The 57,671-nt window shown below is 48.5% G+C and carries 39 protein-coding genes (1 of these 39 running past the window's edge); 31 read left to right on the top strand and 8 right to left on the bottom strand.

The features are described from left to right. Positions 1-381 carry the 5' portion of a hypothetical protein gene (locus tag ACFOET_RS11955; protein ID WP_379022906.1) on the bottom strand. The gene continues 90 nt to the left of window position 1, outside the view, so 381 of the gene's 471 nt are visible here — the first part of the coding sequence; the start codon lies at positions 379-381; its stop codon lies off the left edge, out of view. A 140-nt stretch (positions 382-521) separates the two neighbouring features. After that, positions 522-1,301: an SAM hydrolase/SAM-dependent halogenase family protein gene (locus tag ACFOET_RS11950; RefSeq protein ID WP_379022904.1), complete on the bottom strand. Its 780-nt coding sequence runs from the start codon at positions 1,299-1,301 to the stop codon at positions 522-524. 232 nt (positions 1,302-1,533) lie between these two features. Here ACFOET_RS11950 and ACFOET_RS11945 point away from each other — a divergent pair, with 232 nt between their 5' ends. From ACFOET_RS11945 to ACFOET_RS11895, 11 genes are all read left to right on the top strand, one after another. Next, entirely contained in the window at positions 1,534-2,496 is a 963-nt protein-coding gene (locus tag ACFOET_RS11945) for a PhoH family protein (RefSeq protein WP_379022902.1), read from the top strand. 4 nt (positions 2,497-2,500) lie between these two features. Beyond that, complete coding sequence (locus tag ACFOET_RS11940) at positions 2,501-3,457, top strand: phosphoribosylaminoimidazolesuccinocarboxamide synthase (protein ID WP_379022900.1); 957 nt, start codon at positions 2,501-2,503, stop codon at positions 3,455-3,457. An 82-nt stretch (positions 3,458-3,539) separates the two neighbouring features. Continuing rightward, entirely contained in the window at positions 3,540-3,923 is a 384-nt protein-coding gene (locus ACFOET_RS11935; RefSeq protein ID WP_379022898.1) for an STAS domain-containing protein, read from the top strand. Next, complete coding sequence (locus ACFOET_RS11930) at positions 3,920-4,831, top strand: ribonuclease Z (RefSeq protein WP_379022896.1); 912 nt, start codon at positions 3,920-3,922, stop codon at positions 4,829-4,831. Before ACFOET_RS11935 ends, ACFOET_RS11930 begins: the two co-directional genes overlap by 4 nt. A gap of 18 nt (positions 4,832-4,849) precedes the next feature. Next, the gene (gene hisC / locus ACFOET_RS11925; RefSeq protein WP_379022894.1) at positions 4,850-5,911 is read left to right on the top strand and encodes a histidinol-phosphate transaminase; all 1,062 of its coding nucleotides are present in this window, start codon (positions 4,850-4,852) and stop codon (positions 5,909-5,911) included. 141 nt (positions 5,912-6,052) lie between these two features. Beyond that, a complete protein-coding gene (hisB, locus tag ACFOET_RS11920; protein ID WP_379022892.1) occupies positions 6,053-7,192 on the top strand; it encodes a bifunctional histidinol-phosphatase/imidazoleglycerol-phosphate dehydratase HisB in 1,140 nt (379 codons plus the stop codon). A gap of 79 nt (positions 7,193-7,271) precedes the next feature. Further along, a complete protein-coding gene (gene hisH / locus ACFOET_RS11915; protein ID WP_379022890.1) occupies positions 7,272-7,865 on the top strand; it encodes an imidazole glycerol phosphate synthase subunit HisH in 594 nt (197 codons plus the stop codon). Between the two features lie 18 nt (positions 7,866-7,883). Further along, on the top strand, positions 7,884-8,633 hold the full coding sequence (locus ACFOET_RS11910) for a 1-(5-phosphoribosyl)-5-[(5-phosphoribosylamino)methylideneamino]imidazole-4-carboxamide isomerase (RefSeq protein WP_379022888.1): 750 nt from the start codon (positions 7,884-7,886) through the stop codon (positions 8,631-8,633). A 6-nt stretch (positions 8,634-8,639) separates the two neighbouring features. Beyond that, complete coding sequence (hisF, locus tag ACFOET_RS11905; RefSeq protein ID WP_379022886.1) at positions 8,640-9,392, top strand: imidazole glycerol phosphate synthase subunit HisF; 753 nt, start codon at positions 8,640-8,642, stop codon at positions 9,390-9,392. Between the two features lie 69 nt (positions 9,393-9,461). Then, entirely contained in the window at positions 9,462-10,055 is a 594-nt protein-coding gene (gene hisIE / locus ACFOET_RS11900) for a bifunctional phosphoribosyl-AMP cyclohydrolase/phosphoribosyl-ATP diphosphatase HisIE (RefSeq protein ID WP_379022884.1), read from the top strand. A 42-nt stretch (positions 10,056-10,097) separates the two neighbouring features. Then, entirely contained in the window at positions 10,098-11,030 is a 933-nt protein-coding gene (locus ACFOET_RS11895; RefSeq protein ID WP_379022882.1) for a WD40 repeat domain-containing protein, read from the top strand. On the opposite strand, the gene ACFOET_RS11890 is transcribed toward ACFOET_RS11895, so the two are convergent. Then, positions 11,022-11,489 (bottom strand): GAF domain-containing protein, encoded by a 468-nt coding sequence (locus ACFOET_RS11890; RefSeq protein WP_379022880.1) that lies wholly within the window; start codon positions 11,487-11,489, stop codon positions 11,022-11,024. The genes ACFOET_RS11895 and ACFOET_RS11890 overlap by 9 nt on opposite strands. Positions 11,490-11,693: 204 nt before the next feature. Between ACFOET_RS11890 and ACFOET_RS11885 the strand changes: the two genes are divergently transcribed. The 15 genes from ACFOET_RS11885 to ACFOET_RS11815 all read left to right on the top strand — a co-directional run bounded on the left by ACFOET_RS11885 (position 11,694) and on the right by ACFOET_RS11815 (position 35,037). Next, entirely contained in the window at positions 11,694-12,755 is a 1,062-nt protein-coding gene (locus tag ACFOET_RS11885; protein WP_379022878.1) for a LacI family DNA-binding transcriptional regulator, read from the top strand. 363 nt (positions 12,756-13,118) lie between these two features. Continuing rightward, on the top strand, positions 13,119-16,202 hold the full coding sequence (locus tag ACFOET_RS11880) for a SusC/RagA family TonB-linked outer membrane protein (protein WP_379022876.1): 3,084 nt from the start codon (positions 13,119-13,121) through the stop codon (positions 16,200-16,202). Positions 16,203-16,206: 4 nt separating this feature from the next. Beyond that, the gene (locus ACFOET_RS11875; RefSeq protein WP_379022874.1) at positions 16,207-17,703 is read left to right on the top strand and encodes a RagB/SusD family nutrient uptake outer membrane protein; all 1,497 of its coding nucleotides are present in this window, start codon (positions 16,207-16,209) and stop codon (positions 17,701-17,703) included. A gap of 53 nt (positions 17,704-17,756) precedes the next feature. After that, complete coding sequence (locus tag ACFOET_RS11870) at positions 17,757-18,479, top strand: fasciclin domain-containing protein (protein WP_379022872.1); 723 nt, start codon at positions 17,757-17,759, stop codon at positions 18,477-18,479. Beyond that, a complete protein-coding gene (locus ACFOET_RS11865; protein ID WP_379022870.1) occupies positions 18,424-21,135 on the top strand; it encodes a sulfatase-like hydrolase/transferase in 2,712 nt (903 codons plus the stop codon). The genes ACFOET_RS11870 and ACFOET_RS11865 overlap by 56 nt, the downstream gene beginning before the upstream one ends. Next, positions 21,132-23,516 (top strand): hypothetical protein, encoded by a 2,385-nt coding sequence (locus ACFOET_RS11860; protein WP_379022868.1) that lies wholly within the window; start codon positions 21,132-21,134, stop codon positions 23,514-23,516. Before ACFOET_RS11865 ends, ACFOET_RS11860 begins: the two co-directional genes overlap by 4 nt. A 315-nt stretch (positions 23,517-23,831) precedes the next feature. Beyond that, entirely contained in the window at positions 23,832-24,842 is a 1,011-nt protein-coding gene (locus ACFOET_RS11855) for a Gfo/Idh/MocA family protein (RefSeq protein ID WP_379022866.1), read from the top strand. A 10-nt stretch (positions 24,843-24,852) separates the two neighbouring features. After that, positions 24,853-26,049 (top strand): Gfo/Idh/MocA family protein, encoded by a 1,197-nt coding sequence (locus tag ACFOET_RS11850; RefSeq protein WP_379022864.1) that lies wholly within the window; start codon positions 24,853-24,855, stop codon positions 26,047-26,049. 936 nt (positions 26,050-26,985) lie between these two features. Further along, positions 26,986-28,338, top strand: coding sequence for a Gfo/Idh/MocA family protein (locus ACFOET_RS11845; protein WP_379022861.1), 1,353 nt, complete (start codon positions 26,986-26,988; stop codon positions 28,336-28,338). Positions 28,339-28,357: 19 nt separating this feature from the next. Continuing rightward, entirely contained in the window at positions 28,358-29,674 is a 1,317-nt protein-coding gene (locus tag ACFOET_RS11840) for a sugar MFS transporter (protein ID WP_379022859.1), read from the top strand. Between the two features lie 26 nt (positions 29,675-29,700). Continuing rightward, complete coding sequence (gene nagA, locus ACFOET_RS11835) at positions 29,701-30,909, top strand: N-acetylglucosamine-6-phosphate deacetylase (protein ID WP_379022857.1); 1,209 nt, start codon at positions 29,701-29,703, stop codon at positions 30,907-30,909. Beyond that, the gene (locus tag ACFOET_RS11830; protein WP_379022855.1) at positions 30,906-31,670 is read left to right on the top strand and encodes a glucosamine-6-phosphate deaminase; all 765 of its coding nucleotides are present in this window, start codon (positions 30,906-30,908) and stop codon (positions 31,668-31,670) included. The genes nagA and ACFOET_RS11830 overlap by 4 nt, the downstream gene beginning before the upstream one ends. Before the next feature lie 87 nt (positions 31,671-31,757). Continuing rightward, positions 31,758-33,257 (top strand): MFS transporter, encoded by a 1,500-nt coding sequence (locus tag ACFOET_RS11825; protein WP_379022853.1) that lies wholly within the window; start codon positions 31,758-31,760, stop codon positions 33,255-33,257. Positions 33,258-33,281: 24 nt separating this feature from the next. After that, on the top strand, positions 33,282-33,506 hold the full coding sequence (locus ACFOET_RS11820) for a DUF6814 family protein (protein WP_379022851.1): 225 nt from the start codon (positions 33,282-33,284) through the stop codon (positions 33,504-33,506). 22 nt (positions 33,507-33,528) lie between these two features. Then, positions 33,529-35,037, top strand: a complete 1,509-nt coding sequence (locus ACFOET_RS11815; protein ID WP_379022849.1) for a GNAT family N-acetyltransferase — start codon at positions 33,529-33,531, stop codon at positions 35,035-35,037. Positions 35,038-35,055: 18 nt separating this feature from the next. Here the strand turns inward: ACFOET_RS11815 and sov are convergent, their stop codons facing one another. The 4 genes from sov to dacB all read right to left on the bottom strand — a co-directional run bounded on the left by sov (position 35,056) and on the right by dacB (position 46,547). Then, complete coding sequence (gene sov, locus ACFOET_RS11810) at positions 35,056-42,105, bottom strand: T9SS outer membrane translocon Sov/SprA (RefSeq protein WP_379022847.1); 7,050 nt, start codon at positions 42,103-42,105, stop codon at positions 35,056-35,058. Positions 42,106-42,158: 53 nt separating this feature from the next. Beyond that, entirely contained in the window at positions 42,159-42,740 is a 582-nt protein-coding gene (ruvA, locus tag ACFOET_RS11805; RefSeq protein ID WP_379022845.1) for a Holliday junction branch migration protein RuvA, read from the bottom strand. A gap of 9 nt (positions 42,741-42,749) precedes the next feature. Beyond that, positions 42,750-45,044, bottom strand: coding sequence for an NADP-dependent malic enzyme (locus ACFOET_RS11800; protein WP_379022843.1), 2,295 nt, complete (start codon positions 45,042-45,044; stop codon positions 42,750-42,752). A 90-nt stretch (positions 45,045-45,134) separates the two neighbouring features. Beyond that, positions 45,135-46,547, bottom strand: coding sequence for a D-alanyl-D-alanine carboxypeptidase/D-alanyl-D-alanine endopeptidase (dacB, locus tag ACFOET_RS11795; protein ID WP_379022841.1), 1,413 nt, complete (start codon positions 46,545-46,547; stop codon positions 45,135-45,137). A 102-nt stretch (positions 46,548-46,649) separates the two neighbouring features. Between dacB and ACFOET_RS11790 the strand changes: the two genes are divergently transcribed. Next, positions 46,650-48,176, top strand: coding sequence for a GH3 family domain-containing protein (locus ACFOET_RS11790; RefSeq protein WP_379022839.1), 1,527 nt, complete (start codon positions 46,650-46,652; stop codon positions 48,174-48,176). On the opposite strand, the gene ACFOET_RS11785 is transcribed toward ACFOET_RS11790, so the two are convergent. Beyond that, complete coding sequence (locus ACFOET_RS11785; RefSeq protein ID WP_379022837.1) at positions 48,173-48,898, bottom strand: hypothetical protein; 726 nt, start codon at positions 48,896-48,898, stop codon at positions 48,173-48,175. The two genes, ACFOET_RS11790 and ACFOET_RS11785, sit on opposite strands and share 4 nt — an antisense overlap. Positions 48,899-49,037: 139 nt before the next feature. On the opposite strand from ACFOET_RS11785, the gene ACFOET_RS11780 reads away from it, so the two are divergent. From ACFOET_RS11780 to ACFOET_RS11765, 4 genes are all read left to right on the top strand, one after another. Continuing rightward, positions 49,038-50,816, top strand: a complete 1,779-nt coding sequence (locus ACFOET_RS11780) for an aminopeptidase P family protein (RefSeq protein WP_379022835.1) — start codon at positions 49,038-49,040, stop codon at positions 50,814-50,816. A 448-nt stretch (positions 50,817-51,264) separates the two neighbouring features. After that, positions 51,265-51,675 (top strand): hypothetical protein, encoded by a 411-nt coding sequence (locus tag ACFOET_RS11775; RefSeq protein WP_379022833.1) that lies wholly within the window; start codon positions 51,265-51,267, stop codon positions 51,673-51,675. A 192-nt stretch (positions 51,676-51,867) separates the two neighbouring features. Further along, positions 51,868-52,512, top strand: coding sequence for a response regulator (locus tag ACFOET_RS11770; protein WP_379022831.1), 645 nt, complete (start codon positions 51,868-51,870; stop codon positions 52,510-52,512). Between the two features lie 334 nt (positions 52,513-52,846). Further along, on the top strand, positions 52,847-57,671 hold a 4,825-nt coding region (locus ACFOET_RS11765), incomplete at its 3' end, for a CshA/CshB family fibrillar adhesin-related protein (protein WP_379022829.1).

The raw sequence follows: 57,671 nt of genomic DNA, 5'->3' as shown, positions 1-57,671 counted from the left end.
TAATTGATTGGCTTTTTCCAAGGCATTTAAATCACTCCTTAACCGCTCCTGCTCGCGTTGCAGTTTACTGATCGTTTTGATATAGCCGTTGATGCGTACATCAAACTCAGATGCCTGATCTGCGATCTGGGATTTTTCAAATTCTTTATAGTCAAGCAGGGCTTTGGTCTCCTTGAAGATATAATTGTCCGTAAGGACAATCTGTTTTAGGATGTCGATGGACGCCTGCATATCTTTCTTGGTCTTCAGCCCAAAGATACCCGTGCGCTTGTTGAGACTTTCATCAAATTGGCCGAAGCGCATGCTTCGCTGCGTCAACAGCTCATTTACCTTCTGTCGCTGCTTTTCGTACCCTGTAGTATCGGGGCTGGGTTGGGCCATAGGTTGGACGGATGAACATAGGAAGAACCAACCTGTTAAAACAATATATGTAGGGCAGTTATATGAAAACTTGAGAGGTCGCATGGGACCGATCTTTCAAAAAGCGGACCAAGATTAGATAGCCGATTGTTGAAAAAGGGCTATTTCTTGAACTCCACTCGGATGATATCACCCTTGCCTAGCCCAAGTAAGCCGCTCGCATTCCCTTTGTTGATAGCAATTTCTAGGTAATTACTGATGCCAAACAAGCAGAGCTTTTCGCCTTCCGGCACCTCGTTGTAATGCCAGCTCAGTTGGTCGATCGTTTCATTTCGCCTGAAATATACGACGAAATCTCTTCCCTGCTGCACTTTGTTGAACAGCTCTTTACTGATGTTGCTGATGACATTGCCAAACGAGTCGATGAATACAACACTGCCACGCAGACTGTCTTTTTCGACAACCGGTTGGACAAGGGTACGGTCTACCACGGTATTCACAGGGTCTCCAATCTCACGAAGCTCCCCACCACTGGCAATATGGCAGGCTGCTTTCGCAAAAATATCAGTTAGTGGAAAATGCAGGTATTTCAAGTCTTGGATAATATTCAATTCGACAATCGCTGCGGGAGGACCATCTAAAATCAGTGAAAAAATACCATTGTCTGCACCGACGAAATAATGGCCATTGAATTGCACGGCAAGGTAGCGAGCATTTTCATTAAATACTGAGTCGATCCCGATGAGATGAACGGTTTTCTCGGGAAAATAAGCGTAGGCATTTTTGAGTACAAACGCGGCGTATTGAATGTCAAACGGAGGAATCTCGTGCGAAATATCTACCAAGCGCACAGCAGGAAACTGGCTGATGATGCTGCCTTTGAGCGCAGCCTGGTAAAAATCTTTGTGCCCTAAATCAGTCGTTAAGGTAATAATACCCATGCCCGCATAGTTGAATCGAATCCTGCAAACTTAGATAAACTTGGTATTATATCCAATTATTCAGGAACAGTCGGTGTCGGAGTTTTTTTATTTCAGCGATACGAATTCCAATTTATCGTTATCTTTGAAGGCGGCTGGTGATTTAGGCTTAGGCTGCAGGCAGGTGACTCAGCACGCCATACCTGCGGCTCAAAGTGTATAGCCATAGCATTAAGCAAACTAGGGAAACGAATTGAACGAATTGAATATCACGCTGGAATATGTGAATCCCGCCGTGTTGTGGGGCGCACAAAATGAACACTTTGAGGTGTTCAAAAAGCAATTTCCGAAACTGAAGATTGTTGCCAGGGGAAACGAGGTAAAAGTATTAGGTGATGAACAAGAAATTTCATTGTTCAGGCAACAGTTTGATAAGGTGGTTGCCCACGTTGAAAAATACAACAATCTGACTGCAGGCGATGTGGAAAACATGCTAGGCGCTGCGGCAACGGAGGCTTCAAAACGGCAAGAAAAGGAGTCGGCAACTAGCGGAGGCGGCGGAGAGCCCATTGTTTTTGGTCCTAACGGCATCGTTGTCAAAGCGCGTACGGCTAATCAGCGCCGGATGGTCGAGAGCATTGTCAAAAACGACATCATATTTGCAATCGGGCCTGCGGGAACGGGAAAAACTTATACGGCCGTAGCGTTGGCTGTCCGCGCGTTGCGCAATAAGGAGGTCCGGCGCATTATCCTGACACGCCCTGCCGTAGAGGCAGGTGAGAATTTGGGCTTTTTGCCGGGCGACCTTAAAGAGAAGGTAGACCCATACCTGAGGCCGCTTTACGATGCGCTTGACGATATGATTCCTGCTGAAAAGCTTAAATTTTTTTTGGAAAACCGCACCATTGAAGTGGCACCTTTGGCTTTCATGCGTGGCCGTACGCTTGACAACTGTTTCGTCATACTCGATGAAGCACAGAATGCTACTGATATGCAGATGAAGATGTTTCTTACCCGGATGGGGCCTACCGCCAAGTTTATCGTCACAGGCGATGTGACCCAAATTGACCTGCCCAAGAAACAACAATCGGGATTGCATACCGCCTTAAAGCTGCTAGAAGGTATTGAAGGCATTGACATTATTCACCTTAGCGGTGGGGATGTGGTGCGGCACAAACTGGTGAAGCGGATATTGAAGGCGTATGGGGATATTTAAAAAAATGAACACGATAAAGGAAACGAATTTTCATTTTGAAGGCCAAACTACCTTTTACCGGGGTAAGGTGCGGGATGTCTATACCATTAATGACAAGTACCTTGCTATGGTTGCAACTGATCGCATATCAGCATTTGATGTTGTGCTCCCCAGAGCGATTCCCCATAAGGGGCAGGTGTTAAACCAGATTGCCGCAAAATTTCTAAAGGCCACCGAAGACATTGTTCCTAATTGGGTGATTTCTGTGCCAGACCCAAGCGTCACAATTGGCCGCCTATGCCAACCGTTTAAGGTGGAAATGGTCATCCGAGGATATCTCTCAGGGCATGCATGGCGTGAATACTCCGCAGGTAGGCGTCAAATCTGTGGGGAGTCCCTGCCAGATGGGTTGCGGGAGAACGACCGGTTGCCGGCGCCCATTATCACGCCCACGACCAAAGCAGCGGTAGGGCACGATGAGGATATCTCACGTGCCGACATCTTGCGGCACGGACTTGTGTCCGAAGCCGACTACGTGCAATTGGAACGCTATACTAAGGCACTGTTTGGACGAGGCACTGAGCTAGCTGCTGATCGGGGACTGGTTCTTGTGGATACCAAGTATGAGTTTGGAAAGCTTGACGGAAAAATTTACCTCATTGATGAGATCCATACGCCGGATTCGTCACGCTATTTTTATGCTGACAGTTATGCGCAATTGCAGCGTGAGGGCAAGCAGCAACGGCAACTATCAAAAGAATTTGTGCGGAAATGGTTGATCGAAAACGGATATCAGGGAAAAGAAGGTCAAAAAATTCCGGAAATGACGGATGAAATCGTATCTTCGATTTCTGAAAGGTACATTGAACTTTTCGAACACATCACCGGAGAGCGGTTCCGTGATCCAGGAGATATAGATATATTGGACCGCGTAAAGCGCAACATAGATGCCGCGCTCCAAGATTTAGGGCATAAAAAGTGATATCGATAACATTATGGAACATGAGCCGGAAGTGCGACTTTGTGAACGCGCAGCTCATGTGGGCATTTAAGTGTAATTTGAGATGAAATTTACGATAGACAAACATGAAAAATATGTAATTATCCAACCCCATGTGGAGGTGTTGGATGGCGATTCGGCTCCAAAGATCAAGGCGGAGTTTCTGTTGCGAAACAGCGGCGGGCAACGCAATATAGTGTTCGACCTGTCACAGGTTAAGGAAGCTGATTCCTCCGGTTTACGTATCGGCTTATTAGCCCACCGCTTATGCAAGGCGGCGGGAGGCATATTTATCTTAGCCTGCGCAAATCAGCAGATTAAAAATCTGATCGCCATGTGCAAACTGGAAGGGGTGTTGACCGTTGCGCCGAACACGGCTGATGCGGAGGACCTAATATTTTCTAAAGAACTCGAAAAAGAGTTGAGGGGTGCTGTAGAAGAGGGATGAAGTTCGAGGTATTGGTATTAGGAAGCAGTTCTGCTACCCCGATATATGGTCGGCACCCGACTTCACAGCTTGTTAATGTTAATGAGCAATTGTACATGGTGGATTGCGGTGAGGGCACACAAGTGCAGTTGATAAAATTCGGAATCAAAAGTAATCGCATCAAGCATATTTTTATCAGTCATCTTCATGGCGACCATTACCTGGGCCTGATTGGCCTGATTTCATCTATGCATTTGATCGGGCGAAAGGACGAGTTGCACGTCTATGGCCCCCCTCCGTTGAAAGAGATTATTGAAATGCATTTTTTGCATTCCCAAACCGTATTGCGGTACCCGCTCCACCTGCACGCTACTCAGGACAAAGAAGTGGAGCTCATTTTTGAAAATGAAAATCTTCAGGTAACCAGCTTCCCTCTTGATCACCGCATAGCTTGCACAGGGTTCCGATTTGATGAGAAAAAGAGGTTGCCTGCTATTGACAAGGAAAGGGCAACAGCCATTGGGATACCGAATGATTATCTTTCGCTAATAAAACGCGGACACGATTATGCGGCGCCTGACGGGACGGTACATCGTTGGCAGGAGCTAACCATTTCTTCGCCTGACCCGCGTAGCTATGCCTATTGCTCCGATACTATGCGAACCGAAGGTTACCTGCCCTATATCCAACACGTAGACTTGTTGTATCATGAAGCGACCTTTCTCCACGAGATGCTTTCAAGGGCTATGGAAACTTACCATACCACAGCGCTGCAGGCTGGACAAATAGCAGCCGAGGTGCGTGCGAAAAAATTGCTTATTGGGCATTACTCTGCAAGATATAAAGATTTGAAACCGCTGCTTGCGGAATGCAGATCGGTATTCACGGAAACGCAGCTGGCATCGGAAGGAAGCTGGTACACCGTATAAAGTTAGTTCACGTCAATCATGGCTGATTCATTTGATTTAAATTATCTACTGCGAGAAAACATTCGGAAATTGGTGCCCTATTCCTCAGCGCGCAATGAGTTTAAAGGGGAAGCTTCCATTTTGCTCGATGCAAACGAGAATGGCTACGGCTCGCCATTGGAACAAAATTACAATCGCTACCCTGATCCGTTGCAGCACCAACTAAAACTGAAGTTGAGTAGCATCAAGGGGGTGCCTGCCCGAAGTATTTTTTTAGGCAATGGCAGTGACGAGGCCATAGATATTTTGTACCGGGCATTTTGCCGGCCGGGTATAGACAACGTCATCCTTGTGCCTCCCACGTATGGCATGTATCAGGTATCAGCTGATATCAACGATGTGGCCACAAAAAAGGTAAAGCTTACCGCTGATTTCCAGCTCGACTTGGAAGGTATTGCTGAAGCTGTCGATAGCAATACACGACTGATCTTCCTTTGTTCACCAAACAATCCCACGGGAAACTCACTGCATCGGGAAGACGTTGAAACAATTCTAACGAATTTTAAAGGCTTGGTTGTCATTGATGAGGCCTATATCAACTACGCGCGTCAGAAGACGTTTATTCAGGAGCTGACGGAATACGGCAACCTAGTGGTCCTACAGACGCTGTCCAAAGCCTGGGGCTTGGCAGGACTGCGTTTGGGAATGGCTTTCGCTAGTGAAGAAATTATCGAGGTGTTCAACAAAGTAAAGCCGCCTTATAACGTCAATCAGGCCACCCAAGAACTGGTTGTAAAAGCCTTGGACAATGTAGAGACCGTAAATGCATGGATCCGGGAAACGGTGACGGAACGGGACAAGCTTTCGGAAATGATGCGTTCGTTTAAGTTCGTGGAGCATGTTTATCCCTCTGACGCCAATTTTATCCTGGTCAGAACTACCGCCCCACGTCCGCTTTATGAATATTTGGTGGATCAAAGCATTATCGTGCGTGATCGGTCAAAGGTTGAATTATGCATGGGATGCCTGCGCATTACGGTCGGCACACCTGCTGAGAATAAAGCACTTGTCGATGCGTTGACACGCTATGGCCGTCTTTGAATGCCGCCCGGTTTTTGCTGGTGGAGCCGCGATTTCCGCGCATCACACGCTGTTTTTACTGAGCTGAATAAAATTGCGTATAATTGCGGATTAAACATTTCGTATTATACAACATAACTAATTGGGGCGATAAGGAAATCAATGCCTGACACGATTAAACGACTGTTATTTATAGACCGGGACGGCACGTTGCTCGTCGAACCGGAGGATGAGCAGATTGATTCATTTGCTAAATTGAAATTTTATCCCGGTGTATTGCAATATTTGCCGCGTATAGCCGGAGAGCTCGATTTTGAACTAGTACTTGTAACCAATCAGGATGGCTTGGGGACGGCTTCCCATACTGAAGAGAATTTTTGGCCGGTGCATCGTTTCGTGATGGAAACATTTGCTGGCGAAGGGGTGGTATTTGCGGCTGAACACATTGATCGCACTTTCCCCCATGAAAATTCGCCTACGCGAAAACCGGGAACGGGATTGCTTTCCTCCTATTTTGACCCAGCAAAATATGACCTTTCCGGTTCCTTCGTGATCGGAGATCGTGTCAACGATGTGAAGCTAGCGCAAAATCTTGGAGCCAAAGCCATATGGCTACGCAATAACGATGCACTTGGAGCTGCAGAAGCTCATCAGATCGACGAGTCGGTAGTGGCCCTGGAAACCTCTGATTGGAGAACCATCTACGAATTTTTGAAACTGAGTGAACGGAGTGTGGAATACCGCCGTAAAACAAACGAAACGGACGTTTATATTAAGCTGAACCTTGATGGGAGGGGGAAAGCAGTTATCGACACCGGATTGGCATTTTTTGACCATATGCTTGATCAAATCGCCCGGCACGGCAATATAGACCTTCTGGTGCAGGTAAAGGGCGATTTGCATGTCGACGAACACCATACGATCGAAGACACGGGCATCGCATTAGGAGAGGTGTTTGCTAAAGCCTTAGGCGATAAACGGGGTATCGAACGCTATGCGTTTGTGCTGCCTATGGACGATTGCCTGGCACAGGTTGCCGTCGACTTCGGCGGCCGTAGCTGGATTGTATGGGATGCTGAGTTTAGAAGGGAAAAGGTAGGTGATATGCCTACGGAAATGTTTTTTCATTTTTTTAAATCGTTTTCCGACGCTGCTAAATGTAATTTGAATATCAAGGCTGAAGGCGAAAATGAACATCACAAAATAGAAGCGATTTTTAAAGCGTTTGCCAAATCCATCAAAAAAGCGGTAAGGCGCGATGCAGAACATATGGAACTTCCAAGTACGAAGGGGATACTATGAGTAGTTTAGAACACGGAACAATGATCAACGAGCGGGGACTGACTTTGCTTTTTTGTCATTCGTTCTTTAACCGGGTGGAATGACGGGAATCATAAATTACGGAGCCGGAAACATTTTTTCGCTGACGGCAGCACTCGATCGGCTGGGTATCCCGTATGGAATGGTCAATATCACAAGTGAGTTGGCAGCGTACGACCGGATCATCATTCCGGGGGTGGGGCATGCAGGTACGGCGATGCGTAAATTGCAGGAATCCGGATTGGCGGATTGCATCGGACAGTTGGTAAAACCTGTATTGGGCATCTGTGTTGGGATGCAACTGCTCACGGCTTATTCTGAAGAGGGCGACAGCGTGCTGCTGGACATCATTCCGCTCAAAACATTACATTTCGAGAAGCGGATCGTTGGAAAAGTGCCGCATATGGGCTGGAACAAAGTGTTTCACCAAAATCAATGTCAGATATTCGATAATATTGAAAAAGATGCCTACTTTTACTTTGTGCACTCCTATTTTATTGAATATCACCCTGCTTTTACAGCAGCTTCAACGCAGTATGGGTTGCAGTTTTCGGCGGCTGTTCAGAAAAAGAACTTTTATGGAGTGCAGTTTCACCCTGAAAAATCCGGGGAGGCAGGAGAACGGTTACTATTGAATTTTTCAAACTTACATTAATATCAGCCTTAAAAGACTATGTATATCATTCCGGCTATAGATGTTTTGGACAAGAAAATCGTCCGTTTACGTGAAGGAAATTACGATGATGCAACGGTTTACGATGTAAGTCTCGAAGAGATGGTGGAGAAGTACCAATCGAACGGGACTGAATTCGTGCACATTATCGACTTAAATGGTGCAAAAGGGGACTTCTCAAACCAATCGTATCTATTCGATGTGGTCCGTAATACGGATATGAAAGTGCAGTATGGCGGCGGTGTCCGGAGCATCGAGAAAGTAAGGGAACTGGTGGACGCTGGGATACATCGCGTGGTGGTAGGTACCCAAGCGATTACCAACCCTGAGTTTTTAGATGACCTCAGTAAACTGAATATCGGCAAACGCAAGTATGCCGACCATGTAGTGATTGCGATTGATGTACTCGATGAAGTAATCAAGTATTCGGGATGGATGGAAAGCTCTCCGGTGAAACTGTTGGACTACATCGACCGGTGTCTGTCACTCGGTTTTTTCCGCTTTTTATGCACGGACATCAATAAAGACGGCAAACTGGGCGGCGCGGGGGTCGAGTTGTATAGAAAATTGCTGGATCATTCGCCCATCATTAAGCTCATCGCTTCGGGCGGCATCAGTTCGATGGAAGATATCCGTGCGTTAGACGCCATTAAGGTAGAAGCGTGCGTGGTGGGGAAGGCGATCTATGAAAATCGCATCACAATTGAACAGATCAAAGAGTGGAATCTGAAATCCCTCATCCGTTTTTAAGTAAACATGTTGGCTAAACGCATCATTCCTTGCTTAGACGTCAAAGACGGGCGCACCGTGAAGGGGGTCAATTTCGTGGATTTGCGTGACGCTGGCGACCCTGTGGAGTTGGCTTGGCAATACTCGAGACAAGGAGCAGACGAACTGGTGTTTCTGGACATCACAGCTACACATGAACGGCGCAAGACCACGGTTGAGTTGGTGAAGGCTGTTGCAAGGCAGGTAAACATCCCATTTACCATCGGCGGCGGCATCAATGAGCTTGCTGATGCCGATACGTTATTGCATTCGGGCGCCGATAAAATATCAATCAACTCTGCTGCTGTACGGAATCCCGCACTGATTGATCAGCTCGCCATGGCTTTCGGTATACAGTTTGTAGTGGTGGCGGTGGATACCCGGCGTGTCGACGGCCGGAACTATGTTCACCTCAATGGCGGTCGGTTGACAACAGACATTCAGACCGAAGACTGGATCAAAGAGGCCGAAAGCCGGGGAGCTGGCGAAATATTGCTGACTTCAATGGACCATGATGGCACCAAAAACGGGTTTGATTGTGATTTTTTGATGAAAATCAATGGCGAACTGTCGATACCATTGATCGCGTCGGGTGGAGCTGGCAATAAGCAACACTTTGTTGATGTATTTCGACAAAGCAGCGTAGATGCAGCACTGGCGGCTTCTGTGTTTCATTATGGTGAAATTTTGATTCCGGACTTGAAAGGTGAATTGCGGCAGCATGGTATCGAAGTAAGATAAGTTTTCGCTGATGGGCAATCACACATCTGCCAATCTGCAATAGGATAAATAAGCAAGAGCAAATCGCGAATGAGCATACAGATAGATTTCAAAAAAAGCGGAGGGCTCGTCCCGGCTGTGATACAGGACGCACAAACGCTTGAAGTATTGATGCTGGGGTACATGAACGAAGAAGCTTGGCATAAGACGCAGGCCGACAAACGCGTGACCTTTTTTTCAAGAAGCAAAAATCGGCTGTGGACTAAAGGTGAGGAAAGCGGACATTGCCTAGAAGTAGTCAGCACACATATTGATTGCGATCAGGACACAATATTGATCAAAGCCAGGCCTAAGGGGCCAACCTGCCATAAAGGAAATAGAAGCTGCTTCAATACTGATTATAACCAGAATTTCATCTTTAAACTGGCAGACATTATAAACAAGCGGTACGAATTTCCGACTGCCGACTCTTATGTCAACCGGTTGCATGAGCGCGGATTAAATAAAATCGCCCAAAAAGTCGGTGAAGAAGCCGTTGAAACGGTCATTGCCGCGCTGGCTGAAAGAGAGGCAGACTTTGTCAATGAAGCATCAGATCTGGTATTCCATCTGTTGGTGCTGCTACGGGAAAAAGATGTTTCTTTGGAAGCGATAGCCAAGAACCTGGAAGGAAGGCATCAGTAGACCAGTGACGATAAGTAAATCGAGTAGGGCGTTCCATCAAATATGAACAAACTCCTGATACGTAAAGCAGGCACATTATTGGGGCACCAGAACCCGATCTTTGCCGTTGAAAACGGCCGCGTCCCGAATGTAATATTTACAGGTGGGAACGATAAGGGGGTGGTACAGTGGGATTTAGAGACAATGAAATTTGAGCGTATCTTATGCCCGGTGTCCTCTTCCGTGTACACACTACATATGGTGGCTCACTCGCCGTTGCTAGCCATTGGTACACGTGATGGCCGGGCGAAAATTGTTCATAGCAGTACTGCGCAACCTTTGGCTGTACTGGAACACCATCAGCGTCCCGTCTTCGACATTAAATCTTTTGAAACAAAGCCTGAGTTGATACTCTCATCCGAGGACGGTACCGTGTCCATCTGGAACACGGAAACGTTCCGCCTACTCTACCATTTCAAAATAGCTGAGCAGACTGTCCGCACAATCGCCATCAGCATTGACGAACGGTGGGTCGTCTTTGGAACAAAGGAGGGTAAAGTTAAGTTATACAATGCGAAAGACTACTCCTTTGTTGAAGAGTTGCCCGCACACTCGATGCCGGTTACTTCACTTTGTTTTTCGCCCGACGGACGGTATTTGCTCACCGGCGGCCGGGATGCACAGTTGAATGTGCTGCATACGAGCGGTTTTTCGCTGGCTAAAACCTTTACGCCACATTTGTTTACGGTGTATGCCATCAGCTATCACCCGACGTTACCGGTGTTCGCCACGGTGAGCCGCGATAAAAGCATCAAATTATGGTCATCTGACGATTTCAGGCTGCTGCGCATCGTAAGTTTTGAAAGAGGATTCGATAGCCATTTGTTGTCGGTCAACAGCATGGTTTGGAACACCTACCGAAATCAACTGGTTTCGGTAAGTGACGATAAGAAAGTGATGGTGTGGGATGTCGAGTGGCCGCAATCATCAGAGTAATTTCACGATACGCACCAGGTATTCTTTGTCTACCTCGTTAAAGTGATTGAGGTATTCACTGTCTACGTCCAATACCCCAATGATCGCTCCGTTTTTATTTACAGGCACTACGATTTCCGACTTGGATTGCGAACTACAGGCAATATGGCCGGGAAAGGCGTCGACATCTGGTACGACCAGGGTCTCATTCTTTTCCCACGCCGTACCGCAAACACCTTTGCCTTTGGCGATGCGCGTGCACGCAAGTGGTCCTTGGAATGGCCCGAGTACCAACTCATCCCCTTTCACTATATAAAATCCTATCCAGAAAAAATCAAATTGGGCTTTGAGTACGGCGCATAGATTGGCCATATTAGCCACCAAGTCCGTTTCGCCTGCCAATAACGCTTCCAACTGGGGAAACAACCCTTCGTATTGTTCTTTTTTGGTGCCGGTGGCGATATAAAGCTCTTCAGCCATTGTATTCTACTTATGTTTAATTAGAAGATACCGATGCCACATGGCATCGGCATGCCTGACTTTGTAAGCAAAAATACATAAATTGCCCATTTTTGCTGAATGGTTCTTATAAGGAAGTAACAGATACAAAATAATATAGGCACAATCCATCGGAATGCATGAAAAAATCAGTTATTTCGTCGATATTACAAAAATTATTTCTTCATGGGCAGACAAAAGAGTACTGAGCTATCGGGCGTAAAGGAAATCGCAAGAAGAGCAAATGTGTCTATAGCAACGGTAGATCGGGTTATCCATAACCGAAAAGGCGTATCAGAGGCGACACGGCAGAAGATCAGCACAATTATAGCTGAAATGGGGTTTCAACCCAATATTTTAGCCAGTCGCCTAGCCTCTAAGAAGGTCAATCATTTTGCGGTTCTAATTCCCAAATCGACCGAAACGGATTATTGGGAATCGACTATCAAAGGCGTTGAGCGGGCGCATCAAGAAATCAAGCAATATGGAATAGTATTGGATAAGTATTTTTATGATTTGAATCATAAGAAATCGTTTTCGGATGCGGCGAAGCTGCTGTTAAAAAAGCATTGTGATGGCGTCTTGTTGGCTCCTTCCTTTATTAGGGAGGCTACCGACTTTATCGACGACTGCCAGTCAAGAGCCATTCCCTATGTATTCATTAACTCTGACATTCCGGGTAAAGACAGCCTATGCTATATCGGGCCGCATCTTTATAAAAGCGGGCACCAGGCGGCCCAATTAATAAGCTTTGGATTGAAGGCCGGAAAGGTGTTAATTGTAAATATATCTAAAGAGATTGATAGCTATCACCACTTATTGCGAAAAGAAGAAGGTTTTAGAGCATATTTCGACAACAATAGGGGAGCTATCAAAATGATCAAGATAGATATCCGAGACACAGACCAGCGATCGATTGAGGATGCTTTGGATGGTGTTATGAGCGAACATCAAGGCGTGGATGCCATCTTCGTGACCAACTCACGGGTAAGGTCAGTCGCCAACTACCTAGTGAAACGGTCACTTGAAAATAAAATTCTTATAGGCTACGATTTTCTGCAGGAAAACGTGAAGTACCTAAAACAAGGGGTGATTGACTTCCTGATTGGGCAGAAACCGGAAGAGCAGGGGTATGTCAGCCTCATGATGTTGTTTCAGCACATCGTTATGGGTGTGGCAATGCCGAAGGTAAACTATATGCCAATTGATATTATCACACGAGAGAATTATGAATTCTATAAGAATTGAAACACAAAATGATGCGAAAAATAAAAATTAAATTTGGAAGTGAAAATTTAATTAACGTATTTTGTGGGTACGTAACCGCTGACCAGTCTCGGCAATTGGGAAAGACTGGTTCGTCTTGGACGATGCGAACTTAGTGAATACATAGTAGTACTAAGTGAGCTTGGTTCGAAATGTAGCGTGTACGTTACCGATTAGAAATTTAATATTAAATCAGAGATTTTTTAAAAACGTTTAGATCGTATTGTTAGCCCACCGTAGATCAGTACGGCCAATTTACGGTAACGTTAACGGTTGACTGTAACGCTAAAGAGAGTGTGCCTTCATCGGTATGCGATATTGAATATACAATTCTAAAATTTGCGTATGAAACGTTCAATTCTTATTAAAAGTAACCTTTGGCTTATTTTGCTTTACTTGTTTAGTGGTTTGGCATGGGCGCAGACTTCCTCTGTTGCGGGCGTCGTAACGAATGAGCACAAGCATCCACTCGAAGGAGTTACCGTTACGGTGAAAGGGAGCACTATTTCTACTCAAACTGATGCGAATGGCCGGTTTAATATTCCATCTGTTAATGATTCTGCAATACTGGTTTTCAGCATTGTCGGGTTTAAAAGACAGGAAGTTCCGGTTCCGCTGAATACGGATCTTCAAGTTACACTCGTGGAAGTAGCAAGCAATTTGGACGAGGTGATTGTGGTGGGGTACGGTACACAAAAGAAACGGAATGTCACTGGCGCGATCGTTTCGGTAAGTAGTAAAGATATTGCTGAAAGACAAGCGCTTAATGTTTTTGACGCCTTGCAGGGCATGGCCTCCGGCGTACAAATAGATCAGGAGTCTGGCAGGCCCGGAGCTGGTAGCTCTGTGAGGGTGCGCGGTACAGCTACTATGGAAGGCGGGGCCGATCCGCTATATATCGTCGATGGTGCGCAGGGCATGGACATTAATACCATCAACCCGGACGATATTGAATCGATAGAAATATTGAAAGACGGCGCGTCGGCGGCCATCTATGGATCCCGATCTGCGAATGGTGTAATCATCATCACCACAAAAAAGGGCCGCGAAGGTAAACCGCAGATCAAGGGAAGCTACTTGAACAGCTATAGCACATTGTCTCATAAGATTCCTCAGGCTAATGCGGATGAGCGCAGGCTATACGAGCTCAAGCGCGGTGGTGCCGGAGCACGCACTATCGACTCTTTGAACCCGGCTTACAATGCTGATAACGATATGCAGGAATTGATTACCCGTACAGCCCAGCGTCATCAGGCGGATGCAAGCTTGGCCGGTAGTACAGGTAAATTGAATTATTATGGGAGCCTAGGCTATTTGGGCGACGAAGGAATCATTTTAAATAGCTGGTACCGACGTATAACAAGCCGGCTGAATATGGATTATTCACCCAGCGATGTATTCACCTATGGCAATCGGTTATCGTTTTCTTACCGCAATGAAAACCGTATACACGAGGGCAATGTGTTAAATCAAGCTATCCCACGACCGCCAACCAATGCTGTTTATTTCCCTGACGGTTCCTTGGCACCGACTATATCGGGACGCATGAACCCGCTTGCCCAAGCCTTGCTGCGGAGGAATGAATATGATATTTACGATGCCAGCATATACAATTACTTGCTATTCAATGTTTTAGATGGTCTTCGATTTACTACCGATGCCATCGTCCGGTTCAATTACAGCCATAACGAGGTTTTTGTGCCCAAATTGTTGAACACAAATACAGGGGCCACCGTAGATCCGGTGAGTAACGGTAGTGAGCAAGATAACATGATAAATTACTGGATGGTGCAAGGGTTTTTTAACTATGATAAGAGCTTTGCTGGTCATCATCTTACTGGCGTATTAGGCGTGAGTGCAGAACGCGAGTATTCTCGCCGCATCAATATTGCAGGTAACAATTGGGTGTCCGAGGAGATTCCCACAATGAATGCTGCTCAGGCTTTGCTCTTGAATAATATCTATACCAATGGTTTGAGAAGTACACAGGCTTCGCTTTTCGGGCGGATAGGGTATAATTTCGGTGACCGGTATATCATCGAGTCGAATTTTCGGGTGGACGGCTCCTCCCGCTTTGGGCGTGATAATCGATGGGGCTTTTTTCCCTCGGTGTCCGGTGCATGGCGATTTTCGGACGAGTCGTTTATGAGTACTACCCGCAATTACCTAGCTGACGGTAAGGTGCGCGTCAGCTACGGTGTAACGGGCAACGATCGAATAGGGCAATACGACGCAATCCAACGCTACGTTTTCGGTAGCAATTTTTACAATGGCGTCTCAGGCGTCGTACCCAATACTCTTTTTGGAAACAATACGCTTGGTTGGGAAACAACCAGGCAATTCAATGCCGGCTTGGATCTTACCTTCTTCGATGGGCGTTTGACGGTCACGGCTGACTATTATGATAAAATTACGAGTGACTTGCTTTACAACGCACCGATAGCCTATGAGACGGGATTCGACGATGTGCGTGTAAATCTAGGTTCGATCCAAAACAAAGGCGTTGAAGTTACTGTAGGTAGTTCACCAATCAGAAATGAGCGCTTCCGTTGGCATACGGAGGTCAACTTCACCCGCAATCGGGGCCGCGTTCTGGAATTAGCTGAAGGTACGCAGATGATTGTTTCCGGGATATGGTTGGTCGAAGAAGGGCAACCCTTGGGAAACTTCTTTGGCTGGAATAATCTGGGTGTTTATGCCTATGACGAGTCTAATGCTTGGAGTGATGACGGGCGGCAGCTCATGCCGGTGTTTGGCACTGACGGGGTGTTTGATCACTATATGCTCGATGGACAGCATTATATGGGGAATGTTAATCAGTTACAGACAACCGGCGGCATATCCAAAGGAGGCGACGTCATTTGGCAAGATGTGAACGGTGATCGGGTAATTGATGACACCGATCGTATTATCCTAGGCAATGCGCAGCCCAAGTGGATGACAGGCTGGAACAATGCCCTGTCGTACAAGGACTGGACTTTGTCATTCAATTTTTATGTGAGTTACGGAGGAAAGATTTACAATCAGGCCCGCCGGGTGATGGCGAGTTATACGACCAGCTTGGCTACTCCAGACCCTTACATTATAAATAACGCATGGTGGCGGCAGGGTGACATTACCGATGTCCCAATCCCGGTTAACAACGGTATGGAGAACGTGAGGGAGTTGAATAGCTTTTTCCTTGAAAATGCTTCTTTCATCCGTTTACGAAATGCGAGGCTTACTTACCGGGTACCAGCGCAATGGTTGTCTGCTGTTAAACTTGCGGGGGCAAGTATTTATGTATATGGCAACAATTTATTCACCTGGACCAACTATTCTTGGTTCGACCCGGAAATAGCATTTTCCAACCCACTACAGATGGGACGGGATACGGGTCGGTATCCCCGAAAAAGAGAACTCGGTTTAGGCTTAAATATTAACTTCTAATCCAATGAAGGCACAAAATAATACCACTCGTAAATATATACGCGCATGGTCCATCAAACGCCCGATTTTATCACTTTGTGTAGGGTTCGCTTGTTTGGTTTCATCTTGCGAAAGCTTCCTGGATCAACAACCAATATCCGATCTCTCGAGCGACAAATTCTGGTTGACGGCAGACGACGCTAAGCTGGGAATGGCCGGAATCTATAGCAGTATCCAATCAGTTTTTAGCTCCAATTATATCCTGTGGGGCGATGCACGGTCGGATAATTTCACATTTAGCGGTACAGGTGAAGCGCAAATTAATTACTCAATTAATGCGGTGACCTCTACGATGGCAGGCACGAGTTGGGCTGAAATTTATAAAACAATCCAACGATCCAATCTGGCTATCAAATATCTGCCAACAATCAATTTGCCAGCAACCGAACGCGATCATTACTTGGCCCAAGCCTATGCCATCCGGGCATATATGTATTTTTTTATCGTAAGGCTGTGGGGAGATGCGCCGATTTGGGTAGAACCTTATGAAGATATCAATGCCGAGCCTAACCGACCGCGGAGCCCGGCCGAACAAATCGTGCAGGACGTGATATTGCCCGATCTCCAACGTGCGTTGCAAATCGTTGATCCCGGGGTAAACACGGTCGTCGAGGTGAATATTGGTGGGATGCTGGCCATGCTTACAGATGTATACATGTGGTTGCACAACTATCAAGGAGCGTTAGATGCGTCAGAAAGGCTCATTGGGCTTGACCGTTATCGCTTGGCAACAGGCGAGGAGTGGAAGGACATGTTTTTGTCTCCGGCCAATAGCAGGGGAAATATCTGGAGCCTAAGTTGGAATTTCCTCCAGGACGGACCTGACGGTACCTCCCGACAGATTGGTGCAGGCAACCTGGATCCATTGTACGTGATGGATCCTGCCGTCGTCGAGCGGTTCCACAGCGATCCAAAGGATATCCGTACGAAACTCACGTTTGATTCATTGGTCTTCGCCAATGCGGCTACCCCTAATGCCCGGAGTAAACGACTAGGCAAGTTTGCTGTCAGGAATGCCGACGGAACCTTCCAGTATCCACAAACTAGCCAAAGTGAATATAAACTTACCATGTACCGTTATGCGGATATCCTGCTGTTGCGGGCTGAGGCGCTGAACCGGTCGAACGATAAATTGGGTGCTTTTGCCTTGCTTAACGAGGTGAGGGCGGCGGTAGGGCTTGATCCGCTGGACGAATCGGAATATGCCAGCGAAGACGAGGTGGAAAAGATTATATTGAACGAACGGCAGTTAGAGCTTTTCGCCGAAGGCCGGCGTTGGTTTGATCTTGTCAGGACGGGCAGGGCGATGAACGTGATGGATTCAATTATCAGAGAGCGACAAGGAGCGCTGGAGATCACCGTAACTGGTTTTACTGATGCGCGGCGTACTCTGCTCCCGATTCACCGGAATGTGCTCATTAATAATCCTGTGCTGGTTCAAAACGAACCATACTCGTTCTGATTGCTGCATCAAAAAATAGGAAAAATATTATAGAACGAATTAAAGAGAATGATATGTACACTCTGAAGAAAAATATCGTCACGTTATGGGGCCTAGCAGCTTTGGCCCTACTGCTTAGCGTTTGCAGCTGTACGTTGTTAGGGCTCGAACTACAGCAGGACCACCAGCATGAGGTCAACATTTTATCCCCTGAACTCAATATGAATGCCTGGGATTTCATCAATACCCCATTGGAAGACACCTTGCGAAGCTTCAATCGATTCGTTGATGCTGTTGCGTATGCTGGATTGGAAGAAGAGTTTATCAAGCCAGGGCGTACGTTTCTGGTGTTTAACAACTATGCCATTTTACGGTATAACAGCAGCGGTAGCGTCAATTCAGGATGTTACTTTGGTAGGAATAGGGTACCGGAGATCGATGAAGAAGGGAACCCCGTTCTCAATGAAAATGGGGAGCTGGTGACACGCCCAGGGCGGAGCTGGGACGATTATCCCGTAGAGCAAGTGCGGGAGTTGCTGCTTTACCATATGTTGGAGGAAGAATATTCTTACCACAATTTGGGACCCGACAATACCGTGGCGCAGTCGTTGTCGCCGAACAGCGAAGCCAATCTCGTTTATTTGCAGATCCAGAACACGCAAACTTCAAAACTTGCCGTGAATGCTTTTCCTGGGTCTATACAAACCACACTTGCAAGGACAGCCAATTTAAAAGCGACCAATGGATATATCCATGTTTTTGATGCCTACCTCCGTTATGGGGTCGAAGCGCAATAATCACATGCACGGCAAAAAATGGTGGAAGGCTTACATTCAAGGCTGTATAGCGATAGCTGCCGCGTTGACAATAACGCCCATGGTTATGGAAGTGCAGGCACAATATACCGCAAAACCCAATATCGTCATTCTTTGTGTAGACGATCTGGGGTATGGCGATTTAAGCTGCTATGGCGGCGATATTCCCACGCCGAATATTGACCGAATAGCCAAACAGGGTATTCGCTTTACCGATTTCTACGTGGCGGCACCAGCCTGTACTCCTTCCAGGTATAGCATGCTTACCGGACGGTATCCCCAACGATCAATGCATGGGCTTACCCGTGCTTTGATGCCCGTCGATACGCAATACCTTGACACTTCAGAAAAGACGCTGGCTTACTACCTGCAAGCGCAGGGATACCATACCGCGTTGTTCGGTAAATGGCATTTAGGTGTTAACGATTCAACACACACGCTTAAGGCCCATGGATTTAATGAGTTCGTAGGCTTTATGGGCGGCTGTGTGGATTATTTCACTCACGGGTACGGCCCGATGGGGCATGATTGGTCTGTTAATGGTGAGCAAAGGCGAGAGGAGGGTTATGCTACAGATCTGATTACCGACCATGCTATTGGATTTATAGCCGATAGGGACCGTGGCCAATCCCAGCCGTTTATGGTGCTGCTTGCGTATAATGCTCCCCATTACGGCAAAACCGATCCTAACCACATCGTCCCCCATACGATCGCGCTTAGCCATGGGAAATATCAGGGCTACAGTGTGATTAACTCACTGCAGGCGCCGCAATCGTATGCACAAAAGGCTGCGGCTATCGAAGATCCGTACAGACGGGTCTATGCAGCCATGATCATGAACCTCGATGATAATATCGGGCGGGTGCTTGATGAGCTAGAGAAACAGGCGGCATTGCAAAATACCATGATATGGTTTATGTCGGATAATGGGGGGTATTCAGAAAGCTTCTTCGGGCATGCAGACAACGGTGGACTTCGTGGGGAGAAAGGTACGGTGTGGGAAGGAGGGATACGGGTGCCCGCGATGGTCATGTGGATCGAAGGGATTAGTGGTGGTAAGGTGGTGGATGTTCCCGCATGCAATATTGATTTGCTTCCTACATTGGCAAAGGTAACCGGTTTCCAAGAACTCGTAGAACCTGAGTATATAGACGGGATAACCATCAGCAATGTGCTGCACGGAAACCTTGAAACGCCAGAGAGACCACTGTATTGGAGGTATCGGAAACAAACGGCGTTGCGGCAAGGCGATTGGAAGCTGGTTAACGGCAAGGAACTATATAATTTAAGGTCAGATAGGGCGGAAACGTCTGATATGGCGGCGGTTTACCCGGAAAAGGTCATCGAATTGCAAGCGCGCTTTAAGCAAACTGAAAATCAGTTTAGGCAGGACAGTATGGTGCACATCCAACATGCCGCTGAGGATTACCAGATTGTTGCGGATGATGCGGCGTGGTGTTGGTTTTCTGATCCTAGGGCGGTATACTATAAAGGCAGCCGCGAGCAGATTTTTTATGGTTACATCAATAGTAAGGGCGATGTGGTCATCTGTGCAAGAGACTTATCTACCAAGGCAGTGGAAACCTTTGTGTTGCACGAGCGACTACAAGTCGACGACCATAACGTCCCTGCTATCCTGATACTTCCTGATGGGCACTTATTGGCATTTTATACGGAGCACAACGGCCGTTTCTTCATGCGCAAAAGCAAAAAGCCAGGGGATATCAGCGCGTGGCATGAAGAGCGGGTCATTCCATTTGGTGGCTCCCGTAATACGTATGCCCATCCTGTGATGCTGTCTGGTGAAGAAAACCGTATCTATGTATTTTGGCGGGGTAGTGATTGGCAGCAAACCTTTGCCTTCAGTGACGACGGCGGGGAAACGTGGAGCTGGCCGCAAGTATTGCTCGTCAGCGAAGGTACACGGAATCGGCCCTACCTGAAGGTCAGTTCGGATGGGCATGGTCGAATTGATTTTATCTTTACGGATGGTCATCCAAGCGTAGAACCGACCAATTCTGTTTATCATATGTATTATGAGCAGGGAATTTTTTATCAGACAGACGGTAGCCGGATCAGTGACGTGGCGCAGTTGCCGCTTTCACGCGAAGCTGTTGGTAAAGTATACGACGGTCGGGCAAGCGGTATCAGAAGCTGGATAGCCGATATAGCCTTGAATAGTCAAAGGAATCCGGTCGTATGCTACATGCGGTATCCTAAAGACACCGATCACCGGTACCATTATGCTTGGTGGGATGGTAAACAATGGGTAGACGAAGAAATATGCAAAGCAGGAGGATGGATACCGCGGGTAGCACCAAGTGAACGAGTAAAGGAACCACATTATTCCGGCGGTATCGTTTTAGATCATAGCAATGCTAATCACGTTTACCTATCACGCGAAGTGGGTGGGCGCTTTGAAATAGCTCATTTTTGGCGGCAGAATACGCAGTGGCACAGCAGCCCATTGACAATGGGATCGCTCATTGACAGTGTGCGTCCATATGCGGTTAAAATGCCAACGGGCAAGCCACCGGTCCTCCTGTGGATGACAGGCCATTACAGCCATTACACTGAATTTAACACGGAGCTGCGAATCAATGCGGTTAAAGGAGATAAGGAAGAGGAGCAAGAATGACGAAGAGCAACAAGCAAGAGCGCTATAAGTGGAGCAGAAGACATGTATTGACGACGTTGGGGCTTACAGGGCTAGCCATGGCGCCTGGTATGCCACAGGCAGTTGGGAAATCGAATAACACCACAGTTGTCACGTGTGCAACGTTGCAGGAGCTGATTGATTTGGAACTGAAACGAGGGATGGTCGTCCAAACCTTTGGATATTATCAGGCCGGTGATGGAGGTGCGGCGTGGTATCGCATTGATGCGCAGGAAGGAAAGGGCGAAATGCAGGCAGGTATCGTACCGCTAAGCAATGGGCTGGTCGCTTTGCTGCTCCACAACCAAGCAGTCAACTACAAGATGTTTGGGGCCGTAGGCGATGGTGTACACGATGATGGGGTTGAAATCAAACGTACACACGAGTATGCCAACAAGCATAATATCCCTGTCATTAACCTACATGGTGAGTATTGGATCAAGGAAACAAACGGTATTACAATCCTGACCAACGTCACATGGGGACATACCATTTTTCACATAGATGAGCATTTCAACGTCAAGGGAATCGGCAAGTTTGTGGTGCAAAGCAGAAAAGAAAAGCACGAAATACACCTCAACAACGAGCAAAGGAAAGAATTTCTGGAAGCGCTAAGACCAGGGATACGTCTTTTACCTCAATTAGCACCTTACAGAAACGCATTGATTAACATTCGGGACAATAATGACCGCATCGGTTTCCGTGCCGGAGCCAAGTATAAGGGACAGTCTTGGGCTCGGGAAGAGCTGTTTTATGTGGAGGAGCACGGCTGCGTGGTAGGAGATATCGCTTGGGAATTTAAAGACTATACCAGTTTGATGGTTTATCCATGCGACGACAATTACCTGGTTATCGATGGGGGTACGTTTTATCTTTCGGGCGATAGCCCTGGGACGGTTTACAACGGGTATAAGAGTAATGGCATTGTCGTGAATCGCAGCCGCACCATCATACGCAATCAGTGGGTCGGTCTGGAAGAAGGGCGACATGACGTTGCCATAACTCCGCGGACTGGTTTCTACACATTTTTTATGGTATATGACGTAACGTTAGAAAATGTTCGACTAATCCCCTGGGAACAGAACCGCGAGGGAACTGACCGGGATGTGCCGGCTGGAACGTATGGCATCAGTGCTGGACGGATGTTGAATGGTACATTCAGGAACGTGACTGCAGAGGGCGGCCCGGTACATTGGGGCGTTTTCGGCACAAACTTGAATAAAAACTTCCGGATTGAACGGTGCAAGCTTAACCGGATTGACGTACATTTTCATTGCTGGAACCTCTGTATCACCGACTCTAATATCGGATACCGTGGTATATCCGTTACCGGAGGGGGCGAACTCCTAATCAAGCACACGGTCTGCCATAACCAATCGTTCGTCAATTTCCGTCGAGATTTCGGTTCGAAATGGGATGGATGTATCCGGATAAACAATTGCCGTTTCGTGCCACCCCTGAATGTAAGCAGCGCCGTACTCAATTTCCATCCACTCGATGCCGACTACCGTTATCCTATAAGCTTGGGCCGGTCTATCCGGGTGGAAGATCTGGTCATCGATTTGGGCCCCGAGTCCTCATCACAGCGTCCTTGTTGGCTAGTCATCGCGCCCGAGATGTCAAAAATGTCAAATGGCGATCACCTCTTTTTCCCTAGGGAGCTGGTTTTTCGTAATATATCGGTGATAAACAGCGGACATGGGGTAAGGTTGATGAAGTTGCACAAGCCCCAACATTACCGTGTCGATTTACCAGGGGGATATAATGAGGTGCAGCTCTACACAAATGCGCAAATCAGATTTGAAAATATTCAATTGGAAGTATTGAACGCAACAGCTTGTAACACCGATGCTCATCTTACAGTGGTTCCTGATTACGAGCAGCCGTATGTACATGAATACGCGTTATATCCCAGTATTCATATTGTGGACTGTAAAGGATTTCTGGGAATATTGAAAGGAAGTGTTGCTGAAATCTTATTTAATCGGTCATCCATTAATGGTTTAGAATGTGGCGACACTGAGGCTATGCAGGGAAGTTTGTTTTTTCAAAATTGTGTTTTTCAGCCGGTGTCCGATACTGAAACCAATAAATTTTATAGCCTTGAAACATCATTGGGGACCAGTTTTACAAATTGTCTGGTGCACGCCCCTGTGATAAACGGAAGACGCAGGTGCGATCTGACAGATTGTTATGGGTTCCTAGCCATTAACGAGTACGTGCTATACAATCACGTAAACACCAGGCTTGGCAGGGATATCATTAACCACTTGTCCGCGATTGGCGACACCGTCCATCCAGATTTTATTGCAAAGCTCAAAAGTCATCACGAGCTCGAACCTCCCGGCGTTACAAATAGCTAAACATGATACGTTTAGACGCTAAGATGCTTAGGAACAGGCGGGTGGCGTTAGGGCCCGGCAGGCATATCCCAGCGGCCGTTGTCTTTGGCCCCACTAAAATTACCATTACGTCCAAAATAGGCGCAGTTTAAAGTTGCATCTTGCCATTGCAAAGTTTTTAATGAAAGTCTTGCATTTTAAGAATTGTTTATTTTAATTAGTGGGTACGGTACCAATTATTGAAAATATAAGTTGAATTTTTAATAACAGAAAAGTATTTGTGCTATTTTTTATCTAACGTGTACGTACACGTTCCCAAATGAAAACGAATTTTTTATGAATTTATCAAACACAAGAAGAAAATTTTTGATAGACTTTGCTGCATTAGGTGCCGGTTTTTCCTTATCAACCCTACCCATTATGGGCAAGGAACAACCCGTGTCCCCGGGCAAGCGGGTTGGAATAATTGGGCTAGATACTTCCCATAGCTTAGCGTTTAGCAAGGTGCTCAATGCGGCTGATGCCAGTCTTGAGTTGAAAGGCTATAAAGTCGTAGCGGCTTATCCTTACGGAAGCCGGACGATAGCGAGCAGCGCGAAGCGTATTCCTGGGTATATCGATGAAATGAAAAGTCTGGGAGTGCGTATTGTAGATTCTATTGCGGAATTGTTGGAACAGGTTGATGTTGTGTTATTGGAAACCAACGATGGTCGGTTGCATCTGGAACAAGCATTGCCTGTGTTTAAAGCCGGCAAACGTTTGTTCATAGACAAGCCGATTGCCGCCTCATTGGCCGATGCGAAGGCTATTTTTGAGGCATCGGAAAGGTATGGCGTTCCGACGTTCTCATCATCATCTTTACGCTACCTAGAGAACATTCCCGATCTTAAATCAGGCAAGCTTATCGGAAGTATTACCGGTGTCGATGCATTTGCTCCAGCCACATTGGAACCGTCACATCCCGATCTGTTTTGGTACGGCATACATGGCATTGAGATTTTATATGCGGTCTTAGGAACCGGTTGTCAGGAGGTCCGGCGGATATATGCCGCTGAAACAGATATCGTGGTAGGCACCTGGACGGACGGTCGTGTAGGAGTTTTCCGGGGGCTAAGGAGCGGGAAAAACGGGTATGGAGGGATGGCCTATGGAGAAAAAGGACAGGCCGTTATTGGGAAATATTCTGGATATCTTCCTTTGCTCTACCGTATCGTTGAATACTTTGATACAGGCGTAGTGCCTGTAAGTCCCGCCGAAACATTAGAATTGGTGGCCTTTATGGAGGCCGCAGACTTGAGCAAGCGTAAGGGGGGTGGACCCGTCAATGTACAAAAACTATTAAGTTAAGTCGGTTGGCATGGATAGGAGATTTTTTTTAAAAAGCAGCGCATATGGATTGGCAGGGCTTACGATGGTCGCCCTACCGGTCGGGCACATATTGGCTAACCAATTGGCTAACCAGAGACGTCCATTGGCTGTTGGCATCATCGGATTTGGTAGTCGGGGCTCCGGTATTGCCAGTATTATCCGAACCGTCCCGGGTATAGTGCTCCATGCATATAGCGACATTCTGGAGAGCCAGTTGCAATTAGCCGGCAGGCAATTCACTGAAGCTAAAGCGTATGCTGATTACCGGAAGTTGCTGGAAAATCCCGCTATTGAAGCGGTTATCATTGCGTTACCCGAACATCTGCATTATCCGGCCGCTGTGGCAGCGTTACAGGCAGGAAAGCATGTCTATCTCGAAAAAACGATGGTACACACCATGGAGGAGGCCGAACGGCTCGTGCAGACAGCTGCGCGTTATCCCAAGCAGGTATTGCAGATAGGCCACCAATACCGCTATTACCAATTATACCATAGGGTGTTAGAAGTAATCCGTGAAGGTTTCATCGGCGATGTAAAGCAATATGAATGTCAGTATCACCGTAACTCAGATTGGCGACGGCCGGTATCAGACCCTAAACTGGAAAGACAGATAAATTGGCGGATGTACAAAGAATACTCCGGCGGACTGATGACGGAACTTTGCGCACATCAGGTCGACATCCTCAACTGGTTTAATGGAAGTCCGCCAGCGTCCGTAGTCGCTATTGGGGGCATTGATTACTGGAAGGATGGCCGTGAGACTTACGATAATATACGAGCCATATATGCCTATCCAAACGGGGTAAAAGCCAGTGTAAGTTCAATTCTTAGCAACGCATACAACGGCTATTCTATACGGATACTGGGCAGTAAGGGGACAATAGTGGTCCAGCGCACCAAAGCACTGGCTTATCCTGAATCGGTAAAAGCGCAATTAACCACTGTTGACGGCGTAACCGGCGCGACGGCAGAATCCTGGGGACAAGGGAAACCCCTGGAGTTAACGTTTAGCAACCAAGATGGTCAAAACCGGGATCCTACGGCCTATGCACTAATGGATTTTGTCTCTTGCATAGGCGAGGGCAGAAAACCATTTTCCAATGTAGAAACCGGAAAGGATACGGCAAAGGCAGTGCTACTAGCTAATAAAGCTGCGGAGCAAGGGACCATGCAGTATTTGATTTGATTTGCCGATGCCATATGATTACTATTGCCTTAGCTAAAAATAGTTATCCGGCTGTACCTAATTTACGTTATCCGGCCGTCAAAGACCCCGCTTGCCGCCGTGGAGTGTGGTGGCACGCACTAGTTAGACCAGCGGCTTGTAAATGCCGGAGGATACATAACGCATCTGCAAAAGAATGAAAGGTGATAGAAGAACACTATATAGAAAGGATCGTTGGTTCATCTCGATCAACCTGTCTGGTAATTTCCCCGTATGAACGGGAGGTTTGAATTAAAACATTGGACGCTACGTAACGATAATGGAAACTAAAAAGTTGATCAAAAGCTCAATTGCCGACAATATTCGGCCTTACGTTGTCGATCAAATACCGAAAAGCTGCCAGCAATAGGTGAATGTTTGGTAGCCATAATGCCCCGTATTAAGAACCAGTCCGCCAATCAGCGATAAAACTATGGAAATTTGGATTCTTAACATGTCGACTAAGATTAAAGTCACGACCAATAAACTTATGCTAGCCGGTGTGGTTTTCTGTATCATCATGCCACAAGTCTTGTATTCGCAAGGACAGATTGAACGCCGGAAAAATTACCTTGAAGAAAGTTTGCAAACGAGTATCAAACTAGCGCGACGGCTTATGGGGAGGCAACATTCGGGCACATCCTTTTGCAGGACCATGGAGATAGCGCTTATTTCAGGAGCATCAAAATAAGAAGGCTTTACTGAACGCCAATGTCCTAAAATGGCATCGCTTGCATTGCACAGACGCGTTATGTATTGACTGAAGGAGAAATCCGTTATATAATGATGAAAAATTATGTACTATCAAATAAAGTGCTTATCTTCGTGTACGTACACGAAGCGTTTTTTCTTCATTTTCGAATAGTTTCGAATGGAGACTTAGCCGGTATAGCCAATAATAAAACAACATAATTTAACATGAAAAATCCATTGGACTCAAGAAGAGATTTCTTAAAAAAAGCAGCAATTAGCTCAGCAGCATTTTCGTTGGGTGGGGTGCTCCCGGCTCTCAGTGCCAAAAGCTACCGGAATATTGTCGGTGCAAACGAACGCATCCGCGTGGCCATGATGGGGGTCAATGCGCGGGGGTTGGCGCTTGCTACAAACTTTTCTGCTCAATCCAATTGCGAAGTGGTTTACGTTTGCGATGTGGATAGCCGTGCCGCCGCAAGATGCGTGGAGCAAGTAGAGCGCAACCAAAACCGTAGGCCCAATACTGAGCCTGATATCCGCAAACTGCTGGAACGTAGCGATTTCGATGCATTGGTTGTGGCTACACCAGATCACTGGCATGCCCCTGCCGCAATTCTGGCGTCAAAAGCTGGTAAGCATGTGTACCTTGAAAAACCTGCCAGCCACAATCCGCATGAAGGTGAACTGGTGGTAGCAGCTCAGAAAAAATATGGCAACGTAATCCAGATGGGAAACCAACGGCGATCGTGGCCGAATGTGGTACAGGCTATCCAGGAGCTGCACGGAGGAATTATCGGTAAACCTTATTTCGCGAAAACTTGGTACACCAACAACCGCGCATCCATCGGCGTGGGAAAGCAAACGGCAATACCGGAGTGGCTGGACTATGAATTATGGCAGGGACCTGCACCACGTCGGCCTTATCAAGACAATCTAATCCACTATAACTGGCATTGGTTCTGGCATTGGGGGACCGGCGAGGCGTTGAACAACGGCACGCACATGGTAGATATCGCGCGCTGGGGGCTGCAAGTAGCTTTTCCAACAAAGGTTACTTCGTCGGGTGGGCGCTATCGGTACCGGGACGATTGGGAGACTCCGGATACTCAGGTGATCAGCTTAGAGTTTGGCGATAGCGGCACGATCACCTGGGAAGGGCGTAGCTGCGCTCCTAATCCGATTGAAGGTTCATCCGTAGGTGTTATATTTTATGGCGAAAAAGGCGCGCTGCAGATAGACGGCGGTAATTCTTATAAGGTTTACGATCTAAAAAACGAATTGCTCAAAGAGAAAAAGAATGATGTTGCAATAGACGCCCGTAACCCAACAAGCCCATCCCAGGCGTTAGACGCCATCCATATCCAGAACTTTTTTAGTGGCATTAAAAACGGAAGTCGGTTAAACGCAGATATTTTGAGCGGCCACATCAGCACGTTGCTGGTACAATTAGGTAACATTGCGCAACGTACGGGCGGAACGCTAGAGGTGGACCCATCCAATGGCCAGATCTTGAATAACCGCGAAGCTCGTAAACTGTGGAGCCGGGAATATGAAAAGGGTTGGAAACCGACAATATAACTAAATCAGTATTCATAACATGGCAGCTTCAGATACGGCAGTAAGCGTGGCATCGCTATCGCGCCGGGATACTACGGTTTCTATCATCATCATCGCCGGGATGTTTTTCATTTTCGGCTTCTTGTCGTGGATAAACGCCATTCTCATTCCGTACTTTAAAATCGCGTGCGAACTCACCCACTTCCAGTCGTACCTGGTGGCATTTGCGTTTTACATTGCTTATTTTGTAATGTCTATGCCCGCGTCTTACCTGCTTAAAGCCGTAGGATTCAAACGGGGGATGATGATTGGCTTTTTTGCGTTGAGCCTCGGGGCGTTCATCTTCGTGCCTGCGGCAGTGACGCGTACCTATGCGGTTTTTCTCATCGGTTTGTTTACCATCGGTGTTGGCTTAGCTATCTTACAGACCGCGGCCAATCCGTATATTACCATCCTTGGACCGAAGGAACGGGCAGCCCAGCGGATCAGTATTATGGGCATCTGCAACAAATTTGCAGGTATCCTGGCTCCGTTGCTCTTCGCCGCTGCCGTACTACGGCCTACGGATCAAGCACTGTTCGATAGCCTGGCCGCGATGCCGGATGATGTCCGGACTTCGGCGTTGGATGAATTGATCCGGCGTGTTATTATGCCTTACTCCGTTGTAGGAGCCGTACTCTTTATGATCGGGATCGGGGTGCGTTATTCTCCGTTGCCCGAGATCAATACGGAGGAAGAGTCAGCCGAAGTATACGCGGCCAATCACGGAAAAACCAATGTTTTTCAATTTCCACACCTGGTATTGGGAGCGATAGCGATTTTTATCCACGTTGGTGCGCAGGTCATTTCCATTGACACGATTATCAACTATGCGGGTTCAATGGGCATATCGCTTATCGACGCAAAGGTATTCCCTTCCTATACTTTGGCTATGGCCATCGTGGGATATTTCATGGGGATCGCTGTCGTTCCCCGTTGGATCAGCCAAACCAATATGCTGCGGCTTGTCACCGTCATGGGGGCGGTGCTGTCTTTATTGATCGTATTCACACGAGGAGATGTGACATTGCTCGGACATTGTACCGATATGTCCATATGGTTTGTGGTGTTATTGGGCATCCCGAATTCGCTTACCTGGGCGGGGATATGGCCCTTGGCGATCGATGGGCTGGGCAGGTTCACTAAGGTGGGCGCCTCGTTGCTGATTATGGGATTATGCGGTAATGCCATATTGCCTATGGTGTACGGGTATTTTGCCGATGTAGCAGGGCTCCGCGAAGCTTACTGGGTGCTGATGCCCTGTTACCTGTACTTGATTTATTATGCAATGTGGGGGCATAAATTGCGGAGGTGGTGATGGTATTATTGTTAATAGCAGATTAAATGTCAAAGAAATATAAGAAAATTGTAAACGGCCAGATAGCAACGCCGTACCGTATCATAAACGGTGGACAGTTGTTATTTGCCGATGGAAAAATAGAAGAATTGAGCGAAGGCAATATCGATGCACCTGACGCGGAAATCATCGATGCGGAAGGCCACTACGTTTCTCCCGGATTTATCGATATCCATGTGCACGGTGGTGGGAATGCTGATTTCATGGATGATAGCGTCGACGCATTCTGCCGCGTGGCAAACACGCATGCCAAATACGGCACAACGGCCATGCTCCCTACGGTATTAACCAGTACGAAGGAAGCGATCATCCGTTCGCTCCAAGTATACGAACAGGCGCAGAAGGCAGTAACGCAGGGCGCCCGTTTTTTAGGAGTACACATCGAGGGGCCATACCTGTCCATGGAACAGCGCGGGGCACAGGATCCCCGCTATATCCGTGACCCTGATCCTGAGGAGTATTTTGATATTCTCAACAGCTCGACAGCTATCAGGCGATGGAGTGTGGCGCCAGAAAAAAGCGGTGCGCTTACGTTCGGAAGGATATTGTGCGAACGGGGCATATTGCCGTCAATAGCCCATACCGATGCAATCTATGACGACGTTATCCGGGCGTTTGAGCACGGGTATTCTTTAGCCACACATTTTTACTCTGCGATGTCAGGGGTATCCCGCCGCGACGCTTACCGGTACGGTGGGGTGGTGGAAAGCGCTTTTTTGATTGATGAGATGGACGTGGAAATTATTGCTGATGGCAAGCATCTCCCAGCGGAGTTGCTGAGGCTGATTTATAAACACAAAGGACCCGAACACATCGCCTTGATCACCGACGCCATGCGTGCGGCTGCCATGCCTGAGGGAACAAGTATGCTGGGCAGCTTGGAAGATGGTATTGCGGTCATTGTCGAAGACGGTGTGGCGAAACTGCCGGACCGCACAGCGTTTGCTGGCAGCACCGCTACCGCAGACCGTTTGGTCAGGACTATGGTTACCCAGGCGGATGTGCCGTTGGTTGACGCAATTCGTATGATATCAGCCACACCAGCTCGAATTATCGGCGTGAACGACGTACTTGGCTCGCTGGTACAGGGCAAACAGGCCGATGTGGTTATTTTTGATAAAGATATTGTGGTCAGGAAAACAATTATCCAAGGTGATGTTGTTTATGACCGTGAATACCAATCCTTACCCGCATGAAAACTGGAAAAGTAGATTCATTAACTATATACCAATATGATAGCCGGAAGAGCATGGGACATGCCGCCGCTTCGGCAGTTGCTAAAACGCTGCAGGCGCTACTGCAAAAAAAGGACGCAGTGAACGTGGTATTTGCCGCAGCACCTTCACAGAATGAATTGTTAGAAGCCTTGGTAAATACACCGGTTATTGACTGGACGCGTGTCAACGCGTTCCACATGGATGAGTACATTGCTTTGCCCGACGATGCCCCGCAACGGTTCGGAAATTTCCTGAAAGAGCGCATCTTTGGAAGGCTGCCATTCCGGTCGGTTAATTACTTAAACGGCAATGCAGCAGACGCACAGCAGGAATGTAAACGTTATGCGCAAATGCTCCAAGAACGTCCCATCGACATTGTTTGTATGGGTATTGGCGAAAATTGCCATATCGCGTTCAACGATCCACACGTGGCAGATTTTCGTGATCCTGCCTGGGTTAAAGTTGTCGATTTGGATGGGGCGTGCAGGCAGCAGCAAGTCAATGACGGCTGTTTCCCCGCGCTCGAGTGCGTCCCTACCCACGCACTTACACTAACCATTCCGGCGTTGATGGCCGCATCATTTGTTTTTTGTGTCGTGCCCGGTGCAAATAAGGCCGCCGCGGTCCGTCATACGCTGACCGCAGCGGTCAATCCGAAGTATCCATCTACTGTGCTGCGGGAACATCAGAATGCCATCTTGTTCTTGGATAACGATAGCACACTTCAAGTGCAGCTGTAGATTTTAAAAAAATCTGGCGAAATATTCAGCGTTATGGTTACTTTAGCATTTTCATTAATTAGCCAATTTGAATAGCGAAACCAGGTTATGCGAAACGTTGCTGCGGAGATGCCCATGCCCAACAAAAAGACGCTGTGGAAAGTCATCGGTGCGTCCTCTTTGGGTACATTGATTGAATGGTACGACTTTTACATCTTTGGCAGCTTGGCCATCGTCATCTCGACAAAATTTTTTCCACCGGATAATCCTACGGCGGCATTCCTTTCCACATTGGCCACATTTGCCGCCGGCTTTGTGGTACGTCCTTTCGGGGCATTATTTTTCGGACGGCTGGGCGATATCATCGGTCGTAAGTACACCTTCATGGTCACGTTGCTGCTCATGGGCTTGGCCACCTGTGCCATTGGCTTGGTGCCGGGCTACGAAACGATCGGTTTTGCCGCACCGGTCATCGTGCTGGTGCTACGGTTGTTGCAGGGCTTGGCACTGGGGGGCGAATATGGTGGCGCGGCCACGTATGTCGCTGAGCATTCCGAGCCGCACAAGCGAGGGTTCCGCACTTCATGGATTCAAACCACTGCTACCTTCGGGCTATTTATTTCGCTGGCTGTGATTATGCTGACGAAAAGCAGCATGTCTGCTGAGGCGTTTGACGATTGGGGGTGGCGGGTGCCTTTTCTCATCTCGTCGGTGATGGTGGTGGTCTCTTATTTTATCCGCCGCAACATGGATGAATCGCCACTCTTCAAAAAGGCAAAAAGCGAAGGGAATACGTCCAGCAATCCGCTTCAAGAGTCTTTCGGTAATAAATACAACTTCAAATTCGTGCTGTTGGCGCTTTTCGGTGCTACGATGGGACAGGGGGTTATCTGGTATACAGGCCAATTTTATGCCTTGTCTTTCCTTCAAAGCGTATGTAAGGTCGATTTTGATCAAACCAATTATATCATCGGCTGCGCATTACTGGCTGGAACTGGATTTTTTGTGTTTTTTGGCTGGTTATCCGATAAAATCGGCCGGAAACCGATTATGCTGGCTGGCATGCTGCTGGCCGTTTTGACGTATCGACCGATTTATGACCGAATATATCGGTTAACGGATGTGGGAGAGAAACAGGAGCTGGTTGAGCAACGGCAAACCGTGGGGAAGACGGTGGTTAAAGTATACGATGACGGCAGTACAGCTACGCTGACTAGCCATGGCGATGAGGTCTCGCAAAACGTAAAGGTTGGGCCGCGTCCTTTTGTTTCCCTGGTGTTGTTGGTGTTTATCCAAGTCTTGTACGTCACCATGGTATATGGGCCGATAGCGGCTTTTTTGGTGGAGATGTTTCCGGTACGGATCCGCTATACCTCTATGTCATTGCCCTACCACATTGGGAATGGTATCTTTGGCGGTCTGCTGCCTGCAGTGGCTACCTATTTGGTTGCCAAAGCGCAAACTGCAAATCTCGTGCAGCATTCATCGGGTACTGTACCCTATGACAAGCCGCACTTGGAAGGATTATGGTACCCAATCATCATTGCGAGCGTTAGCTTTGTCATTGGGCTGCTATATATCAAAAACAAAAACCAGGATGTGCAGTAGTTAGTACCAATAGTGTAATTTGAGATGAATACGATAAAACGAATATTGGGTATTGTGTGGATTATACTGGGACTAGTGGCAGGGTATTATTTAATAGTCAGCCAGGCTATCCCTCAGTTTTCCAGCGGCAGGGCCGAAGATTTGGTGCCTGCTATTATCTATACGTTCATTCTGATGCCTATCATTACGGGGGGATTGTGTATCTTTGGGTGGTATGCATTCACCGGTGAATATCACAATGAAGATTGACCGGCAATGAGAACATTTACAGATGAACATCCAAATCAGAAAGTTATCGCTCAAGGATTATAACGGCCTTATCGACTCGATGACACAGGCATATGGCGGCATAGGAGGACTTTGGACGCGTAACAATATCAAGGATCTCATCACGTTATTTCCTGATGGTCAGCTTTGTGTGATTGTAGACAGCCGTGTTGTCGCCTGTGCTTTAGCCATTATTATCGATAGTCAGAAAACCGATATTACCGATCCTTACCGCGAGATAATTGCAGGGGGCACCTTTTCCACGCATGATCCTGAAGGCGATGTACTTTATGGAATTGAAATATTTGTCCATCCGGAATTTAGGGACTTACGGCTCGGCAGGCGGCTGTATGATGCCCGTAAGGAGCTTTGCGAGCATTGGAACCTCAAAGGCATCCTAGTGGGCGGCCGGTTGCCCAAATACCATGAAAACGCTGAACTAACGCCACGGCAATACATCGACAAGGTTAAGTTGAAAGAGATTTACGATCCAGCCTTGACGTTTCAGCTGGCAAACGATTTCCATGTAAAGAAAATTTTGAAAAACTACCTGCCCGGCGATACCGAATCGCTGGAATTTGCCACCTTGCTGGAGTGGAACAACATTTACTACGATCCCAAGACCAAGGCGGCATCACAGACGAAGCAGACCATCCGACTCGGGCTGGTGCAGTGGCAGATGCGGACCTTCCAGGATGTGGAGGCATTCTACGAGCAGGTCGAATTTTTTGTGGACGCGGTGAGCGGCTATGGCGCGGATTTTGCCTTATTTCCCGAATTTTTCAATACGCCGTTGATGGGGGCATACAACCATCTTCCCACCACGGAGGCGATGCGCGAGCTGGCTAAGCTTACCGAAGTGACCAAGCAATATATCCAGCGGCTGGCCGTTTCCTACAATGTCAACATCATAGCGGGTTCTATGCCATTTCTCGACGAAGCGAACAAGTTGTACAATGTTTCCTACCTCTGCCAGCGAAACGGGCGGACAGACGAGTACCGGAAGGTGCATATTACGCCTAATGAAACCAAGTACTACGGTATGTATGGAGGCGATCAGGTCCGCGTTTTCGATACCGATTGCGGCAAGGTGGGCATACTGATTTGTTATGACGTAGAGTTTCCCGAGCTGGGTCGCATCTTGGCCGACCAAGGATTGAAGATGCTGTTTGTGCCGTTTCTCACCGACACGCAAAACGGTTACACCCGGGTGCGCAACTGCGCACAGGCGCGGGCCATCGAAAATGAATGTTACGTAGCTATCGCTGGGTCCGTGGGAAATCTTCCCAAGGTAAACAATATGGATATCCAGTATGCACAGTCGGCTGTTTTTACTCCTTCGGATTTTGCATTTCCCACCAACGCCGTAAAAGCCGAAGCCACACCCAATGCAGAAATGGTATTGGTAGTGGATGTAGACTTGAATTTGCTCAAAGAACTAAATCGGTATGGCACGGTCCAGAACCTCACGGATCGCCGCCGAGATTTATACCGGGTGTCTTTAATTAAATAGCTTTCCGGTATCTTTTTTTTATTGCAGCATCACCCGTAGGTTAAATCCAAAATTGGCATACGACGTAGCGAACGTCTGTGACGTATACGGCCGCACAGAATTGCTGTCAAAGAAGAGGCGGATGTTGAACCGCTGGTTGATGACATAGTCTACTGAGGGGCGATAGGATATACTTTTGTTGCCTGCCGACACCTCCGATTCGTTGATATCCGAGCGGTATACCAGGGTTTTAAGGTCGTTTAATGATACGTCCAGCCGGAAATTGACGTCGTTGTTCATCCGGAAGTTGCTGAACCACCCAAACGGCATCTGAAAACCTGTCGCACGATAACCGGCACCCAATACAAACGATTGATCATTGAGCATCGCCAACTGGCTGTTTTGAAGACTCAGATTGAGCGTCCGTGCGCGGCGATATTCAGCATTGGCTGTTAGGTTATTTCTGAAACGGGCGTCAAATCCGATCAGTGGTATGAACTGTTCGAAGATTGAAACTTGTTGGAACTGGAATGCTGGCAGGAAATTCTCGTTGACATCTCGTTCGGCTGGCCATCCATTGGCCTCCGCGTAGCGGATCAGCGAATTATATCCATTGATAGAATAGCGGGAATTGTATCCATGCCGGAGCGTCAGCGAGGTAAGGAACTCGCTGAATAGCGGGATTCTTCCAAGTCCGGTGTACGTCACGTTCCAGTTCGGTATCGGAATTTCAGGGAAGCTACCTAGCCGGACACGCGATGCGTCCTTGCCCCTGTACGCTGCAAGGAATGCGTTGACAACCACATCTTGTGCGGTGCGGTCATAACCGTCAGCAAAGCCTCCGGCCTGTCCGGATGAATTTGGGTTCAACTGGCCAAGCCGCTGTGAAACGGCCTGCCGGTTGTTTTCAAAAGCACGGAAGAGCGACTCGTGGTCTTTAAATGCAGTGCCGATAGATAGATATGAAATACTGTAATTGCCGGTAGTTACAGGTGTTCGGCTCTGAAAAGCATTGTTTTGCGCCGAATATTGGAAAGAGGTGGTGTAGTTCTGGTTATTCAGCTTTATCGCAGTGAGCTCAATATTCAAGTCGCGTATGGGTTCAAGGATAGCCCGCATGGACAGATCTTCGGTCAAAGATGTCATGTAAAGCTGAGTTTGCAGCGTATCCATCGTGATCCAGCCATTGGCGGCCGCCCGAGCTCGGATATCACGCTGGCTACCGAATAGGAAACCCCAACCGGGAGCGTTGTGGTCAAAGTCATAGCCAAAGATATTGGTCTGTGGCGTGTAGCCAGGCAGGAATGTATTTTGCACCCGCGTGTAAGCGGCATTGACGTTTTTGATACTGGTAAGCAGCCCGGTAAAAAAGGCAGCGGAACCACTGGCATCTAACCCGGTGTGGTTTCGGATGAATGCAAACTTCCGGTATAATCTATCCATACTAAGCGTAGGGTTCACCTGGATGGTCCGCGAATTCTGGATACTGTTGCCCATATTGATGTCGGCGCTTCGCATGGATAGCAACGGTTCGGTTTGCCAGTTAAATTGAGCGCCATAGCGCGCATCCACATTTACCCAATCCATGCCGGGCAGTTTGTTGATAGGCAGGGTATAGGTGATGTTCATCATGTGGTTGTAGTCCGTAGTACGGCCTAAGCGCCAGAAATTTTCCCAGAGCGTATCGCGTTTGAGGCCGTCCATGCGTCCATCCGGTTCATCAACAATGGCGTAGTTTGTGGCATTGAAGTCAAGCTTCAGCGACTTGGTTAGGTTCCAACTGATGCCATATATACGGTTCATCGTGAAATTCTTGTTGTACAACGTACCCATAGCTGGCAGGAAGTTATCTGCCGAATTATTTATACGTAGCGTATTTTCGTTGTATATGCGATTTACATCGATGCGAAAATTGAGCAGCGAAGGCATGAGGTTAAAATTAACATCGCTGAGGATGCCCAAGTGCTTATTCTTAATCCATTTTCTGAATGGCTCAAACGTCAGGTCATCGTTGCTGGTAAAGGTATAGTCCAGCGCCGCACGATAGTTTTTTTGCAGCGCGACTTCCGTGAGGTAGTCACGATGGTAGTGCTGTGAATAGGCGTATGTAGCACTGAAATTTTCCACATCCCAAGGGCGCATGGGCTTGTCGATGTTGGTGCGAATTTTACGGACGTTGGTTAGGTTAAAAGCCCTGCGGGTGGTAAAGTCCTGTGTTACCCGGAGCAGTGAATCGCGACGATTGCGAGATAGGTTAGCTAATGCGCTGTTAAGTTCAATATCAGGCATAAGCGGGTTGTATTCAGGAGTGCCAACCTGCCGTGTATAGCTAAAAAACAATGGAATCCGCAAGCCGTAGTCGGCCGGAAAGAACTTGCCCAACTCGGCATTGGTCACCACGTCGAAATAAAGGTCGTCACTTCGGCTGCGCTCGCCAATGCGTTGTTCGATCGAGCCGAAGCCAATGGTGCTTTTGCTTCCAGAGAGCGTAACATTGGCAAAGTCGGCCAGTTGTGCATTCATCCGTGCGGTTACCGCCCAACCGCCCTTATCATCGAAATCGGTGAGCCGCAATTCATTGAACCAAAAGAGGCCGGATTTGTCGAGGCCGTCGTCGTCCGGCGTGCTTACTTCCGTTCCACGAAGCGGGTTCATTACCCCCAGCATATAGAAGCGCACTTTGCTGATGTCGGGCTGTCCGACGATGGTTACACGGTTTTCGCCATCGAAAAAGGTGAATGGCTCATCAATTGGCCAGGGCTGTCCGTTCCGCGTCGCACGATTACGGGCTTCCTTGGCTTCCTGAAATATACTGATGCGTACGTTCATCCGGTTTTCCTGTGGCCAAATCAATTCAGGGTCGCGCGTACCGGGTTGGGTAATTTTCAGCGGTATATCGTATTGATAGTAGTTATATTGGTCGTCTGTTCCAACGCGTACGAACGCCCTGAAGTCTCCATCTCGCAGATACGGGCCTTCCGCGTGGATAAACATTTCCAGGCGGCCATAAGCCCTGAAGTCATTGGTCGCTGTTCGGTACGCCGCACGGCCGTAGCCGTCGCGGAGATTTTTGACATCGAGGGACAGCGACTGCTCGTTAAGCTGCACATTATTGTTCAGGTTGCCCCAATCGAGCTGCCGTTCGATGCCGGGGGGCACAACATAAGGTATGGGCTGGCGGTTGCCGTTTTGCTCGATGTTAACGGCTGCTACCTCAAGGGCCGAATTATCGAGCGGTACATTGCCCATACTGGGATCGGCGATTACCTTAGCATTCGTGTTTTCTGAATTATATCGTCGCCATTCACCACGTACAAGCTGCAGTTGGCCCAATCGTACCACTGAAGTATCCGCAAAGTCTGTCATAAACATTCGGACAAAGCGGATGGACTTGAAATCTCGGATATCGCCTACCCGTTCTTGGTATTGTGCCAGTGGAATGCGGAATTGGTACCATTTTACCTGCTCCGTATTTCCGTTTGGCAGTCTCACTTGGGCAGTGTGCATGTCTGCGATGTAATTCTGACCCACCTGCATGTCCTGTGGACGGAGCGAGATCCGGTATTGATAGTACTCTTCGGCCTCGTTCATGTTGTTGTCTCGGTTGATGTCTTCGCCGTCAGGAAGGAGCGTGGACGCCGATGTTTCCACCCCGACGGACTGCTCCGGTGTTTTCGAGTTCCCCTCCGGCCCATTGAACCGCTCATAACGTTTCAGAATTCCGGCATTCTGATTGTCTAATTCGGGCCCGCGGAAGTACTGGAAGTTGTCGCCCGAAGGATCGTTCATCAGTTCCTGTGTCGCGGCTGGCGTGAGCAACCCTTGCATCCGGCTCAGGAAGTCTCCGTGAAATCCCCGTTCATCCGCATCGCTCAGTCCATCCAATCCGATATCTTGTCGGGCACGTGCAACAGGGTCGTTGTCGAAAGCCTGGATGACGGGCTGCTGGCGAGGCACCCGCCCCCAGTTGGTCTCATCGATCTGGGAGAGGTCGCCCGAGGGTGACATGCCATTTTCCATGGCTTTCCGGCCGTCTTTTAAGATGTCTTCCGAGATGTTGCCGAGGTTGAAGTACAAGTCGCCGCCCTGTGAGCCTGGATTTGTAAGAAAGGGATCCATCATCCACAATTCGATAAACTCAATGTTCTGCGCTTCGAAATCGGGCGCATCAATCTTGCGGAACATGCCGCCCCACCGGCTGCGTGGATTGGCCAATGTACCGTCCGGGTTGACGCCGGTAGTCGTATAATTGTATGGTCCACGGACGGTAGGGTAGAACGCGAGATCTAGCGTAGAGAGGAAGATAGGCAGTCCAGTGGTCGATTCCCGGTAGGGGAATACCTCTTGTTCTAGCACCTCACGGACACGGTGGTTGGACAGTTCGTTGGCGTCGTTCCGGATGTGCTGCGGGGTGAGGTTGATGTTTCGGTAAAATATCGGGTCGATGTTGTAGAACGCCAATCGTGCACGGTTAAAACCATATTGAAGGTCGTCCATCAGCTGCGATTCGGGGAAGAGCTGCGGCGTACCGGATAGGTGCCACGTAAACGCGCCCTTGATGTCGATAAACGAACGGCTGTTTTCGAAATCGTCGATATAGGTAATTCCGCTTCGCGTGCCGGCGAAATTCAACGCGCGCGGGTGACCCGGCAATAGCTGCGCAAACTCTCCATAGAAAGAGATGGATGACGGCTCTTTGGTGTCAAGGAACGGGATTTTGTCCACCATACGGGTAAGCCACCGTGAAGGGGAGTTATACGCGAGATCCAGCCCCCACATCGTGTTGGAAATCGGTTCTTCTCCGATATTTACTTTTTGGGTAAGGGGCCTCTCAGTCAAGTTCATGATGGTTCCGCCCAGTTGCAGCTTGTCGTTTACCAGGTAGTCGAGCCGACCTCCCAACATGGTTCGCTGCTGTAAACCAAACAGCTGGTTGTTTTCCATCTTGATGCGGATCGGCTGTCCCGACTGCAACAGCGCTTGATTGAGAATACGCACCCTGCCGATATCATAGTCTACCATGAAATCCACGCCTTCCTGAAGTGGGGCTGGACCAGCAAACACCTGTACCGATCCGCGCGGCACATTGATAGCGCCTAACTGAAATTCCGTGCCCACTTCTGATTCGTAAGAACCTTTAATGAGGTAGCGGTTTTGGTTTGGGAAGTACTGCTGGGCAAGCACTTTAGTAGAGTCGTACAATGCTTGAAACGTATATTTCTCTATCAGGGCCTGCTCTGCGCCCGGCACAAATTGGCTGGCGAGGTCACTGCCAAACGGCTCGACCAGCGGGAACATGACCCGTCCGCGCTCGGGGTCAATGGTAATACCAGGCAGGAAGTCGAAGAAACCATCGGGTTGCTGGGCATTCTGAGGGTTGAGGCGGTCCAGACCAGTTAGCTGTATCCACAGTTTGTTTTGTGTACGCTGTCCTTCGTACATGACAGGGCGTTCCACGCCGCTTTCATCTTCAATACGGAAGATGTTGAACCGGAAGTTGTGCTGGCCTACACCATATGCGCCGATCGAATAGATGTTTTTCATCATCAGATCCCATATAGGCAGATTGGTTTTCAGGATTTCATTTTTCAGCAGCTTGGCTACCAGCATGGTGGGTTGCGACGGCGTTACGGGCACATCGGTAGAAAATTCGCCCACTTGGTATTCCCGTCCGCCGGCGGTATACCGATAAGCCACGGCCAACACTTGGTCATTGTTTAGCGGCATGTTGAGCGAGATAAAGCCCAGCCGCCGGTTTACTGTGTATTCTGTGCCTTCGCGGAGCTTACGGGCATAGGTGAGTTTGGCGTAGTTATCGTTGCGGCCGGTTGCCGCAAAAAACCGCTGTATGGCATTAGATTGCGTTTCCCTAAACGTGTTGTCGAATATAGTGAGTTGCTGCATCAGGTTATTAGACACCTGAGGGCTCAGTTCGCCCGGAATGCCCGTAGAGGGATAGCGGGAGCTACCAGGGGTAATTTGCGCCGTATTGTAAGGCGCGTATTCCCCCAGATCCATTAGCGCCAGTACGTCCCTGGAATCATTCACCGAATTGCTGCGGTTGCTGATCCAGACTTCAATCTGCGTGATGTTTACATCCGTTGTGAGAATCGGTGCCAGGGACATGGCGCGGTTGAAGTTCTCCCTGAAATATTGCGCCAGAAAATAGTGCTGGTTGTCTTCATACTCGTCTGCCTTTAATGCAAATTCGCTTTCCTGCGCCCCATTCTTAATGGTGATTTCCCGTTGTTGCGAACGTTGTTGGGAGAAGATCCCCGTCACATTCAACCGCCCGAATTGGAGCTGGGTCTTTAACCCGAACAGGGCTTGGGTGCCACTGATCAAGGTAGTGTTGAGCGGCATGCTCACATTGCCCAGTTCAATCCGTTTAATGATGTCGTCGTCTTTGCCGGTGTAGTCGAGGCGGATTTGGTTTTCAAAGTCAAATTGAGCTTCTGTATTGTAGTTAGTGGTCAGCTTAAGTCTTTCGCCGATCTGGCCGGTCAAATTCATCTGTATACGCTGGTCAAAGTCGAAACCCCACTGCCGGCGTTGCCGTTCATTGAACATGGGGTTAGCATTCTTGTTATGCTGCGCCATTATGCTGACGTCAGCACTCCCGCGGGGGATGATATCAATGGTATTTCCGCCGAAAATCTTTTCAAAAGCCTCACTCTGCACATAAATAGTCGGTATCAGCCGATCTTGCCGGTAATCGGATAGTTGCTTGTCCGAAAGTTCCCGCCAATAATTTCGCTTTAACAGGTTGCTTTCGTACTGCTGATACTCATCGATGGTCATGTATTGGGGAGGACGGTATAAGCGGCTCCCCAATTTTTCTCGGATGATATACTGCCTGGTCAGTGGATCGAAAATAACCTCGCGGTCGATGTTTGAAGGAAGGCCTAAATCGAGTGCACCCTTTTTCTGATATAGATTGAGAAAAGGTAAGTCTTTTAGCGGATACCGGAGCTTTACGCTATCGCGCTTCACCGAATCAGCGGGCGTCTGCGCGGCAAGAGTGCCTGCAATAGCCGGAAAAAAAGGCAAGAGGAGCAAAAATAGGCGAAACGTTATTGTGCTTTTCAAACTAGGTAGACTTAATAGCAGATTAATCCCGGAGCCAATTTATATAAAATTCATCATAGTTTTTTAAGGGCTTCTTTAATGAGCGCTTCCACGGTCAGATCGGGGTTCGCCTGTGAGATGGCAGTCAGTACTTTTTCCGCTTGGACACGTACAAATCCCAGCATGACTAACGCAGTAAGCGCCTCCTCAGGTACGCTTTGCTGTCTCTGGATACTGATGAGCGAATCCGGTCCTTGCTTTTTGAGCTTGTCTTGCAGTTCCAGCACTAAGCGTTGGGCTGTTTTGGGACCGATACCCTTGATACGCTGTATCATCGGCACGTTTCCGTTGATGATAGCCGACTGGATTTCGTCCGGCGTAATCGATGAGAGTATCATCCTGCCAGTGTTAGGGCCAATCCCCGACACCGAAATCAGGTGCTCGAACAGACGACGTTCACCTTCTTCAGCAAATCCATATAGTGTATGCGCATCTTCTTTAACCTGGAAGCTGACGTACAGCTTGCATGGCTCGTTGTCCTGAATTTGCGAATAGGTATGCAACGAAATGTGTATACGATAACCGATGCCGCCTACATCAAGCACAACGTGTGTAGGCGCCTTGAAAACTAATCTGCCGTTCAGGTACTCATACATGGCTGTATATCACTTCTTTTTGCGACCGAAGGTTTCTGTCTCCCTTGATTGCACATCAACCACTGCAATGGTAACCATGTTGACAATTTCACGAACCGAACTATCCAATTGCAGCACATGTACTGGCTTGTTCATGCCCAGTAGTATTGGTCCGACAGCTTCTGCATTGCCGATCTCTTGGAGTAGCTTGTAAGCGATATTACCAGACTCAAGGTTCGGAAACACCAGCGTGTTAGCCGGACTTCCGTTCAATGTGCTGAACGGAAAGTTCGAAGCGAGCAAGTCGCTGTTCATCGCGAAGTTAGCCTGCATTTCACCATCAACGAGAATATCAGGATGGTGCTTATGAAGGATACGCACCGCTTCACGTACCTTTATCGGAACATCGCCGTCGTTCGATCCGAAGTTAGAATAGGAAAGGAGTGAAATACGCGGGGATATGTTCATTTTCTTAACCGCGTTGTGCAGTAGCAGCGTGATATCCACCAATTCCTCTACGGAAGGGTTCGCATTGACGGTGGTATCACCGAAGAATACGGGGCCTTTGGCGGTCAGCATCATGTACATGCCGGCAATCTTGCTTCCCGGCTGAGTGCCGATAACGTGCAAAGCCGGTCTGATCGTGGTCGCATAGTTTTTGGTCATGCCGGAAATGAGCGTGTCGGCTTCACCGAACTGAACCATGCTAGCCCCAAAATAATTTCTGTCCAGCATCAACTTCCGAGCATCTAAAAAAGAAATTCCCCGTCGCTGGCGTTTGGCATATAAGAAATTGACATAGTTCTGGAAACGTTCGCTCCCATTTTCCTCTAAAGGGTCAATGATAGACACATCGTGCAATTCCAGTAGGTTTTCGTCAATTAGTTGCTGTATTTTCTTTTTGTTACCCAACAATATTGGAATGGCCACTCCTTCTTCTTTGACAATCTGAGCTGCGCGAAGTGTCTTGTAATTGTCCGCTTCAGCAAACACCACACGTTTTGGATTCAGCTTAGCCGCCTCAGTCAGGTCACGCATTATGCGATCGTCCTGTCCTAAGCGGTGACGCAATTCTTCTGCATATTTCTCCCAGTCTGCAATCTCCTTTCGTGCTACCCCCGAATCGATTGCCGCTCTTGCAACCGCTGGCGCCACTTCGGTGATCAGCCGCGGATCGGTTGGCTTAGGAATGATATACGTTGGTCCAAATTTTAGGTTCTGTGTATTGTATGCTTGGTTCACGGCTTCAGGAACGGGCTTTTTAGCAAGCTCGGCGATTGCCTTTACCGCGGCAATTTTCATCTCCTCGTTAATCGCAGTGGCACGTACATCCAATGCCCCGCGGAAAATGTAGGGAAACCCCAAAACATTATTGACCTGATTGGGATAATCCGAACGCCCGGTAGCCATGATGACGTCTTTGCGTGTTTTTATGGCCAGCGGATAGGCTATCTCCGGATCAGGATTGGCCATAGCAAATACGATGGGATTTTTCGCCATGCTCATGAGCATTTCCGGTGTTACGACATCCGCGATGGAAAGGCCAATGAATACGTCGGCACCTTTCAGCGCTTCTTCCAGGGTTTCTATGGGTTGATCGGTGGCAAACTCGGCTTTGGTGGCGTCGAGATTGGGGCGGTCATGGCGGATACATCCCTTGCTATCCAGCATAACGATGTTTTCCTTTCGGGCGCCCAACGCCACGTACATCCGCGTACACGAGATAGCGGCAGCACCGGCGCCGTTGACGACGATCTTTACCTTTTCCAGTTTCTTTTTCTGCAGTGTGCATGCGTTAACAAGTGCGGCACCCGATATGATGGCCGTTCCATGCTGGTCGTCATGCATCACAGGGATGTTCAACTCTTCTTTTAACCTTCGTTCGATTTCAAAGCACTCAGGGGCCTTAATATCTTCCAGGTTAACTCCTCCGAAGGTGGGTTCGAGGCATTTGACAATCCGTACAAACTCATCGACATTTTTGGTGTCCAACTCGATGTCAAATACATCAATGTCTGCAAAAATTTTAAAAAGCAAACCCTTGCCTTCCATGACCGGTTTGCTGGCCTCCGGACCGATATCTCCGAGTCCCAACACCGCTGTGCCGTTGCTGATGACGGCTACCAGATTGCCTTTTGCTGTATATTTATACGCATACTCTTTGTTTTCAGCAATTTGTAGGCACGGTTCGGCCACTCCCGGTGAGTAAGCCAATGATAAATCGCGCTGTGAATGTGTCGGTTTTGTTGGTACAACTGCAATTTTGCCCGGCCTTCCGTTAGCATGGTAGTCCAAGGCATCTTGCTTACGATTCGTTTTACTCATTTCTCAAGTGGTTTTTGCAGCAGCAATGCGGTGCAAAGGTAATACTTTATGATGAAGAAAGATGAAAAGAACAAAGATCAAGCGTATTGCTTATTTAAGCGTGTCCAACAACCGGAACATGCGTTGCCGCATCGGGGTTGCCGGCCCTTGGTAATTATTCACTAACAATGCAAAAACAAGTGGAGTTCCGTCGCTAGCGGTTTGGTATCCGGCATATCCCAGTACACCGCCAATAGTCCCACTTTTCATCTTCATGCCGTTGTAGGTGGGGAGGCTCTCAAAAAAACTTGCAAACCACGGTTCTTTCTTCGCCGAGACCAGGATTCGAGCAAGAGCGTTGGTGGTCACCCGGTTCTCGGGCGAAAGGCCGCTGCCGTCCATAATTTTAAGTTCACCCGGTTCGATGCCGGCTTTTCCCGCCCAAAAGTCGCGCAGCAGTTCCGCAGCATCGCGGGTGTCTGTCTTGCCTTCTTGTTTGTATGCCATGGCCTTGAGCAATGCTTCGCCATATAAGTTGATGCTTTTTTGGTTGAACCAGTAAACCAGTTCGCCAAGCTTAGGTGATCGGTGAGTGAGCAATAAGGTGCCGCCACTGGGTACTTCGCTTCCGGCAAGTAGCAATAAGTGTGCGGTGGTCGGTGTATTGGTCTGTTGGATGCCGGCGCGTTCCAAAGCACGGTGCAGTTGGTAGGCGGCGTCGTAAGCACCGTCGGGCAAGGCGAGGTAGATTGTCTTTCTCAGGTCGATACCATAGGTGCCACGGAGATAGATGCGCGAAGAATAAGGTGCTGCAAAGGCATATACCCGATCGCCTGTGCCGCGGTTTCCTGTCTTCGTCTCATTGACCAAGCGAAGGTAACTGATGTCTGCGGTGGTGTTGACAACATCGGTAGGTTTTTCGGGAGCATTGCCAGGGAGGAAATTGACACCTACCGCGTTTTCCCTCCAGTTGAGCGCCGATACGCCGGCACCATAATAGTTGCCCATATCCTGCCATGTCCATCCGCGGGGTGCCATCTGCCCGTTGTATAGCCTGTCATCTGCGACAACCGTTCCTTCAATCTTGCGGATGCCGGCGTGCTGTATCGCCTTTATCCAAGAGGCAAGCAAGAGGGTATCTATGGTGTGCGGGAACCGGTCGCTGCCCAGGGACGGATCTCCCGTGCCGCGTATGAAGATATCGCCCTTCAAGGTGCCCGAGGCGTCTATTTTTCCGGTGTATCCTAACGTGGTTTCAAATGTATGGTCCATGCCGAGGACATGATAAGCAGCGGCCGACGTGACGGTTTTTAACGTGGAGGCCGGTGCCATCCCCAGTTTTTCATTTTTGGCGAAGACAAGACCGCCCGAATTTGCATTGATCACGACCAACGAGGCCATTCCATTGGCAAGGCTTTCGTGGCTTTCAAAAACTCGGTAAGCAGCAGCAATTTTTTGTGTTAATGGTTGAGCAGCTGCCGGTTGAAGGGATATGGCTAGCAGAACAAATAGAAGTCTCAGCATGGTAGTATCTGTTGTTTCGAAACGCTAAATTAACTAAAAAGTAGGGGATGTGACCAACAAAAATACAGTTGCGCTGTTTTCTTCACAACAATAGGACCAACGATGGCAATTTTCGGTGAACTAATTAAACGAGCAATAGATGTAACGGGATATATTCATGACGACCCCTCTCCGGTGGACGCTCAGTTGAAGGTGCTACGACATTTGTTGGATAAAGCAAAATATACGGTATTTGGAAAGACCTACGGTTTTGAAGCGATTCTGGCCAGTTCTGACCCTGTCAAAGCCTTTCAGCAAGCGGTTCCGATATACGATTATGACAAACTATACGCCGAATGGTGGCGATATGTCCGCGAAGGTTATCACAACGTTACCTGGCCGGGCGGACAGCGTTATTTTGCGCTGAGCAGCGGTACCACCAGCAACAGCAAGGCAATACCGGTTACCGATGATATGCTCGATGCGATCAAGCGGTCAGGCATCCAGCAGATCCTGAGCCTCAAGAATTTTGATCTTCCCGGCGATTTTTTCGAAAAGCAGATCATGATGCTGGGAAGCAGTACGGCTTTGAAACCCAATGGTGAATTTTTGGAGGGGGAGATCAGTGGCATCAGCGCGGCCAACATTCCGATGTGGTTCAGGCGGTTCTATAAGCCAGGCTCGCGGATCGCCGCACTCCAGAGCTGGGATGAACGGGTACGTAAAATCGCCAAGCAAGCACCGAAATGGGATATCGGCAGTATGACCGGCATTCCGTCGTGGTCCGAGCTGTTGATCAAAGAAATTCTCCGTTATAACCAAGTAGATAGCATCCATGATATCTGGCCAAACCTGCAGGTGTATACATCAGGTGGTGTGGCATTTGAGCCCTACCGGAAAAGCTTTGAAGCGCTGGCCAGCAAGCCGCTCATCTTTATCGATACGTACTTGGCGTCTGAAGGATACCTTGCCACCCAGAAACGGCCGGACACCCAAGCCATGGCGTTGATTGTGGACAACGGCGTATTCTTCGAATTCGTGCCATTTACAGCGGAAAACATGGATGAACACGGATGCGTCAGGCAAGACGCCAAAGTGTTGACTTTGGCGGATACCCAGCCCAATGTGCAGTATGTGCTGCTTATTTCAACCGTAGCTGGTGCGTGGCGATACATGATCGGCGATACCGTGATGATTACCGATGTGGATCGTGCAGAAGTCATCATCACCGGCCGCACAAAACACTTCCTCAACGTAGTCGGCGAACAGCTTTCGGTACACCAGATGAACGCCGCAATGAAAAAGCTGGGCGAGCGATTTGATGCTGAGGTGCTGGAATTTACTGTCGCGGCGATCCGGAAGGGAGAAGACTACATCAACAAATGGTACCTTGGCACGAACAAGACGCTCGAACAGGCCGCGGTCACCGAATTCTTGGATAACGAGCTAGCTGAGAGTAACAAGAATTACAAAGTTGCTCGCAGTAAGGCGCTGAAAGGGATAGCGGTGGAGGTCGTACCGGCAGACTATTTTTACCAATGGAGCCGTGAGACCAAAAAGATGGGCGGCCAGACGAAGATACCGCGTGTGATGGGCGAAGAAGACTTCAAGGAATTCGAAGCATTCATCGGAAAGCTGGCCTATGTCTAACTGCTGCCTCTTTCCGGTGGCAACTTCTTCAGCTCTTCTTCGACCTCGCGCATTACCTCCTCTTCTTCGGCAACCAGTTCACCCTGTTTCTCCTGGTCTTCACCCTCCAATTCGGTAACCAGCTCCATAATTTCGTCTGGAGAAAGGTATAAAGCGGCAATTTTATCTTTATAAGCCTGGGGCAGGTCGGCATGATCCAGAATAAAGGCTTTGGTCGCCAACAGGTAGTCTACCATTCCGCCGTTTATGGCAAACGAATCGGCGGCGCGTTCGGCTTTTCGTACGAACTTTTTCGACAGCCAATAAGAAATCCCGAAGCCCATCAAACTCCAAACGCTTCTGCGCTCATAGTCCATAATGTGGCCAAGTTCATGGCCAAGCCAGCCGATCATCACACTGTCTGGTATTTGACGTATCGGTTCAATCGCATGTTCCAGCTTAAAGACCGGATTGATCAGAATCTGGTAGGAGCGCTTGTCTCGTCTTTTGAATAACGACCCAATCACCGGCCTCGCGGCCATGATGGAGCCTTTCAGTCCCGGCTTGAAAATAAACTGAATATTGGCATTCTTTAACTCTGGATAATGGGACAATGCGATCAGCGCTTGCTTTTGAATCGCGCTTGGAATGACTTTGTTGGTGCCGAAGGATAACAGGTCTTGTGCGATGGTATCTTGCTTAAAAAACTGAGGTGAAAACAACACAGCGAATAATAGATGCATATAGAAGATACAGCGTTTTGTGAAAATAGTTTTTATGTAAATGTAACAAGTGCAACATATGTACTGCGCGTTGCCGGACGCGGTTGAACAGCAGAAAAGAAAGTTTTGTAACTTGCGCTCCTGCAAAAACAAAGAGACTATGACACACATCGAAAAGTTGGCAGCCCTCCGCGGGTTGATGGCTGAGCATCGTATCGACGCTTATATCATCCCTTCTTCAGACCCTCACATCAGTGAGTATTTGCCCGATCATTATAAGTGTATCGCGTGGGCCTCTGGATTCACTGGATCTGCGGGCACTTTGGCAGTGACCCAGGACTTTGCGGGTCTGTGGACAGATTCGCGGTATTTTGTTCAAGCAGAGGAACAATTGGCCGGAAGCGGGTACAGACTGGTGAAGTTGAAGGTGCAGACAGCTCCAGAATATGCCGACTGGCTCGCCGAAAATTTACCTGAAGGTGCTTCGGTGGCTTTTGATGGCAAGCTGGCATCAGTGATGTTTGCAAAAGGGGTGCAAGACAAGCTGTTGCCCGGCGGAATGCGCATCAATAGCGACGTTGATTTGCTTAGCCCGCTGTGGCCAGACCGTCCGGCGTTACCCACGGCCACGGCATATTTGCTGGACGAGACAACGACGGGCGCTTCTACAGCGGACAAATTACAGCGCCTCCGCGAGGAAATGAAACGCAATAGGGCGAATGGGCATCTGATTTCCTCGCTTGACGACCTGGCTTGGCTATTCAATATCCGGGGCAGCGATGTAGCCTGCAATCCGGTGGTTTTGGGGTTTGCGTTGATTACTGCGGACACCGCTACCTTATTTATTAACCGCAAGAAACTGACGGATGCAGATAAGGCGAGGTTGACCGCTGCCGGTGTAGTCCTGGCCGATTACAAGAACGTGGAGGAAACTTTGGGAAACTTTCCGAAAGGAAAAACACTACTCATAGATCCTAAACGCACCTGTTTCACGCTTTATCACTTGGCGAGCCGCTCTGCATCAATCATCGAGCGGACCAATCCTACCACGCAATTTAAAGCCGTAAAGAATCCGGTAGAGATCCGGCATATGCGCGAGACCATGGTCAAAGACGGTGTGGCGCTCACCCGTTTTTTTAAATGGCTCGAAGAGACGCTGCCCAATGAAAATATTACGGAAATTTCTCTCGCCGAAAAATTACGACAATTCCGATCAACCCAGGAAGGGTTTGTGGGGGAAAGCTTCGACACCATCGCTGGATATCGGGCACATGGAGCACTCCCGCACTACAAAGCTACCCCCAACAGTGATAGCCAATTGCAGCCCGAAGGATTGTTGTTGGTCGATTCGGGCGGACAATACCTAACGGGCACAACAGACATCACCCGCGTGGTATCGCTGGGAAATATCACGGATGCTGAACGGACAGACTATACGTTGGTGTTGAAAGCGATGATCGAAGGCAGTACGGCTGTGTTTCCGAAGGGCACACGTGGCTATCAGGTGGATGCCATCACCCGCAAGCCGTTGTGGGACAACCTGCGCAACTACGGGCATGGCACAGGCCATGGCATCGGTTTTTTCCTTAATGTACATGAAGGCCCCCACACCTTCAATGGGGCGGCTATCGATGTCCCAATTGAAACCGGAATGATTACGTCTATTGAACCCGGACTATACCGTGAGGGCAAATATGGTATCCGCATTGAAAACCTGGTGCTCAGCATCGATCACCGAGATTCGTTGTTCGGTACATTCATTGCATTTGAAACTATGACGCTTTGTTATATAGATACTGCTTTGATTGATAAATCATTGCTGGATGCGAAACACATTGACTGGCTCAATGATTATCACAGCAGCGTTTTTGAAGCATTATCGCCACGGATGGACGACGGCGAGCGCGAGTGGCTGGCTAGAAAAACAGCAGCAATATAGTAGCGTTAAAAAATGGAAGAGCCGATGACCGGGGTGGTCATCGGCGTCTTCCTACCTATTAAAACAAACCAAAATCTTGAAGGCTACAGCCTGTGTTCTTTTCTTTCTTTCCGAATTACTAACGGGATATAGACAATGTTGCTATCAGATTATCAGGGATAATCGTTCCCTTATCGGTTAAGTGCTGCGACAAATATAAAAGTAAATATTTATTGATCCTGTTAAAAAATGTTAAAACGCCTATTCCGCTTTCATAATTACGCGGTTTAAATTGTAGAAAATATGTCTGCTCAGAGTAAAGTAGCTAAACTAAACGCCGTACCGCCCCTGCTTTAATGTTCCTTCGTTATATTCCAGCTCGTTCAGTTGAAACGCTGGCCGCTTATCCTTAAAAGCGATATGAACGAAAAACTATCATCCCGAGTCCGCCCGATGCCGACAAAAAGCTATGCCGGAAAACATTGATTCGCCTACCTTCAATTTGAAACGAAAGATAATTTGCGGCGGGTCGCCGCCGGGTACTACCGTGCTTACGCTGCCCGCTATGAAGACAAAGATTGCTATTTCTGGAAATGGGGCAGGCGGCCATAGGCCTGCGCATCCGCTGCCTGACCGCTCCGGGACTGCTGCGCGTGGCTTGGCGACCTGCCTGCTGTCGGCTGGCTATCAGCCGGGTGTTTGCAGCACCCTGACCGCAGGGCGACAGCACCCTGATAGCCAGCTGACCCGTCTATGTTGCGGTGAGGTTTGGCGCTGGGTGCGTGGCGTGTGCCGCCGGTGTACGGCAGCCAATTGCCGGTTCTCGGGCGTCCTGGAGTGGCCGAATCAAAGAAACGCTGGGCTTGGGTTCATTTGGTAAATTGCCTTTAAGAGGTTATAAATATTCCTTCTGATTATCAGTTTCTTGCAAGAACCATTCGCTTTTGTTGCCAGTAAATGCTTTTTTTATGGCCATATCGCGATATCTTTATTCGCAGATACTAATAGGATAGTGCTATACTGATAGGTTAGCCGATCCCAAACATTTTACTGTGAAATACTACCGTTTTCTATGCCGTTACATGTTGTTATTGCTGATGGCCATAGTGCTACACGCCTTGGTTTGAAATACATGATTTGCGAGTGGATGCCTGAGTCACAGATATATTACGCCAAGGATATGCCTGAGCTTACAGCACTTTTAAATGCGGTGTCTCCTGATGTGATTATACTTGATGTCAATCTGCTCAGGGGAAATCGTTTTCAAGTCGTCAAGCAGTTAAAAATGAAGCGCCCGTATACCCGGGTGTTAATCTTTTCTGCAGACGATGAAAAGCTGTACGCATTGCGCTATATAAACGCCGGTGCCGACGGCTATTTACAGAAAGATGGAGATGAAGAGGACTTTAGGGAAGCAATGGATACGGTATGTAAAGGACGAAAATACTTAAGCTCTGAAATGCGCGATTACCTGCTTGACCATCGGTCGGGCACCGTGGAACAGTTGGAAAACCCACTAGCGAAATTATCCGACCGAGAAACGGAGGTTTGCCAGCTTCTGATAGCGGGGAAAGGTGTCAGCGAAATTGCAAACGAATTAAACCTTCATACTTCTACTGTTGGGACCTACAAAAGCAATATCTATGCAAAATTGGCTGTGCAAAATGTCTCTGAATTGATTGCCAAGGCCACAATGTCAGCCGTGGAAAAGAAGTAATGGTCATTCGCCGCTCGACACGTCAGCGGAAGGTAGGCATAGAACTTTTACTATGCTAACCTCGAAAAATTACTATGAATTTATCGAAAAAATACGATTGACACCGATAGCTAATTGGGGATATTTTTGATTGCTGAAGGATTGCAGTGTTATGCACAGTCGTTTTTACATCTTGTAATCCATGAAGATATCTATCAGTTCCAGGTACTAAAGTTAAAAATCCTATGAAGAATATCTACCAGGTTTCCCAAACTTGACCCTACATCGCGACAACATCCGAGCACTTCCTCAACTGTAGGGAGTGAGTAACTTTTTATTGCAAACTGTGAAAAGCATGAATAGCATCATTACTCCTTTAGCATTTTTATTAGGTAAGTTCGGTTTAATCCTTGGGCGTGTTAAGCTATTGATTATTTCGCTGCTTGTGTTGGGACTGTCAATACTAGCCGCCCAAGTATTTGCCCAAACGCAGATGAAGCAGGCTACAGGTGGAGCTGGTAAGTATCGGAATAGCATTTACTGGTTTGATTTTGCTGGTTTGGATATGGCAGCCGGGCAGACCAGAACTTATCAGTTTACGGCTAATGGCGTAGATGTAACAGTCGTTATTGATCAACTTAACGACCGAATTGTAGGGTACAGGCCTGGGGCCGTTGACCGAATGGACGATCTTTATAACATTGGAGGTACGGACGGAGCCAATACCCTAACGAACGCTATAGCGAATTACACATTTGGCGCGCAGGTTTCTTTCCGGCTGAGCGCTTACGCTACCTTCAATGGACAGCCCGCTGATATAGGGCTCGTCTTTGGTAATGGCGAGAGAGATTTGGTATCACCTAGTAACGAATTTACGCAAGGGACAACGAATGGTGAACCCTGGCGACTGTTGGAAGTAGGTGTGTATGATAATACAACTGATCGTCAGATTACGTTTTACGACAATAACCAAACGGCGCGTTTAGCTGGTCTCTATAATGTCGCACTTTTATATAGTCAAAAAGTAGGAACAACCGTAACAAACCCCCTAACAATCGACGCTATTATTAATGGCGGTGGTGTAACTGCGATGGCTTTAGGTGTAATGGTGTATTCCGAGCGCGGAGACGCACCGGCGAGTTATGGTCTCGCTTCTCACATCATTACCCCATCAATAACAGGCGGGACCAATCCGGGTTCGGGCACAGGCAACACGGTTTATTTTGCAGCCCCTCCAGCAGGAGGCCAGTTAATCTCGCCAGGCACGGTAGCTCCGGCCAGTACGCCAAAATTGGGCGCGCTACCTGGTGATTTTGACCCTTCAACCTTTACCAATTTAGGTACCAATGCCGATGCGGACAATTTAGATGGGCAGGATGATGAGGATGGAATTGTTTTTGAACCGCTTCTCACAAACGCTACGTCGTACAGCATCGAGGCGATTGTAGAAAATTCAAGTGGATCACCGGCGTACCTGGTAGGTTGGATAGACTTCAATAAGAACGGCACATTCGAGGAATCGGAAGGTGCTGCCGCTACGGTGGCAAATGGCGCAACCACTGCAACACTCAATTGGACAGGACTAAGTGGCTTGACAGCAGGCCCAACTTTCGCTCGATTCAGAATATCAACCTCGCCGAATTTAACTGTGGCTAATCCAAGTGGATCCGTGGATAACGGAGAAACAGAGGATTACCTGTTAATGATCGATGAACCAGTCGAAATCTGCGGAAACGGCATAGACGACGATGGCAACGGCCTGGCCGATTGCGATGATCCGGCCTGTAATCCATATGTGAATTATTTTGCTAATGGCAGTTTGGAGGATTATACACAATGTCCAAACTTAAGCGTGGCTGGGACCATAGCCTATGTAACCGGTTGGAAAACCAGCCAACCGGCTCCGAGTGGCACAGGGGGGCAGTTGATGGTCAACGACCCCGCAAAAGGATGTGTATCTCCTCGTCCTGCCGCAAGTTGGCCCGCGAGTACCAATTTACCGGCCGGGTCGGATGGTGTAGCTTGGGCAGGGATGCATGGCGGTGCGCCTAACCAAGGTCTTGAGGATTTCCAAAATACGTTAGTTGCACCGCTACAAGCAGGAACGTATACCTTTACTTTTTCTGCCGGCTATTTGGTTGCCAGCCCATATACCGCTTCCGGTTTTTTCCGATTTTACGGCGTAAAGCCGGGTGAGCCGGACTTCAACAGGGCGCATCCGTTGGGCGATTCGCCGCTCATCAATAATGCCTTATCATCAACCAACCCAACGTGGCAGGAATACAGCTTTACGTTCACCTCAACGGAGATCTATGACAGGATTTACATGGTGGCCTATTCGGGTCCGGCTGGTCAATCCTACCTGGTTTTTGACGGCTTCAAGATGGTATACAATCCGCCGGTGGTTGGACTGCAAAACCCCGCTGCCGCCTGTCTGCCAAACGCCATTTTCGAGGTGCAGAATCCCGATCCGGCATGGGTAAGCTATCGGTGGTACATGGACGGACAACCGATCCTCGGCGCGACGGAACCTACTTATCAGCCCCGAACGGGACAGCTTGGTGTATTTACCGTGGAAGCTATATTGGGCAGTGGATGCAAGACGGCGCGGTCTGCCGGTATTACCCTGAGCAGTAGCTGCCCGGTCCCCTTCGACTGTAATGGTTCGGCTTATTTGGCTACCGCAGTGGCGGGAGCGACCGCATCCGAACTGCTGGTCGTAAACCCGGAAGATCCAAATCAGATCCATGCTCGAATGACATTTTCGATTCCGGATCTTTATAATGGGCTGGGTTACAATTTTGAAGATAACCTCATTTACGGTGTGGTTTCGGGAACTTCCGCTCAGTTGAATCCCGCCGATATGGTGCGGATTGATGGGACAGGTAAAGTAACCCGCCTACCTGTCCCGACACCGCTGAATGCAACAGAGGCGCAACGGATGGCCACATGGACCAATGCGGCTGCCACCAATCCAAATGGGGCTCGAGTTAATCTGGCAGTAGGAGTGGTCGGATTGGACAATACATGGTACTCAACCGTCTTGACCAATAATGCGTCAGTAACCTTTTTGGTAAAAGTCAATCTGACCACTATGAAGTACAGTTTGGTAAGGCTGTCGCAGAACTATGCATCCATGTCCGACTTGGCCTTTTCGCCCTATGATGGTATGCTCTATGGCGTCCAGGGAGCTTATGTCGTTCAAATCAACCCGGCAAATGGCACACAGACGTTGATTACGCCCGCCGCAGGTTCGGCACCGATGGCAGGTTGGGCCTCGGGCGGTGCCTGGAACGACGTGCAGGGACGGGTCTATTTTTGGGCAAATGGTGGCACACCGGCCCAAGGTGGCGGGCGCCTTTACCGTTATAATCCGGTTAATAGGATGATGGTTAATTTGAGCGCCGTTACGCCATACCCTAGTTTCGATGCGACGGCATGTTACCCCACCCGAATGGACAAAAGGGTAATCATGCCCGCTGGCGGAGCAAAGCCGGGAGACGTGGTAGAATTTGAGTTTAGTATCTACAACAGCCAGTCGTTGCCGGTGACTTATGATTTCGAGGACGTGCTCACATCGACAGATCTGGGCTGGGTGAACGCATCGGTCAACCCCGCCTCACCCGGCGGCGGAACAGTCAGTATCTCGGGAAATACGCTGCGGATCTCGGGTATCACGGTAAATCCAATCCCGCAGACCAATGGGGAGCCGCTTACCTTCCGAGTATCGGTGAAGATAGCCGACAACGCCAGCTACAACAGCTGTTATACGAATCAAGCAACCATCCGGACAGGAAATCTCACGGTGTACAGCAATGATCCGGAAACGACCGACGCGGCCGATCCAACACTCATGTGCACCAATCCTTGCGACGTACCGGCTCCGATAAGTGGCGGTAACCTGCAAGCTTGCTTGGCCGATCTGAACGGCGGACAATTAACAGCCGCAGCTACAGCCCCAGCAGGTACAAACCTGGTTTGGTATGACGCGCCAACCGGAGGCAATGTGGTGGCAGATCCGAGTTTGAGCACAGTTGGAACGATTACTTATTACGCGGCAGCGGATGATGGGACGTGCATCAGCACTTCGCGGGCTCCGGTGACTTTGAATGTAACGGCGACACCAATATTGGACGAGGTACTAAATGCGTCTTCCTGCGGGCCGTTGGAGTTGCCGACTATTGCAGGCCAATACCTTAGTGGAAATGAGGCGTATTATACCGCGCCGAACGGGGGAGGGACCAAGTACCTTGCGGGAGACTTGATCAGCACGCCGGGCACTTCTACAATCTATATTTTTGATCAAAGTGAGGCAGCTGCTAATTGCCAAGGCAGCTTAACTGTAGGGCCGAATACCAGCTATGTTATTAATGACCTGTTTAACGACAATACTCATTTCCAGTATCCCGGCATCGTAGACCCGGCGTTCTTCCAAGGAACGGCCAGTCAGCAAATTTTGTATAATAACCCAGGCACACCCGTGGGCACCGGGTCGCAAACATACTTGGGTGTTGTAGGTGATTTGTCGGTCGGCAGTACCGCGGACTGCTTTGGAACCGAAATAAATATTAACGCACAGGTAACCGTAACTAACCAGGGTCCGGGAAATGCGAATGGCTATTCTGGAAGGCTAGCGATATTCAACAAAGCGACTAACCAGATACTATATCAAGTTGCAACGACGGCTAGCTTCCCCGCAAATGCTATGATGACCCCTACCGTATCAGGTGTTGTTCCTGTCTCCGATGTACTTGCGGGCAATATTGCCATATTGATCGCGGTAGAAACTTTTCAGGGCAGCAGTAAAAATTGGCTATTATCCGATTTTAGCACAGCCTATCAATTTTTACCGGAAAGCACCCAAGTTTGTTCCGCAGAGCGCAGCTTTGAGCTGACGATCAACGAAGCGCCGGCGGCACCGACCAGCGGCGGAAACCAACAGGCTTGCATATCTGATCTTGCGGATAAATTGACCGCTACGGCCGTTGTTCCGGGCAGCGCACAATTGGTTTGGTATGACGCGCCGGTGGGCGGAAACGTGGTGGCGGACCCCAGTTTGGATGCGGTCGGTACGATTACCTATTTTGCAGCAGCGGATAACGGAATATGTGAGAGCACGACCCGGACGCCGGTGACATTGAGTATTACGGCGTCTCCGGTGCTGGATGATATGGAAGACG

Origin of the sequence: Parapedobacter deserti, assembly GCF_042646065.1 — a bacterium.
Classification (GTDB): domain Bacteria; phylum Bacteroidota; class Bacteroidia; order Sphingobacteriales; family Sphingobacteriaceae; genus Parapedobacter; species Parapedobacter deserti.
Note: the sequence above shows the minus strand (reverse complement) of the source record. Positions and strands in the feature narration are given on the sequence as shown.

Bases quoted from the DNA above. Each gene is read 5' to 3' on its own strand.
- ACFOET_RS11770 (WP_379022831.1), top strand. From the start codon at position 51,868: ATGCCGTTACATGTTGTTATTGCTGATGGCCATAGTGCTACACGCCTT.
- ACFOET_RS11775 (WP_379022833.1), top strand. From the start codon at position 51,265: ATGCCGGAAAACATTGATTCGCCTACCTTCAATTTGAAACGAAAGATA.
- ACFOET_RS11800 (WP_379022843.1), bottom strand. From the start codon at position 45,044: ATGAGTAAAACGAATCGTAAGCAAGATGCCTTGGACTACCATGCTAAC.
- ACFOET_RS11855 (WP_379022866.1), top strand. From the start codon at position 23,832: ATGAATTTATCAAACACAAGAAGAAAATTTTTGATAGACTTTGCTGCA.
- ACFOET_RS11780 (WP_379022835.1), top strand. From the start codon at position 49,038: ATGACACACATCGAAAAGTTGGCAGCCCTCCGCGGGTTGATGGCTGAG.
- ACFOET_RS11820 (WP_379022851.1), top strand. From the start codon at position 33,282: ATGAATACGATAAAACGAATATTGGGTATTGTGTGGATTATACTGGGA.
- ACFOET_RS11850 (WP_379022864.1), top strand. From the start codon at position 24,853: ATGGATAGGAGATTTTTTTTAAAAAGCAGCGCATATGGATTGGCAGGG.
- ACFOET_RS11910 (WP_379022888.1), top strand. From the start codon at position 7,884: ATGTATATCATTCCGGCTATAGATGTTTTGGACAAGAAAATCGTCCGT.
- hisH (WP_379022890.1), top strand. From the start codon at position 7,272: ATGACGGGAATCATAAATTACGGAGCCGGAAACATTTTTTCGCTGACG.
- ACFOET_RS11935 (WP_379022898.1), top strand. From the start codon at position 3,540: ATGAAATTTACGATAGACAAACATGAAAAATATGTAATTATCCAACCC.
- ACFOET_RS11860 (WP_379022868.1), top strand. From the start codon at position 21,132: ATGACGAAGAGCAACAAGCAAGAGCGCTATAAGTGGAGCAGAAGACAT.
- ACFOET_RS11785 (WP_379022837.1), bottom strand. From the start codon at position 48,898: ATGCATCTATTATTCGCTGTGTTGTTTTCACCTCAGTTTTTTAAGCAA.
- ACFOET_RS11890 (WP_379022880.1), bottom strand. From the start codon at position 11,489: ATGGCTGAAGAGCTTTATATCGCCACCGGCACCAAAAAAGAACAATAC.
- ACFOET_RS11845 (WP_379022861.1), top strand. From the start codon at position 26,986: ATGAAAAATCCATTGGACTCAAGAAGAGATTTCTTAAAAAAAGCAGCA.
- ACFOET_RS11875 (WP_379022874.1), top strand. From the start codon at position 16,207: ATGAAGGCACAAAATAATACCACTCGTAAATATATACGCGCATGGTCC.
- ACFOET_RS11895 (WP_379022882.1), top strand. From the start codon at position 10,098: ATGAACAAACTCCTGATACGTAAAGCAGGCACATTATTGGGGCACCAG.
- ACFOET_RS11930 (WP_379022896.1), top strand. From the start codon at position 3,920: ATGAAGTTCGAGGTATTGGTATTAGGAAGCAGTTCTGCTACCCCGATA.
- ACFOET_RS11940 (WP_379022900.1), top strand. From the start codon at position 2,501: ATGAACACGATAAAGGAAACGAATTTTCATTTTGAAGGCCAAACTACC.
- hisF (WP_379022886.1), top strand. From the start codon at position 8,640: ATGTTGGCTAAACGCATCATTCCTTGCTTAGACGTCAAAGACGGGCGC.
- ACFOET_RS11840 (WP_379022859.1), top strand. From the start codon at position 28,358: ATGGCAGCTTCAGATACGGCAGTAAGCGTGGCATCGCTATCGCGCCGG.
- ACFOET_RS11790 (WP_379022839.1), top strand. From the start codon at position 46,650: ATGGCAATTTTCGGTGAACTAATTAAACGAGCAATAGATGTAACGGGA.
- ruvA (WP_379022845.1), bottom strand. From the start codon at position 42,740: ATGTATGAGTACCTGAACGGCAGATTAGTTTTCAAGGCGCCTACACAC.
- nagA (WP_379022857.1), top strand. From the start codon at position 29,701: ATGTCAAAGAAATATAAGAAAATTGTAAACGGCCAGATAGCAACGCCG.
- ACFOET_RS11950 (WP_379022904.1), bottom strand. From the start codon at position 1,301: ATGGGTATTATTACCTTAACGACTGATTTAGGGCACAAAGATTTTTAC.
- hisB (WP_379022892.1), top strand. From the start codon at position 6,053: ATGCCTGACACGATTAAACGACTGTTATTTATAGACCGGGACGGCACG.
- ACFOET_RS11825 (WP_379022853.1), top strand. From the start codon at position 31,758: ATGCGAAACGTTGCTGCGGAGATGCCCATGCCCAACAAAAAGACGCTG.
- hisC (WP_379022894.1), top strand. From the start codon at position 4,850: ATGGCTGATTCATTTGATTTAAATTATCTACTGCGAGAAAACATTCGG.
- ACFOET_RS11815 (WP_379022849.1), top strand. From the start codon at position 33,529: ATGAACATCCAAATCAGAAAGTTATCGCTCAAGGATTATAACGGCCTT.
- ACFOET_RS11885 (WP_379022878.1), top strand. From the start codon at position 11,694: ATGGGCAGACAAAAGAGTACTGAGCTATCGGGCGTAAAGGAAATCGCA.
- ACFOET_RS11880 (WP_379022876.1), top strand. From the start codon at position 13,119: ATGAAACGTTCAATTCTTATTAAAAGTAACCTTTGGCTTATTTTGCTT.
- dacB (WP_379022841.1), bottom strand. From the start codon at position 46,547: ATGCTGAGACTTCTATTTGTTCTGCTAGCCATATCCCTTCAACCGGCA.
- ACFOET_RS11865 (WP_379022870.1), top strand. From the start codon at position 18,424: ATGGATATATCCATGTTTTTGATGCCTACCTCCGTTATGGGGTCGAAG.
- ACFOET_RS11830 (WP_379022855.1), top strand. From the start codon at position 30,906: ATGAAAACTGGAAAAGTAGATTCATTAACTATATACCAATATGATAGC.
- ACFOET_RS11870 (WP_379022872.1), top strand. From the start codon at position 17,757: ATGTACACTCTGAAGAAAAATATCGTCACGTTATGGGGCCTAGCAGCT.
- hisIE (WP_379022884.1), top strand. From the start codon at position 9,462: ATGAGCATACAGATAGATTTCAAAAAAAGCGGAGGGCTCGTCCCGGCT.